Here is a 42,660-nt window from a genome sequence, read left to right as displayed (position 1 = left end):
TGACTGTTAGGTTTTTATCATTTAGTTTTGCGGTTATTCCTTCTGCTCCTTCGTAGGTTACGTTGATGTTGGTGGTTGTTCCGTAGTTGGTTTCGGTGTCTGGGACTGTTAGTGTGGAGTTGGCTTTGTTTACGGTTATTGTTACTGTTGCGTTGGATGCTGTGTAGTTTTCGTTTCCGTTGAATTTGATGGTGATTTTTGCTTGGCCTGTGCCGACTGCTTTGATGGATCCGTCAGCATCGACTGTGATTATGTTTGTGTTGTTGCTTTCGAATGTGATTTCTTTCAGGTTGTCTGGTTGTGTTGTGTAGTTTATTTTTGATTCGTCTTCGAAGGTCAGTTCGATTGTTTTGTTTTCTGGTGTTATTGTGGTTTGTATGATTAGGATGTTTGATGTTGCCTGTTTGGTTGAGTTGTTGTAGATGTCGTCTCCGAGGTAGGTGAATGTCCATTTGTATTTTCCGACGGGGTATGCGTTGTTGGTAATGTTGATTGTTAGTTTTCCTTTTTCTTTTTTGCCTTCTTTTTCTATGTTGATTGTTTTTTTGTTGTTTATTGTTATGTTTCCGGTTGCGTTTTCTGGTAGTGTGATGATGAACATTAATCCGTTTTTGTCTGTGACGTTGATGTCGTATGGCTGTGGATTTATGTTTGATTCAAGTTTGAGTACGGTTAGCTTTCCGGTTGCTGTTGTGTTTAGGAATGTTTCGTCGCCTGTGTATTTGATGGTTATGTTATATTTGTCTGGTAGGATGTTTCCCAGGTCTATTGTTGTGTTTAGGTTTATGTCTGTGATTTTTTGGTTGTGTTTTTTGCCTGTGAGTGTGATGTTTACTTTTCCTGTTGCAGTTGAGTTGTAGTTGAGTGTGAGTGTTGTATTTTCTGAGTATGGCACTTCTTCGTCGACAAGTGAAAGGTTTGAATCAGCCTTATTGACATTTAAATAAATGGTATATGTGGCATTTTCTATTGTTGCGGTTATGCTGCCTGTTCCACTTTTGGCTGGTGTATATTTTATGGTTTCTTCCAGTTTGGCAGTATTTTTGCTGGTGTATCCGTTTGATGTTACTGTCAGGTTGACTGGTTTTAGGGGTGTGTTGTCGTATTCTGATGTGTTTTCGTTGGTTGAGTTGTACATCCGGAGTTTGTATGTTATGTTGCTTGTGTCCAGTATTGTTATTGTGTTGGGTTTTGCTGTTGCGTTTAAAAACAGCCAGATTTTGCAGTTTTCTATTTTTGGGTTGTTTTTGTAGTTGGTTTCGTTGTGTCCGAACCAGTTGTAATCTGTGTTTGAGGTGGTGTCAGTTTTATAGAATCCAATTTCGGTGGCGTTGTTGTTTAGGAAAATATTGTTGTTGACAGTTAAGTTTTCACCACTATATTCATTGTCGATGTAGATGGTATTGTTTTGTGCGTTGTTGTTTGTGAATATGTTGGAGGTGATTGTTCCATTATCACTATATTGCCAGTGTATTGCTCCTCCATTTTGTTTTGCGTTGTTGTTTGTGAGTTGGGTGTTGGTGATTTTTCCATTATAGCTTTCCATCCAGCTTATTGCTCCTCCATAGTTTGCGTTGTTGTTTGTGAGTGTGGTGTTGGTGATTTTTCCATTATGGCTGTTGTACCAGTGTATTGCTCCTCCATTTTGTTTTGCGTTGTTGTTTGTGAGTGTGGTGTTGGTGATTTTTCCATTAGTACTGTTGTTCCAGTGTATTGCTCCTCCCTCATATGTTGCGTTGTTGTTTGTGAGTGTGGTGTTGGTGATTGTTCCATTATCACTATATCGCCAGTGTATTGCTCCTCCAAATGTTGCGTTGTTGTTTGTGAGTGTGGTGTTGGTGACACCAGTGTATTGCTCCTCCATTCCATTGTGCAGTGTTGTTTGTGAGTTGGGTGTTGGTGATTTTTCCATTAGGACTCTCCCACCAGTGTATTGCTCCTCCAAAATTGTTTGCGTTGTTGTTTGTGAGTGTGGTGTTGGTGATTGTTCCATTATGGCTGTTTTGCCATTGTATTGCTCCTCCAGTGGTTGCGTTGTTGTTTGTGAGTGTGGTGTTGGTGATTGTTCCATTTGGACTTTCTAACCATTCTATTGCTCCTCCATTTTGTTTTGCGTTGTTGTTTGTGAGTGTGGTGTTGGTGATTGTTCCATTAGGACTGTTCCACCAGTGTATTGCTCCTCCATTATATGTTGCGTTGTTGTTTGTGAGTGTGGTGTTGGTGATTTTTCCGTTAGGACTGTTGTTCCAGTGTATTGCTCCTCCATATGTTGCGTTGTTGTTTGTGAGTGTGGTGTTGGTGATTTTTCCATTATCACTACTTTGCCAGTTTATTGCTCCTCCAATGGTTGCGTTGTTGTTTGTGAGTGTGGTGTTGGTGATTGTTCCATTTGGACTGTTGTTCCAGTGTATTGCTCCTCCGGTCCATTGTGCGTTGTTGTTTGTGAGTTGGGTGTTGGTGATTTTTCCATTATCACTACTTTGCCAGTGTATTGCTCCTCCAGTGGTTGCGTTGTTGTTTGTGAAGATGCAGTCGGCAATCTTACAATTGGCGCTGTTTTTCAAATAGATTGCGCCTCCATTATTTGCGGTTGCGTTTGTGAATGTGATTCCCTGTAGTGTTATGTTGGTTGAATCAGTAATGTTGATTATTCTTGTTTTTTTCTCTGCATCGAGTATTGTGGAGTTTCCGATTATTTTGAGGTTTTTTATGCTGTTGATTTTGATTTCGCTTGTTCCGGTGTATTTGCCCGGTTCCAGGTATATTATTGTATCGTTGTCAATTTCCTTTTCAATTGCGTTGAATGTATGTTCTGTGACTGTTTTTGTGTTTCCAAGCATTTCATTGCTGGTAAGTTCCAGTTTTTCTCCGGTGTGGGTTGCTATTTCGATTTCATTAATTTCTTCGGTTGTGTGTTCATCTACCATGGTCATTGCGGTGGTGTTGGCGTCGCTTGCGCATACGCTTGCAATGGAGAACAGGAAAACTGTTATGATTAATATGATCATGCCCTTTTTACAATTCATTCTTAAATGCTCCATGACTTTTTAGCTGATATATAATATGTTTAAATTCCACATTTAACTGTTTGGATATTTTTTAGAATATTTTTCATCAAAATTCAGAAAAACTGAATTATGTCCATATTTTGTTTGAGGGTTTACGAATGAAAAAAAGTAGGGGCATATATATTTGAAAAATATTTAAATCATGAATTTTAGGATTAAAAAAAGATGATAAATGCTCGTGCGAGCATTTAAAAATTATCTCATCTGATACCAGTAGCTTTCCTCGGTGTCGGGATTATACATGCGTTTGTAGTCATGTCCGTTTTCGCTTTTGACCGGCTGGTCATGAGTGTATGCCCAGCTGTCGTCGCCTTTTTGGGATTCGTCCCATCTGTCCACATATTCATCAGTTCCGAATTCAGGATCGCTTTCATGTGCAGATGCTGAACTTTCAGATGCTGTTTGGGATGCATATTCCTCTTCTGGAGTTGCATTGGTAACATTTGTATTGTTTGTCACATTTTTTGTAATGTTTGTGGTGTTGTTTACTTGAGTAACATTTTTCTGAGTCGTATTGTGCTGTGCTGTTATCAGAAATGCTGCTGCACAGACAATGGCAGCAATTAAAATAATCATAACAATCTTTTTAGTGTCCATTTTCCTCACCCATTCGCTTCAATCGAGTTAGCAATCTCTTTTAATGTATCAAGGTCTTCAAATCCGCAGACTTGAACATAATATTCTCCGACATGTTTCTGCACGGCATAGGACTGGTTGAATCCTACATTGTAAACTTCCAAATCCCCATCCCTTTCAAGGAATTTGTATACATACGGGCTTGCGCCATCATAATTTCCAATCCAGACAGAATACAGCACATGGCCTTCCAGCTTGTTTTCATAGCAGATAGTCCAGTATGCAGTTCCTTTGCCTATACTATCTGTTTGTGAAAACTCAGAACCCTCAGGAACCATCATTGTCACATACCCAAAGTCATATTTTTCCAGTTTAATGCTTTTGTCCGGAGGATTCAACACTCCTCCTATTGACAATGTTATCAGCAGTATGAAAACGATTATGACTGCGAGCAGAATGCAGATGATTTTTTTATTTGTATTTTTCTTTGTCTGGGGAACTGTTTTTATCTCTACCTCATGACCGCATTCAGGACAGAATCTGGTCCCCTCCTCAAGGTGCGCTCCACAGTTTTTGCAATAATTGACCATAATATTATTATGATTTTGCAATAATTTATATCTTTTTAGGCACAATATTTTAATAACGGTGATAAAATGGAGAAGAAAAACAAGATAATAATTGCTGTGCTTGTCATCATTATCATCGCATTGGTTGCGGCAATCGGATTCATGTTTTTTGGAGACATGAATCAGGCAAAATCAAACAATACCAATGTTACAGTGTATAATTTTGACAGCGCATTTACAATGGAAGTTCCGAAGGGAACAGTGTTCAAGAAGTCATGGAATACAAGTGATGGGGAATTTGGAGTAACTAAGACATATGATGAGAAAGGTAATAAATTTTCAGTTCTATATTCGGAATCTCCTATGATAACTGATCAATTCGTTGATTTTATAGTCAATGAAGTAAATAGTACGGGGGATGTTAAAATCGAGCATGATGGTGATTTAATTATTTTGCACCATATTTCTAAAAAATCTAAGAATAATGTCCTGGAAATTGATGGTAAATTTAAGCATGCAGTTTTATCACATGAAAATGGTGAACTTGTAGGTATTGCTGGAAATAATACTGATGAACTGGTTAAAATGGCAAAAACAATTGATTATTTAGGATAGTGATTTTTATGGATAAAAAATTTATTTTAATATGTGTTATAGCATTGGTGTTGTCTGTTGGTGCTGTATCTGCAGTTAATTTGGAAACTAAAACTTTTGATGATGCTTTTTCAATAAAAGTTCCAAAAAATTCTAATTTTGCACTACAAGCAATGGATGAGGGTTCAAGTTTTAACTTTTCATCAAATGTTTCTTTAAAGATGCATGTTGATGAAAAAAATCAGATTGTGATTATATATAGTGACATTCCATTGATTTCAAATAATTCTGTTGATTGGTGGTATCAAAACATGTTTCAGTCTATGAATCCTGATTTGGATTCATGTTATGAAACTCAAATTGGAGATATGAAATATCTAAAACCAGTTAATGAATCTCCAACCAATGTTGCATTAGCCGGCACCAACAAGGGAAATAATACCGTAATGGTTGCTGGATCGGATTATGATTTGGTCAAATCCATGGGCAAAACTGTTAAATTTAAATGAATTGGTGGTTTTATCCACTTTCACTTTTTTTTATTTTTTATAGGAATTGATCCTATCCAATTTAATTCTTTATTGTTCTTTTAAACTATTAATTTGGTCTTATTTTTAGTTTTAATGGATTAACTTTAATATATAGTTGTTATAAAGTTATTATTAATATTGATATTAGTCTGTAAAATTTGTGGAGTTGATTTATATTTCAGTTTATAATGAAAATTCTTATGAGCAGTCAATAATTGAATTGTTTCAAAATTTGGGATATGATTACTATTTTGGCCCTGATGTTAAAAGAGATTATAACAATCCTTTGTTTAAATCGGATATGGATAATCTATATTCAATTAATAGATCTTTAGATAGGGAAGCTGTTGAGAAAGCTGTTGAAGTTATTCAGGATTTTGGCATTGGTTCTCTTGAAGATATCAACAATAAATTCATGAGCTATCTTCAAAATGGTGTTTCTGTGAACTATTGGAAAGATGGAAAAGAAATGTCAACACTTGTAAAACTCATTGATTTTGAAAATTTGGATTCAAATGCTTTTACTGTTATCAATCAGTGGACTGTAGTTGACAAGGAAACCAAAATACCTGATGTTGTCGTATTTGTCAATGGTATTCCTTTGGTTGTATGTGAGTTGAAATCCCCTTCAAGAGAAGATGCTGATACTTCCAAAGCTTACACTCAATTGAAAAAGTATATGCAGGTAATTCCAGTTCTATTTAATTATAACGCCTTTTGTGTAATGAGTGATATGTCTATTTCAAAAGCAGGTACAATCACTGCTTCAGAAGACAGATTCATGGAATGGAAAACGACAGACGGAAGTTATGAATCAACACAATTTGCAGATTTTACAACATTTTTTGAAGGAATATTCGAAAAAAACAGATTTATTGACATCTTAAAGAATTTCATTACTTTTTCAAATGATTCAACTAAAAAAATCAAGATTTTAGGGGCTTATCACCAATACTTTGCAGTTAACAAGGCTGTAAATTCAACAGTTAAAGCCATTGAAAGTGATCATAAGGCGGGTGTATTCTGGCACACTCAGGGAAGTGGAAAAAGCCTGTCAATGGTATTTTATGTAAACAAACTCCAGCAGGTTCTTGAAAGTCCGACATTCGTTGTGATTACTGACAGGAATGATTTGGATGACCAACTTTATTCCCAATTTGCAAAATGCAGTGACTTTTTAAGACAGACTCCAAAACAAGCTACAAGCATGAAACACCTAAAAGACCTGCTAAATGACAGAAAGGCAAATGGAATATTTTTCACAACAATGCAGAAGTTCGATGATTATGATGAATCATTAACAGACAGGGAAGACGTAATCGTAATATCTGATGAAGCTCACAGAAGCCAGTATGGTCTTGAAGAAAAGGTAGACCCAAAAACCGGTGAAATAAAGATTGGTGCTGCTAGAAGAATTAGAAATGCGCTTCCAAATGCAACATATATTGGTTTTACAGGAACTCCAATTTCAAAGTCAGACAGAAGCACTCGTGAGGTATTCGGAAATTATATTGATATTTATGACATGACTCAGTCAGTGGAGGATGGAGCTACTGTACCGATAAGCTATGAAAGCCGTATTGCCGAGATAAAACTTGATGAAACAATTCTTGATAAAATCGATGATAAATACTGGGAATTAAGAGAAGAAGCTGAAGAATACAATATTGAGAGAAGTAAAAAAGAATTGAGCAGAATGGAGTCATTGCTGGGTGCTCCTGAAATTATTGATGATATATGTAGGGATATTGTTCATCACTATGAAGACAATCGTGCCAATGAACTGACAGGAAAAGCGATGGTTGTTGCATATTCAAGACCAATAGCAATCAAGATGTATGAAAAAATATTGGAATTGCGTCCGGATTGGGATGAAAAAGTAAAAGTGGTTATGAGCGGTTCCAATAAAGATCCTGAAGAATGGCATAAAATTATTGGAGACAAATCCTACAAAAAAGAGCTTGAAAACAAATTTAAGGATGATGATGATCCAATGAAAATAGCCATTGTGGTTGACATGTGGCTTACTGGATTTGATGTTCCCTCTCTTGCTACAATGTATGTCTACAAGCCGATGAGAGGACACAATCTGATGCAGGCTATTGCAAGGGTAAACAGAGTATTTAAAGGAAAAGAAGGTGGACTTGTAGTTGACTACATTGGAATTGCATCAGACCTTAAAAAGGCAATGAGCGAATATACAGAAAGGGATCAAAAGAAGTATGGGGATATGGATGTTGATAAAATTGCTTATCCAAACTTCCAGGAAAAATTAGAGGTTTGCCGTGATTTATTCCATGGATTCGATTATTCAAAGTTCTTTGGGGAAAGCAATTTGGAAAGATCAAAAGTTATTTCAAATGGCGTAAATTTCATGGAGGAATTATCCCGTGAAAATAAGAAAAAGTTATTTTTAAAAGAGGGATTGCTGCTTAAAAAATGGTTATCATTATGCAGAAGCAGGGCTGATGAAAGAGAAAGGTTTGAAGCCGCATTTTTTGAAGCTGTAAGGACAGTTCTTGTTAAAATATCATCAGATAACAAATTATCAATTCATGAAATAAATGCACAAATTACAAAATTGCTCAACCAATCAATCAAAAGTACAGGTGTAATCAATGTCATTAATGTCAGTGATGAAGTATCATTGTTTGACCCTGAATTTTTAGATAAGGTACGTGCAATGGAATCTTCAAATTTAACTATTTCTCTTTTGGAAAAATTGCTAAATGACCAAGTTAAAGGTTATAATCGTACAAATATTGTAAAATCAGAGGAATTTTCAGATCTTTTAAAACAAACCATGAACAGTTACATCAATGGGCATATTACAAATGATGAGGTTATTGAAGAGCTAATCAAAATTGCAAAACTTTTACGGGATGCACATAATGAAGGTGAAGAATTAGGCTTAACAGAAGAGGAATTGGCATTTTATAATGTTATTGCTCTTCCAGAAAATATTCATGAATTCTATGATGATGAAACTCTTATTAAAATTACTCAGGAGTTAACTGATGCATTGCGAAGAAATAGAACTATTGACTGGCAGAAAAAAGAGTCTGCACGTGCAAATATGCGCAGAACAGTGAAAAGATTACTTAAAAAATATGATTATCCTCCAAGCGAAATGAAGTTCGCTATGGAAAAAGTTATTGCACAATGTGAATTGTGGGTAGATGAAGCGGCATAGGTGATTTGATGGCAAAAGAAAATATTTCAGAAATTGGATTTGAAAAACAGATATGGGATGCAGCAGACGAACTAAGAGGTTCAATGGATGCAGCCGAATATAAACATGTAGTATTGGGATTAATTTTTCTAAAGTACCTATCTGATAAGTTTGAAGAAAAGTATCAGGAACTTGTCGAGGAGGGAGATGGATTCGAAGAGGATATTGATGAATATACTGCTGAAAATATATTTTTTGTTCCACCTGAAGCCCGTTGGAGTGAAATTGCTAAAAAAGCAAACACAGAAGAAAATGGACTAACAATCGACAATGCAATGAAAGCTATTGAGGACAATAACAAATCACTTAAAGGAATTTTACCTAAAAACTTTTCAAGACCTGAGCTGGACAAGAAAAAACTTGGTGCTGTAATTGACATATTCACAAACGTTCAGATGTCTGAAAAAGGAGATAAAAAAGACATTTTGGGCAGAACTTATGAATACTGTCTAAGTATGTTTGCAGAAACAGAAGGTAAAAAAGCAGGAGAGTTTTATACTCCTGCCTGTGTTGTCAAAACATTAGTATCTGTTCTCAAACCTTATAATGGGAGAGTATACGACCCTTGCTGTGGATCAGGAGGTATGTTTGTCCAATCCAAAAATTTTATAGAAAATCACAGCGGCAACATTAAAAAAATCTCAATTTATGGTCAGGAATCCAACCCTACTACCTGGAAAATGGCTAAAATGAATTTGGCTATTCGTGGACTGGAAGCGGATCTTGGAGAGCATCAGGAAGATACATTTTTAAATGACCTGCACCCTACTTTAAAGGCTGATTTTGTAATGGCAAATCCACCATTCAACCTTAAGAAATGGGGTCAGGAACAGTTGCAGGATGATGTAAGGTGGAAATATGGAATTCCACCAAAAGGAAATGCAAACTTCGCATGGATGCAGCATATGATACATCACCTGTCACCAAAAGGAAAAATTGGGCTTGTACTGGCTAATGGGTCTTTGTCATCTACTACTTCCGGTGAAGGAAAGATCAGGCAAGCTATTGTGGAAGATGATTTGGTTGAATGTATTGTGGCACTGCCAACCCAACTGTTTTATACTACCGGAATACCAGTTTGTCTATGGTTCCTTAACCGTGATAAAAAGCAGAAGGGCAAAACCTTGTTTATTGATGCACGTGAAATGGGAACAATGGTTTCAAGGAAATTGCGTGAGTTAACTGATGAAGACATTGATTTAATTGCTGAAACATTTACAAAATTTGAAGAGGGCACATTGGAAGATGAAAAAGGATTCTGCAAAATCAGTGATATGGAAGAGATTAAAAAGCATGATTTCATTTTAACTCCTGGCAGATATGTTGGATTCAAACCTGAAGAAGATGATGGAATACCATTTGAGGAAAAAATGAAAACTTTAACAACTGAGCTTGATGAACTGTTTAAAGAGTCCAATGAGCTTGAATGTAAAATCCGTCAAAGTTTAAAGGAGATTGGATTTGAATTCTAAATTGGAATTTGTTTGAAAAGGAGTGGTAAATTTGAGTTTAGAATATATTCCTTTAGGTGAAGTTGCTGACATAACAAAATTAGCTGGATTTGAATTTACAAAATATATCACTTATCTGGATTATGGTGAAATTATTGCATTAAGAGCATTGAACCTCCGTAATGGATCTTTAAATTTATCTGATGTGAAATATATTAGTAAAGATGTTTCAGAAAGTTTACCTAGAAGTAAATTATATAAAAATGATATTTTATTGACTTATACAGGAAATGGTTACGGAGATTGTGCAATTGTGGAAGAAAATGATAAATACCATTTAGCTCCAAATATTGCAAAAATCTCTCCTAAAAAAATTAATCCTTATTTCTTGTTTGAATTTATTAATAGTAAGTATTTTAAAAAGCAAATGCGAAATTTTATTGGTGGAAGTTCTCAACCAACTATTCCAATGAAAACATTACGTATACTGGAAGTTCCTTTTCCAGAAGAAGAGATACAAAATAAAATAGCCATAATTCTATCTAATATAAATAAAAAAATTACAATTAATAAAGAAATAAATAAAAATTTACATAATATTGTGGATGTTATTTTTAAGAATTTTGTAAATAATTATGAAGATTTAGACATTGTAATTCTATCAGATAATACGAATAAAATTATTAGAGGTTTTAATTCTAAATATGTTGATAAAAGTAATTTAATTAACTTAAATCAAAAAGTTAATAAAGGAATTATTCTTGAAAAGGAACATTGCAAGTATTTAAATGAAGATATTGATATTCCTAATGAAAAATTTGCAAGAAAAAGAGATATATTATTAAATTCTTTAGGTCAAGGAACATTAGGTCGAGTCCATTATTATAATGAAGAGACAGATAATGTAGTTATCGATCAACATATTACTATTATAAGGGCTAATGAAGAATTAATACCAAGTACATATATTTATGAATACTTAAAAAATGTGGCTGGACAATATCAATTAGATAGTCTGATTTCAGGTTCTACTGGCATGTTAATGTTGAATATTTCAGATATTAGAAATTTAAAGATTCCAATTTTGTCTAAAGATAAAATGAAAGAATTTAATTCAATTGTTTCCCCAATATTCGACAAAATTACTATAAATTTTGAAGAAATAGAAAGATTATCAAAACTTAGAGATACTTTACTTCCTAAGTTAATGTCTGGTGAGATTGATGTCTCAGAGATAAATTGTGATTAGATTAATAATTTATAATATTGAATGATGATTGATAGGTGATAGATGTGGGTACTTTAACTGAGTATGTATGTGAAAAATGTGGTTTTAGTATTAGTGATTCTGATTTAAAGTATTTTGTGGATGATGAAACTAATTGTGTAGTCGAACATGCTTCAGGAATGTTAACATTTGATATGGGGCATGGTTCAAAAATAAGAGGAAGAATTATTCCTTCATTTTGTCCGGATTGTTCATCTGAAGTACATTTTTATTATAATGAAAATGAATCTTATATAAAAGAAATAAAATATGCTCTTGAACAGGATGAAGAAGATTTTAAAAAAGTTTTAGATGAAAAATATAGGCATCGAACAATTAGTTCTGTGTTGAAAGGTGTTATTGGGCCAGAAGATAAAACACATGCTGATTGTCCTAACTGTGGTAAAAATATACCATTAATCCGAGATAGTAAATGTGAATGTCCTAAATGTGGTGGGGAACTTTATAGTTTGATGGTTGCTTTATATGATTGAAATTTTTAATGTTTGGAGTATAAGATAACCATTATCATTGTTTTTTCATTTAATCTTTAAGATTATTCATATTATAAATAACGTTGTTATATTTTTATTATTTTAAATCTTCATAAAATTTAATAAAAATTTGAAATATTTATCCTATAAATTTTCTATGAGCTAGTTTTACATTGCTTTGGTTTACCATTGCATATTGCATGGTTGTATCAATTTGAACATGTCCCAGTAATTTTTGTACTTGTTCTATGGGCATTCCTTTATCAATTGCATTGGTTGCCATTGTTCTTCTAAATTTGTGGGGATGTACTTTACTTATTTTGCATTTTCGTCCCAGTTCTCTAAGTCGGGTTTCCACGCCACTTATTCCTAACCGTTCATAGGGTTTATTTAATGATACGAATAATGCTGGATTTTCATCAATTCTTGTCTGCAGATATTCAATTAAATGTATTTTCGTTCTTGCATCAAAATATACCACCCTTTCACTTTCTCCTTTTCCAAATACTATGCATTCCCGTTCGTAAAAATCAATGTCTTCAATATTTAGATTCACTAATTCTCCCACCCTTATTCCAGTTGAGATTAAGAGTTCAACTATTGCTAAATCCCGTATTTCTTTGCAGTTGTCTCTTAGGATTTCTAAATTTTCATCAGTTAAAACTTCTTTTACAACACGCCCTGTTTTCACTCTATGTATTCTTCTTACTGGATTTTTTATAATGTAGTCTTCATCTTCCAGCCAGGAAAAGAAGCTGGAAAATATTCGTCTGATGTTGTCTATTGTAGTTTTTGAAGATTTGTTTTCATTTTTGTGATCAAAAAGATATTTTCTTAAGTCATCGGTATTGATGTTATATACTTGCTTTTTAATTTTCATCAACATTTTTTCGATGGTGGATTTGTAATATATGATTGTTTTATTCGAACAACCCTCAACTTGCTTTGCGGATAAAAAGAGGTTTAATAATTTAAAATTATCTACTTCACTTAACTCATTGTTGGTATCAACAATATTTATATCTTTAAGAGAATTTAATAGAGAATTTGTTAATTTTAGATATTGTCCTTGGTTTAGGTAAGGTTTCATTTGATTTTGAATTTTTGAAATTATTTTTGTTTTCATATTATCACTAATATTAGTTTATATTCTTTTATTTATTAAATATCTATTAATAATTCTTTATTTCTTGATATTAAGTTATTATTATCTTTAATTTGTATTTTAATACTTTAAAAAGGTTCAATATCCAAATTTGAGTTTAGAATGGAAATCATGTAAAATTGGAGATGTTGTTTCAGTTAGGAGAGGTGCATCACCTAGGCCTATAAAAGAGTATATCTCTGAAACAGGAATGCCTTGGGTTAAAATCGCTGATGCTACAAAAGATCAAACTAGATTTATTAATTTTACAAATGAATTCATTAAAGAAGAAGGAATTAAAAAAAGTGTTCTCGTAAATCCTGGAGACTTAATTGTATCAAATAGTGCAACACCAGGTTTACCAAAATTCATGAATATCAAAGCTTGTGTTCACGACGGATGGTTAGTCTTTGATAATTACAATGGGATTCTAAAAGAATTTTTATATTATTATTTCATCGTTGTTAGGGGAAGGTTGGTTAATCAAGCTAATGGAAGTGTTTTTAAAAATTTAAAAACAGATATTGTTAGAGATTTTGATATTAATCTTCCAGATTTAGAAACACAAGAAAAAATAGTTAAAATTTTATCCCAAATTGACAGAAAAATTGAGTTGAATATTGCTGTAAATAAAAATTTGATTATTTTGCATTTTTCATGAAATTAAGTAATTTCGTAATTTTTGAAAGAATTTTTTTAAAGCAAATATTAAATTTCAAATCACAATTTATCTTCGAGACATCAATCTCACCAGACATCAATTTTGGAAGTAATGTATCTCTTAATTTAGATAACTTATTAATTTCAAGATAACTATCTCTAATTTTCTCAATAATTGGGAAAACTAATTCATGAAAATCTAATAATATGTCTTCTGGAGGTATTATAATATCCATATCTCCTAAACCATTATCCCACACAGCATAAGGCATTGTTGTCCCTTTAGAAGTATTTTGAGCATATTGTATGGTTCTATCTAAATTACACAACAATAACAAATAACTTAAATGGTGTTCTTGTTTAGGGTTTAAAACAAAACATGTTGATCTAGTAACTCCAGAACATGGGGAAATAACAACTCTATGAAAATAAACTCTCATTGCTCCAATTAAAATATCATTTTTATTAAATGTTATTAAACTACTATTAGCTTCCTTATCAGATTTTAATTCTGATATTCCTAAAGAATTCATAGGTATAATATCGATTGGAAGATAAGGTAAACCATTAGTTTTATTTGCTTTAATAGGATTTTTAGTTAATGTTAATAATTCCCTTAATGCTCCATAATTCCATCCATCAGGAATATCTCCTAATGGACTTTCTTTAAAAGATACATTTTTAAATTTGTCAAAACTAATAAACCAATGATTAAAAATAGTATGAAGTAATTGCTCTAAATTTTTATTTATTTTTTCGTTCATCTCAATTTTGTCATCAATTGTTGACAAAACATTTACAATTTTATTCTGAACATTTAATGGTGGAATACTAATAGGAAATTCTTTAATTAAATTGGAATTTAAATTTTGTTGAGCTGCACCTGAAGCTAAGTTTAATAATCTTCCATAATTGCTGTAAAGATAATAATAAATAAATTTTGGATTTGCTAACCTATTTTCAATTGTTAAATTGCAACAGGCCTGATTTGTTGTGAGGTCCACCATATTCATTGCTACTTTCGCAGCTGTTGCACCATACATAGCAACAATAACTGATTCTTTTTTTACCCATTTTGCAGCACTATTTTCAAACCCATCTTGAGTAATGTGTTTTTCAGTATCGTAAATTCTATTAAAGTTAATTTCTTTAGTATTTAACCAAGGAATATCTCCCCCATAATATTTTTCATTTGTACTTTTTGGTGTTCCCCCACTAGAAACTTTTGAGCACAATTCACCAATTGTTGTAGTTTTCCATTCTAAACTCAAATTTTTTATTAATTTTTGATCGTCATTTTTTAATAGATGTTTGTATATAAATTGTAGTGATTATGAAAAATTGCTTTCATTTTGAAATATTGCTTTCATTTAATAATATTGGGTTGTATTTTGAATTCATTATGAAATTATCATTTTTTGTATTAAATGAATATTTTTATAAGTTGGGGGTGTTTTGATGATATCTGAATGTTTTAAAGAGATTCTTGATAATTATGAAACAATAAGTAGTACTCAACCTTATAAGGGCAATGAATTTGCTTCAAGGATAAGGAAACAATTTAAAAATGAAGTAAAAAATGTTGTTGAAGAATGCACAGATAATATAAAGTTGTATCGTTTCAAAGGATATGTGGGTAGGTTGGATTGGACTAAACAAAAGCCTCAAATTCGTATTGGAAATAATTTAGCTTCTAGAACTTTTGAAAAAGGATTATATTTATTTTATGAATTTGAACCAGATGGCTCAGGTCTTTACTTATCATTAGATCAAGGTTATGATTATCCTAAAAGAGATATTCGTGTGGAAATAGCTAATAAATTACTTAATTTTATAAATTTGGATAATATTCCTGAAGGGTTTCAAACGGAGTATGATGAGAATGATTCTGAAAGTAAATTACATAATGATACAATAATATCTAAATTTTATAAGTATCAAGATTTGGATGAAGATATTTTAAAAGGTGATTTAAAATCGATTATTCCTATTTTTGAAAATATCGTACCTCGATATTTGGATATTTTGGAAGATATGAATTTAATTCCATTGATTGAAGATATCCGGGGAGATAATTATTTGGATAATGAAGAAGATTCTGATGAAACTTTGATTGTTATTGAAAAAGAATTGGAAGATGAAGAAATTGATTTAATTGATTTAAATGTTCCTAATTTTTATGATTTCCTAACTAATAAAGGATATTATTTTAATAAAAAAGTTATTGAAAATTATCTTCTTTCTTTAAAAGTTAAGCCTTTTACTATATTGACAGGTAATTCCGGAACTGGTAAAACAAAATTGTCTCAATTATTTGCAGAATATCTAACTGATTCTAATTACTATTTAGTTAATGCTACTACAAGAGGGAGATCTTGGGGATATAGTAAAGATGGTAGTTCCGATAAAAGATGTGGTTGGACTCTTTCAGCAGAAGATTTTGCAAATGTTCTTCCTTTATATGCAATTGAGGGCACATATGAAATTGAAATTGGGGGTTATAGAATCAATGCGGATATCACATTTTTACCTCAAATTTATTATAAAAGAAATTATGAATCATTTAGGCGGTACTTTAAGAGATTATATGAACTTGAAGAGGAACAAAAAGAAAAAGAAAAAGAAGTTGGAATTTCTCATACTAAACAAAAGGTTAAATTAGGTGTAAAATGTGAGTCAATAAGTTCAGCAATACTGGATGATTGTGAAAAATCAGAGGAGATATCTATAACTATGGCACTATCAGATTCTGTTCTTGATAAAAAAGCACGAAAAGGTAAAAAAATTATTTTACCTGTCAAATTTATGGATTATGTTCCTCTTAAAACTTCGGTACCGTGTGAAATAACTGCTGATGGATTATTTGCTAAAGGAAATTTCGATTTGAAATTTAGAATAAGTAATTATAAGAATGAAAAAATACAAGAGTATTTAGAAACTCTTGAAGAAAATGGTGCCGAAGAATTTGAATTGAAAATCTTTGGATTTAAACCTAACATTGAGGATTTTACTCCAATTTGGGATGCAGTTGAATATGTTGATAAAAATGGGGAAGATAGTGGTGATAATTACGCAATTGTCCCGGTTGGTGCAAATTGGACTGAAAATAGAAATGTCGTTGGGTATTATAATGTTCTTACTAAAGAGTATCAGCATACTCAATCTTTAGATTTATTATTAAAAGCAGATGGTGAGTCTAAGCCATTTTTTTTAATTCTAGATGAAATGAATCTATCTCATGTGGAAAGATATTTTTCTGATTTTTTATCCGCTATGGAAAGTGATAAACCAATACCTCTTCACAAAGCAAATGGTAAAGTTGTGGATGTTCCTAGTGAGCTTAAAATACCTAATAATGTATTTATTGTGGGTACTGTTAATGTTGATGAGACTACATATATGTTTTCACCAAAAGTATTGGATAGAGCTAATGTTTTAGAGTTTAAAACTTTTGAAAAACTATCTATTTTAGATTATATTAAAAGTAAACATCCCCCACTTGAATTTACTGGGGATGTTAATTATCTGGAAGATGTATTGTCTGACATGGATTTAAGGGATAATATTCTAGATTTTGTAAATGATGAGTTTGGAAAGGTTATGTATGAAAATGTTACTCCAATAATTGTAAATGAAGGTACTGATGAAGAATATGAAAATCACATCCATAATAAAACTAATGTAGTTAATGAAATTGCAAATGAATTGTCTCAAATAAATGAATATCTTAAAGGTTCGGGTTTTGAATTTGGGTACAGGACAGTTAATGAAATACTTGCTTTCATGTTTGTTGCTTGGAAATATGAGTATCAAGAACCTATTTGGAATAATTGGAGAAGATATTTGGATGCCCAGATATTGCAAAAGATACTGCCTAAACTTCATGGTTCACAAATGGTATTGGGTGAAACTTTAGATAATTTATTAGTTTTTTGTTTAGGTATTGAATCAATTGATGACGTTCCAGAGTTAAAAAATATGAATGGGGTGCATCCGTATCCTGAATCTGCTAAAAAATTAATACATATGAAGGAAGTTTTAGAAAAACAAAGATATGTGTCATTCATCAATTAGGTCTTTAGTATGGTGGAACAAAGTATCAATATTAAAATAAAAACTAAAGAAGAAGTTTTAGGCACTTTAACAATATCTTCTAATGTTAACATGCAATTAGATAATAAATTTAAAGATATTGGATCTAAAAAAATTAAAGGGATAGTTTTTAATAATATTGAAAAGGATTTTGCATTAGATACTTATACGCCTATCCAATACTGTGTATTACCATCATATTCAACTAATATTTTTCTTCTAGAAGAAACGGAGTATACTTTTTCTTTTATTCCTAGTAAATTTGTGAATATTGGAGAATTAAAGGTTTTTAATTATTTGTCGGATCATAGTCATGGTAAAAGCAATATTCGTTTTATTCATTTGAATAATGTTTGGATAGCTAATGTTAATTTTAGAGGTTTTGCAGGTAAAACCTTTGTTGATATTATTTATGGTGATTTTAAATTTAGTTTGATGGTCGAAGTTAGGACAAAAAAATTAGATTATGATAATGAATACTCTCAAATGATTGCAGATTTATCTGAATACTCTTCAGGTTTATTATTTAATGTAAATGCTTCTTTATATCAAAATCATATTTTTTCTAAAGATTTAAAAAGCACTTTGTATGAATATTTCATGTTATTGGAATATTTGTTTAGGCCTCAGAACTTACCTGCAGTTTGTGAATACTTATCTAGAAATTTATATTCCTTGTTAGAAAATACTTTTGAATTAGTTCCTACTCCTTTAGCTTCAAATATTGGTTCAAGTGAAATTGCTGAACTAAGTTCCAACCCCCAATATATTTCAGAAACAACGGAAGAATATTCAATTTATGACGATGAAAACAATCATTATGCTCTCTTAATGATTAACGAAATAAAGTATATAAACAATATCGATGTTCCTGAGAATAGGTTTTTCAAATACTTTTTAGAATTTATCCGTGATTTGATTGTCAAATTATATCATGAAAATCCTAATGAAAAGCAAGTTAAACTTTATTTAGAAAATTACACTAATATTATTAATTCTGTGCTATCTCATAGATATTTTAAGGATATTTCTCGTTTAGATTATATTCCATTAAATTCTCAAGTTTTACAAAAGAAAGAAGGGTATCGTGAAATCTTACAATATTATTTAATGTTTGAATTTGGATTAAAAATTAGTTTCGATGACTTAACAGATAATTTTAGAGGATTTCAAAAAGAATTAAGTAAAATTTATGAAATATGGTGTTATTTTGAGTTAATCGATATAGTTAATAGATTAACTAATTCTCAATGTGATTTTGAAACATTTATTGATGTTGAAAATTGGTCATTAAGCCTGGATAAGATAAATATGCTTGATTACTTCAATACATTGGTATTGGGGGAAAATGAAGTAAATTTAAAATTAATGTACAATTATTCTTTTTATCATTCTGATAATTATAGTAATGGGGAGCTATATTCTTATTCGGAGCAATTAGATCCTGATTACACTTTAGTTATTGAATGTAATGGGATAATTCGATTATTGCATTTTGATGCAAAATATAAACTTAAAGAAGGTAGTTATAAATCTGAAGATATTCAAAAAATGCATACTTATAAAGATGGTATCAATGATTCTATTGGTGCTTATGTCTTGTATCCAAGTGATAATGATGCAGTGATTTATAATGAGACTGATGGTAGTTTTGGCTCTGTTGGTGCATTTTGTTTAAAACCTAGAGCTACAAACATTAACAAAAAAGAAATTAGGCGTTTCATATTTAAGATAATTAAAGACGCAATAAATGAAGGGTTATTTGGGAATGATTTTTCCTGAAAATATATAACGTAAGCTGCCAAATATTTAACCAGAGTATCATGAAAACCTTAAATGTTGTAGCGGCCATTATCAAAAAGGACAATAAGATCCTGGCCACAAAAAGAGGATATGGTGAATTCATTAACATGTGGGAGTTTCCGGGAGGAAAAATTGAAGCAAACGAAACCAAAGAGGAAGCTCTAATAAGGGAAATAAAAGAAGAGCTTGACTGCACAATAAATCCCACAAAATTCGCATTGAATCTTGAATACCAATATCCTACATTTTATCTCAAGATGAGCTGCTTTGAGGCAACAATAACGGAAGGAACTCCAAAGCTATTGGAGCACAACGATGCAAGGTGGCTTGCAAAAGACGAACTTGATGACGTTAACTGGATTCCAGCCGACATCGAGGCTGTGGATTATCTTAAAAAGACCATGGAGGATTAGCATGGACAGATTACAAATGGCAAAGGACAAAAAGGCTGAACTTGAAGACAAACTCCAGAAAGTCAAAGGAACTCCAAGAGAAGAGGAATTCCAAATGCAGCTTGACAAAATAAACCAACTGATTGAACATCTTGAAAATGAATAACCTCAACACCGATGACATCATTAACGGAGCGAAAACCGCATTCATTGACGAACACATCAGCTCCAGCTCTGACTTTAAACCAAAGCTATTGTACAATGACGGAAATTCCAAGGTCATAAACTCAATAAGGGATGAGCTGAGAAGCTGCGACGAGTTCATATTCTCTTCGGCTTTCATCACCATGGGAGGAATCACTCCCCTTCTTGAAGAATTTCTATATCTTGAGAAAAACAACATAAAAGGAAAAATCCTCACAACCGATTACCTGAACTTCACAGAACCAAAGGCATTAAGAAAGCTTCAAAGCTTTAAAAACATTGAGGTCAAGCTTTACCTGCAGGAAAAGGAAGGCTTTCACACCAAAGGCTATCTCTTCAAAAAGGACAATGTCTACAGGGGAATTGTCGGAAGCTCCAACCTGACCATGAATGCGCTTTCCGTAAACAAGGAATGGAACGTTGAGTTCACATCACTTGGCGAAGGGGAAATGCTGAGTGACTTGAAAAATGAATTCAACACCCTATGGGGGGAGGCTGAAAATCTCGATGATGTGCTTCTTGAGTATGAAAAGATTTACGATGACAGCAGGAAATTCTCCGATTTGAAAAGCGTCACCCGAAAAATCAGGGAAAACAACATCACTTTAACTCCAAACTATATGCAGGAGCAGTTTCTGGACAATATTAGAAATCTCATCAAACAGGGTGAAAACAGGGCGATTCTCGTTTCTGCTACAGGTACCGGTAAAACCTATGCATCCGCCTTTGCGGTAAATGACTTCAAGCCAAAAAGGTTTCTCTTTCTGGTTCACAGAGAACAGATTGCAAAACAGTCAATCAATGCCTATAAGCATGTTTTTAAAGACCATGACAAGTTCGGTCTTTTAAGTGGAAACTCAAAGGATTATGATAAGGATTATCTTTTCTCCACTATCCAGACAATGAGCAAGGATGACATTTACTCCAGATTCAAACCAGATCATTTCGACTATATCATCGTCGATGAGGTTCACAAGGCAGGGGCAATGTCATATCTGAAGGTCATAGACTACTTCAGGCCGAAATTCCTTTTGGGAATGACTGCTTCGCCTGAGCGTACGGACGGATTCAATATTTATGACCTTTTTGACAACAACATCGCACATGAAATCCGCCTGCAGGAAGCCTTGGAAGAGGACCTTTTATGCCCGTTCCACTACTTCGGAATTGCCGACGTCGAGTTTGAAGACAGCACAGTAGATGATGATTTTGCTGATTTTAATCTTCTTGCATCGGATGAGCGTGTGGATTATCTTATTGAAAAATCAGATTTCTATGGCTACTCGGGGGATAGAAGAAAATCCCTGGTGTTCTGCTCAAGAAAGCGTGAGGCAGAACTTTTGGCAAAAGAATTCAACAAAAGAGGATACAAGTCAGAAGTTCTAACAGGGGATGATTCACAGGAAAAAAGATTTGAAGCTATTGACAGGCTAACCAACGACGATAATCCCGATAAGCTTGAATTCATTTTCACAGTGGACATCTTCAACGAGGGTGTTGACATTCCAGAAATCAACCAGGTTCTTTTGGTAAGGCCAACCGAGTCTCCAATCATTTTCATTCAGCAGCTTGGAAGGGGACTTAGAAAATACGCCTCCAAGGAATATGTTGTCATTCTGGATTTTATCGGAAACTACAAAAACAACTTCATGATTCCTATTGCCCTTTCAGGAGACAGGTCCTATGACAAGGACAAAATCAGAAAGTATCTCATGGAGGGAAACAAGATAATTCCTGGAGCTTCATCAATCAACTTCGATGAGATATCAAAAAAGCGCATATATGAGTCAATCAACAACACTTCCTTTTCGAAAGTGGCTCTTTTTAAGGAAAAGTACAACAACCTGAAATACAAGCTGGGACGCATTCCCTCATTGTATGATTTTGCAGTCAACGGCGATTTCAATCCTGAAATCATCCTGAATCACAGCAGGTTCGATACTTATGACATCTTTCTCGACTATGTTGAAAAGGACTACAGAAGCAGCCTCAATGATGCTGAAAATGCTTCTTTGAAATTCATTTCAAAAAAGCTGATAAAGGGAATAAGGCCCCACGAGCTTGTGATTTTAAGCTGCCTTAAATACAACAGGTACTTTACTGTAAAACAGGTTGAAGATTATCTTAAGGAGAAATATAATCTTGAAAACCAGTTCGAATCGATAAAAAGCGCAATCAACGTTTTGAGCATGAATTTCTACAGGAAAGAGACAAGCGATGACTATCAGGCAAATACTGTAACAAGCTTCATTTCAAGGGATGAAATGGACTATGAAAACATTTTCTTCAACTTTGACAAGGGCATTTACGATGATTTGAAAAACAACAGGGACTATAAATTTAAGATTTCAGATATTTTCAACTCCGCATTGGCCAATCAGACATTCTTAAGTCATGTAGAAGACTGTCTGAAATATGGATTGTATAAATACGGGGAAATCTACATGTCAGACGGCTCATTCAGGCTTTATGAAAAGTACTCAAGGGAAGACGTTTTGAGGCTCTTGAACTGGGAGCGCTTCATGAACGGTCAAAACATCGGCGGATACAAAATCAAGTACGATACCTGTCCGATATTTGTAACCTACAACAAGTCTGAAGACATTTCAGAAACCATCAACTACGAAGACCATTTCATTTCAAAGGAAGTGTTCAACTGGATGAGCAGAAACAACAGGAAAACCTCTTCACCTGAACTGGAGCCGCTGATTAACTATAACGGCATTGATGTTGAGCTATTTATTCAGAAAAACAATGATGAGGGAATAGAGTTCTACTACATTTCCAAACTGACTCCGATTACATACAAGCAGGTCTACAGAAACATTGACGGCAAGGATCATCCAATCGTCAATTTCAAATTCAAAATCGAGACAGAAGTCAAGGACGAGCTGTATTCATATTTTGTAAATGACTGATTATTTTAGTGGAATTCACAGTTGGTGTGCTTTAAATCACTAAGACATTAACATTAACGATACGGTCTTCACATTCCAGATTCAAATTTTTCCATGATATATATCCACAATCAAAAATCACTTTAATATGTAAAAAACCCTGCCGTTAATGTCTAAAAAAGTTGTAATCAAAAAAAATAAGAATTTGGATATAAATCAAAATATTTTTTTTAGTATGCAACAGGTGTTACGCTGTTGGCTTTGTTGAATTCGTTTAGCAGTTAATTTTACGTGGTCAGATGTATTCTTCACTGTTGTGTTTTACTACAACACAGATTGTTCCATAATCCATGTCATTGAAGCTTGCACTATTTTCGGAATTTTTGTTTAGTGTTAGGTCGGCGTCGGCATAGATGTATTTTCTGCCGTCGTGGTGGATAACTCCGTTTAAAACGTTGTCGTTCACATTTTAGATGTTTATACGGGATTTGCTAAACTGCGTAGTAGTTGCTACTGTAAACGGCTACTCGCATCCTAAAAACTCAAAAAAGACTTTTAAACTATTAAGCTATGTTAATATTTGCAATTTAAAAATAGAAGTTAAAAAAAGAAAATTGAAAGATAATATTATCTTTCTTCGATGTAGACCTTGTTCATTTTGTCTCCTTGCTGGATTGAATCAACAACGTCTTGTCCTTTGATTACTTGTCCAAATACGGTGTGTACACCGTCTAAGTGTGGTTGTGGTGAGTGTGTGATGAAGAATTGGCTTCCGCCAGTGTCTTTTCCGGCATGTGCCATGGACAATGCACCGGTACCGTGTTTGTGTGGGTTTCCTTCGGTTTCACATTTGATGGTGTATCCAGGTCCGCCAGTACCGTTTCCAATAGGGCATCCCCCTTGGATTACAAAGTTTGGGATTACTCTGTGGAAAGTTAATCCGTCGTAAAATCCTTCGTTAATTAACTTTTCAAAGTTAGCAACGGTTCCAGGTGCTTCATTTGGGAACAGTTCAAGTTCAATGTTTCCCTTATCAGTTTCTATTATTGCGACTTTCATTTTATCACCTAATACTATTAGTTATTGTTCATCGATTAAATAGTTAACTATCGGTGTGTACAGTTTAGGAAAAATGCCCATTAAATGAAAGTATTTATTATTAATGAAATTGATATTTAATAAGTGATTAAATAATTTATGGAGGCATTAGATGAATACTCAAGAATTGATTAAGATTGAAGACGACTATTTCCTCAATACCTTCACAAGACAGCCACTCGTTCTGGACCATGGTGAAGGCGTTAAGGTCAGCGACATTGAAGGTAATGAATATTTGGACATGTTTGCAGGAATTGCGGTTAATGCATTGGGCCACAATCATCCTAAGCTTGTAAAGGCAATTCAGGACCAGGCAGAAAAGCTCATTCACATTTCAAGCATCTACTATAACGAGCCTGCTTTGGAATATGCCAAAAAATTGGTTGACATGACCAGTTTCGATAGAATATTCTATTCAAACAGCGGTGCTGAAGCAAATGAAGGAGCAATCAAGCTCGCAGTCAAATACACTGGAAAAAGCGAAGTCATATCAACCGTCGAATCATTCCATGGAAGGACAGTAATGACACTGGCTGCAACAGGACACGAACATTACCATGAACCTTTCAAATCAATACTTCCTAAAGGATTCATCAACGTCCCATACAATGACATTGAAGCAATCAAGGATGCAATAACCGATAATACTGCCGCAATCATTGTAGAGCCTATCCAAGGTGAAGGCGGAGTAAACGTCCCTGACATGGACTATCTCAAGCAAATCGAGGAGATCTGTCATGAAAAGGATATAGTCTTCATTGTTGACGAGGTGCAGACAGGATTCGGAAGATGCGGAACACTCTTTGCACATGAGCTGTTCGGCGTCAAGCCTGACATCATGACAATGGCAAAGGGAATAGGCGGAGGAGTTCCAATGGGTGGAATCCTTGCAACCGAAAAGGTAGCAGGCGCTTTTGTTCCGGGAGACCATGGAACCACATTCGGAGGCGGACCTCTTGTATGTGCAGCGGCAAATGCGGTTCTTGATGAAATCGTAAACGAAAACCTTCTTGACAATGTCAACGAGGTCGGAGACCACTTCATCGCAGAGCTTAAAAAACTTGACAAGGATGTAATCAAGGAAGTCAGAGGAAAAGGCCTGATGGTCGGTGTTGAACTGACAGAACCTGGTGCAGAATACGTCGACAAACTCAGAGAAGCCGGATTTTTAATCAACTGCACTGCAGGCAACGTATTGAGATTCGTACCTCCTCTTATAATTACAAAAGCAGACATTGATGAATTCGTAAAGGCTCTTGATGAACTGTTATAGTCATACTGGAGGATTTATTCATGGCAAGAAGAGTGGAATACCTATGCAATACATGCGGATACACTTACGCTTCCATAGATGAGATATTCTGGATTGATGATGACGGTCAGGTCAACGTAAAGCCACTTGTAATGTCAACATCAGCTGAAAGTTCCGACGCTCCCGTAAAGGGATTCTTTGCTAATTACTACTGTTACGAATGCCAGAAATTCATAAACAAATTCATAATATATAAGAAATCCCTTGAAATGGATGACGGTGAAATCATCCGTATGATAGAGGATTTCAACGACAATTCAAAAATCATACAGTTTGACGACGAGTTTCAAAGATGCATAGAATGCGGCAGCGAACTTCCTTCAAAGGCGGACTATTCCTTTGCGCTGGATACAGAAGATAAGTTCCACATCGGAGAGGATGGCTATGACTTTTCAGATGGAGAGGCATTCAAGTTTGCAGGAATCTATCATGGATACTACTGCTCAAAATGCAAAAGACAGATCAACAAGTTTGTCATCACGGAAAACGGGGCGAACTTCAGTGATGCTCAAATCAAGAATGTCCTGAAGGAGCATACCAATGATTTGACTATATTCATCCGCCGTGACTTTGACATATGTCCTGACTGCGGCGAAGAGGTATACTACCTCAACCAGGATTCCACATGCCCTAAGTGCAGAAGGGACCGCCTGACAGTCACAGGCCATATGATGGTGGACTGACTTACAGTCAAATCTTCCATTTTCTTTTTTTCAATAGCTTTTCAAGGGAAGTAGAGATTTCCAGTTTTTTAATATCTTCGGTGCCTGCCCACATCCAGTCTGTGTGCTCTTCGCTGATTTTAACATCACCTGTTATGTCATCAAGATACATCATAAGCTGCACGGTTCTCTTGTGCATATAGTCGTTTTGAACGGCTTCGCAAAAATCTCCAACCGTACAGTCAAGGTTTGTCTCTTCTTTAATTTCACGCACCAGCGCATCTTCAAAGTCCTCTCCATTTTCAACCTTTCCGCCGGGAAGTTCCCACATCTCGGGGTCGGTTCTGCTTTTAGGATGTCTTTTGACAATCAGGATTTCATCCGAATCGTTTTTAATTATTCCTCTTACTGTAAGTCCGTATGTTTTGCTCATGATAATCACTACATTACTTTTTCATTCTGCATATTAATAATTTGAACGGAAATCTCATTTCTTTGATAAATTTTAAATAAAGCGAAATCCAAAAATATATCCATAATGTAACTTTTTAGGAGTTTTAATTATGGATTTAAATATTAAAGTAAACGAGAAAAACCACCTTGACATCGGTGGGGCAGATGCAATTGATATTGCAGAAGAATTCGGAACTCCAACCTTTGTGATTGATGAAAACAGAATAAGAGATAATTACAATAGATTTTATAGTGCATTCAGTAAACATTATCCTGATTTCAAAGTCTTTTATGCCTGTAAAGCAAATACCAACCTTGCGGTAATGAAAATCTTGGAAAGTGAAGGTTGCTGTATTGATGCGGTATCCCCTGGTGAAGTCCATATTTCAAAAATGCTCGGATTTTCAGGAGACAGAATACTCTTTACAGGTAACAACATCACTGATGACGAATTAAAATATGTTCATGAGGAAGGAGTAGTTTTAAACATCGATTCCATCTCTGCATTGAACAGACTGGCTAAAATGATTGATCCTGAAGGGGTTAAACTTTCATTCAGAGTAAATCCTATGGTCGGTGCAGGACACCACGACCACTGTATTACCGGTGGCGTAATGAGCAAATTCGGTATTATGGACAAGGAAGCTCCTGAAGTCTATCAGATGGCTAAAGACTTGGGATTCAACCCAATCGGTATGCATTCCCACATCGGTTCAGGTATCCTCGATCCGGAACCATTCAAGCTTGCTGTGGAATCCACCATGGACATTGCAGGAAAAGTTCATGAGGAAGCCGGCGTTGACTTTGAATTCGTTGACTTCGGTGGAGGTATAGGCGTTCCTTACACTCCTGAAGAAAAAGTCGTCGACCTCGATAAATTTGCACAAGTCAACATAGGACTCTTCAAGGAAAAACTCGAACAGTATGACATGGGCAGCCCTACAATGTTTCTGGAACCTGGAAGATTCATAGTCGCAGATGCATGTGCACTTCTTGTAACTGTAAACAGCGTAAAACAAAGCTTCAGAAAATTCATCGGTGTGGATGCAGGTTTCAACACACTCCAAAGGCCTGCAATGTATGACTCATACCACCATATCGTAGATGCAAGCAAAATGGACGCTCCTAACACTCAGGAAGTTGATATTGCAGGTAACGTATGTGAATCAGGAGACCTCTTCGCACGTGACAGGCCAATGCCTGATGTGGAAGAAGGAGACGTATTGGCAATATTGAATTCCGGAGCATACGGATTCACAATGTCTTCAAACTACAACTCAAGACCACTGACTTCAGAAATCTTGGTAACAGATGGAAAATGCAATGTAGTACGTGAAAGACAAACATTCGAAGACCTCTACGCAAAACAAAGAATTCCACCACATTTAAAATAAGTTGATATTATGGTAGATTTAAAAGGATTAAAATTTTCAAAAATGCATGGAATAGGAAATGACTTTCCAATAATCGATGAAAGCAAAGGAAAAGTCATATCTGAAGAGGACAAACCTGAAGTATGCAGATTCCTCTGCCACAGAAATTTCGGAGTAGGCGGAGACGGAGTGCTCTTTGTAGAACCGTCAGAAGTTGCAGACATCGGATACAGAATGTTCAATCCTGATGGAAGCGAAGCTGAAATGTGCGGAAACGGTATCAGATGCTTTGCAGATTTCGTATACAGAAAAGGCATATTAAAGCAGGAAAAGATGACTGTCGAAACAGGAGCAGGAATCAAGACAATCGAAATTACAGTTGAAAACGGCGAACCTGTACTGTTCAAAGTGGACATGGGACTTTCCACATTTAAAACTCCTGAAATTCCAATGACATCCGATAAGGATGAATTTTTGGATGGCGAACTGGAAGTGCTCGACACTTCATTCAATGTAACTGCAATCAGCGTTGGAAACCCTCATGCGATAATATTCGTTGATGATGTTGATGAAATAGACATTGACAAGTACGGCCCTGCCATTGAAGCCCATGAAGTGTTCCCTGAAAAGATAAACGTGCACTTTGTTGAAGTAATCTCCAAAAACGAAGGTAAAATGATTACCTGGGAGAGAGGCGCTGGCGTAACACTTGCATGCGGAACAGGTGCAACCTCAACAGCAATTTCAGGCTTCAAGCTCGGACTGTTTGATGATGATATATTGCTTCATCTGCCGGGCGGAGACCTTAAATTCAATGTTTATGAAAAGGACGATTCTCTCGGCGCATTCATGACCGGTCCGGCAGAATTGGTCTTTGATGGAGAATTCTAATTCTCCTAAATTTCTCTTTTTTTCCTGAACAGTCCAATAGCGATGTCACCGACTGCAAGCACGTAAATCAGTATTGTCCAAATGCTTATTCTTTTTGTAGCTATTGCAAATGCGGTCGCCAATACTGCCAGTAATATTCCTATAATAATTGGTTTTTTCCATTCTTCCATTTTATCACCTGATTATATTTTATAAGCGTTGATTAATGTAATGTCTTCAAAAAAGAAGTGTTCAGTTTCTGCAATTTCAGCAATGAAACCCATCTCATCGAATTTTGATAAGGTCTCATCATTGCCCGAAAGTGAAGACTGTATCAGCTGGACAATTCCACCATCATTTAAATGATTTCCCACTTCATTTAAGAATAGATCAATAACTTTCCTTCCATTTAATCCACCGTCGAATGCATAATTTATTGTGTCCTCTAAAACTTCATCATCTTCGGTCGGTAGATATGGAGTATTGAATAGAATTACGTCAAACTTTCTGTTTTTCACAACTTCAAACATGTTTCCCCACAGAATCTCAATGCCGTCTATGCCGTTGTCCTCAAAGTTTTTCCGGGCAAGCTCGCATGCGTCAAAATTGATGTCGGTTACGGTAATCCTGTCGGTCAGCCTTGATGCATACATTGCAACTATTCCTGATCCGGTTCCGATTTCCAAAACGCTCTGGCCTTTCTCAATTTGCAGGTTGTCTGCCAGAAGATAGCTGTCTTCAGCTGGGATATAAACGTTTTCGTCGGTATTTATTGTAAAGTCAGCCATAATAATCTACTCGCTGAAAATAGGGCTCAGTTCCTTTGACAGATAGAGTATCTCTTCGGGAGCAAGCACAACAACTCTTTTTGAAAGATAGTCGTTCAGCCTGTCGTCTTCAATTTCATTCAATCTTTTCTTAAGAATTTTCTTGTCAATTTTGCCTATGATATGCCTTGAATCTATAAGGGCATTTCTGATTTTCTTGTTTCTGTGCTGGAACAGCGCCTTTGTAAAATTAGAATATGTTCTGAAATCCTCATCGGTGATTTCATTTTCCTTCGGTGTCAGCTTAACTACGGTTGAGTCAATTTTAGGTTTTGGTATGAAACTTTCAGAGCTGACATCGGTAAGCTTTTCGACATTGCATCTGAAATACAGCATCGCTGAAAGTCTTGAATAGTTTTTGCTTCCTACCTCCCCGTTCATGCGGTCGGCAAATTCCTTTTGATACATCAGAACGGCAAGGTCAAAGTCATAGTTTAAAAATTTGAAGGTGATTGGTGATGAGATTTGATAAGGTAGGTTTGAGATGATTTTGTTGAATTTCGGAAAGTCTACTTTTAGCGCATCATCATTTATTAACTCTACATTATCGATTTTTTCGTCTTTAAGTCGTTTGGCTAATATCTTGCAGATGTTTTCATCCTGCTCGATAGCTATTACCTTTTTGGCTTTCTTAGCGATTTCAATTGTTAGTGTACCGATCCCAGTCCCTATCTCCAAAACTGTATCCCTCTTGTCGATGTCACCAAAGCCGATGATTTGGTCTCTTTTGTTTTTGTCAATAAGGTAATTCTGACCAAGGTTCCTGTTCAGTGTAATCCCATGCTGACTTAAGATACTTTTTGTTGTTTTGGATAAAGATTGGGAGGCATCACTAGTCAATTTATCACTTATCTTCTTGGTTTTCTCTGTGGGCTTCTCTGTCCTCTTGGAGGTTGTGTAAACAGGTTGTATTTGTTTTTACCTCTTTTAGGAGTTGAAGTATCGAGTTCCTGCTGAACTCTTTTCACAATCATTCCTGCAGGGTCTGCAAGGTTTGGAAGTCTTTGAGAGAAGTCTTCAAAGCTTTCGAAAGGCTTTTTCTCTCTTTCTTCAATGATTTCCCACATGTATTTTTTACCAATTCCAGGAATTAACTCTAATTTATGAAGTCTTGTACTCAATGCTTCAGCAGTATTGAAGAACTCAACGAATTTGTCTTCCTGATTTTCGACAATATCTCGAATGGCATACTCCATTTCGATTCTGCTTGTTGCAGTCAAGTTTTCATAATCCAATCTTCCAAGAACTCTGTATATCTTGTCTCTTTTACCTTTTCCAATATATACAGTGTCTTGTATTTCTAAATCCACTCCGGTTTTAGGAGCTAATTCTAGTAAAGTGAATTGTTCTGTACCAATAGCCTGAGCAATAGCTTTTCCGCCAAATTTGGACATGTCGGATTTAACATATCCACGACTTAAGTAATCAAGTACAACAGCATACTCTTCTTTTTTTGCTGCCTGTCCTTTATCATTTTTGTTTTTATTCTCCATTTTATCACTTCACTATTGTTTTTTACTGTCTAAAATTGACTAAAAGATAAACTCATTATTAGATTTTATTTTTAAATATAATAAATATATCTATAAAAAAGGACTCTTTCAAAAACTTTGTTGATTTGAAATTTTTGATGAAAATTAGTTTTGAATTTTTAATTTTGTTTGAAAATAGTTAAAGCTTAAAGGCACATATGCTGGTCTTTAAAGAGTTTGAAGGGACAACCCTTCACTCTTACCCGACCAAAAAACATTCTAAAACAATGATTAACTGATTTAATCGACAATATGAATCAATTTAAAATAACTCAAAAAGTTCATCTATTGTGTGGGCAACTTCTATCATTTGCATTGTTTCATCAGCTATTATACCTTCATAGTTCATCTTTAAAAGCAAAGAAAATAGAAAATCATAGAAATGATTTATACTAAAAAGAATAATCTTTTTAGAATGTCTATTGAGTTCTCTTAAAGTTATAAAATCAAAAAATTCATCCATAGTGCCGACTCCACCTGGACAAACTACAAATACATCGGATTTCTCTAGGAATAATTCTTTCCTCTGGTGCATTGTGTCTGTTTTTATGTGTTCGTCAGCATGCTGGAACTCAGTATTAAAATTTTCAATCCATGTAGGGGCAATAGCTATAATCTCACCATGATTAGCATAAGCTCCGGATGCTACAGCACCCATCATACCGTCATTTCCACCCACCAAAAACTAAACTGTGGCCATTTTCAATAAGTTTTAAACCTAATTCATAGCCAACATCAGTATATTCTTTTGGTGTTTCTGCACTTGAAAATCCAAATATACAAACTTTCATAAAATTACTATATATCCGATTATATAAAATAATTTGACTATACTTGAAAGAGTCAAAAAAAGTGGTTAAATCAGTTGAAAGTGTAAAATTTAAAAAAAGAGAATAGTTTTAAGAACTATTCTTCGACATCATATTGTTCTAGAATTTCTAAAATCTGTTCCATTTCCTCTTTGGTAGGTTGGAAAGGTTCTTTAGCAAAAATTAATCTTAAGTCTGCTAAATCTTTAGGAACTAAATCTACAATATGGACGACTGCTCTAGTTCTTAAGTTAGGAAACGCTTCCTGAAGTTTTTCCATGATTTCTTCACTGTCTTCTGCAGAATATTTCTTGAATCTTGAAAGATGGTTCAAGGTAAGATTCTGTTCATAGTTCAATTCATTGTCCTGTGAGAAATCTTCAAGAATTTCTTTTACTTTTGCGCTTGGTATTGCTTCAGTTTCGATAAGTTCTTTTCCGATCATAAAAATCAGTTTTGTAATTTTAAGTGGTCAGGTCTTACAATTAAATCTTTTGCTTTGTTTCCGTCTTTTAAAGATACAATGTAAGCTTTACCTTTTTGACCAGTTATTTTACCTGTTTTACCGTGGAATCTAGGAGCAGGTTGTCCTTTTTGGATACTTGGGTTGATGGTAATGTGAACTAAATCCCCTTCTTCGAATTTTTGGAGTCTGTTTGTAATAGGGTTAGTTCTACCTGGCCTTTGTACTTTAGTCATTTTTTTTCTTGATCTACTTTTCAATCCTCTTGATCTTTGCATTTGAATAACCTCTTAATCAGTAGTCTGGGTATAAATCCATGTTATCAGCGACCTAGTATTAAAAAGCCCATAAATACTAGTAACATAGAATGTTAAAATAAAAATTATCATCCAGTGATATGATAATATTATATTTTTAGTTTAATCTTATTAATATACTTTTAGTTTTTTCGATATTTTCATGGAATTTTCAGGTTTTTGAAAATTTTAAAAAATAAAAAAAGAAAAGCAAAATGCTAATATTTAGCTTTTGCTCATTTCATATTCGATGGTGTTGAATCCCAGAACTTCTGCATATTTGAGAAGTCCTTCAGGGAAGTTTTTCTTGAGATGTTTGAGATTTTCCTGTTCTCCGTTGTATTTGATGTCTAGATGTATGCTTTCATCGTAGTCTATGACCAGCACTTCCACATATGTTCCGGATGGGTTTGTGTCCAGAATCACGTCAAAGATTTTGTTTGTGTTTTTGCAGAATTCCTCATTGGCATTTAGGTTTTTCAAATGCTGGAGGCATTCGTCTCTTTCTTTTGTGTCGTTGTCTGTTAGGGCGAAGTTTCTTGTTTTATCTTCCAAATCCTTTTCAATGAAGAACAGTCCACTGTATTTAGGCTCTCTGCTTTGGATTACCTTGACGCTAACCACGACGAAAATTACTGAAAGCAGGCATCCTACAGGGAATCCCAACCATATTCCGTCTGATCCTATCAGGTTATACAATACATATACAGATCCCAATGGCAATACGAGGGTGTATAGGATTGAAAGTGCTGTTGAGAGTACAGTTCTTTCGATTGCTTCGTAGTAGAATACCAATAGGCTTGGAAGTATTGACAACAGGAATAGGAATGAATACAGTTGAAGCGCATGTTTGGCAAATTCTCCAATGTCCTTATGATTGAAGTTATAAAGGGCAAGGAATGCGTCAGGCCATATCCATATTGCTAATGTTAGGATTAATGCAAAGGCTATTGAGATTACAAGCGAAATCTTGATTAAATGCTTTAGGTTGGCATAATCATGCTTTGCATAATATATCGGAACGATTGAAGTTAATGTTTCCGCAATTCCGACATCGATTATACTTGCAATTACCAGTGCGTCCATACAGAGCATGTATGTGGTCAGTCCGGTATCTCCTAATGTTGAAGCCAGGAAAGCGTTTATTATGTAAACGAATATTACATCAAAGATACCTATACTTGCACCTGGGAAACCAATTTTTATTATTTCTATACTGTGTTTGACGAATGTTTTCAATTCAAGAGCTTTACGGACAAATCTGAATGTTCTTTTTTGATTGCGGACATAAATTAAACATAATCCAAGACAAACTACATATCCTATAAGTGTTGCAAGTGAAGATGAAGACATTCCCATTCCTGATGATAAAAATATGTAATTCAGGATAATGTTTACAACGTTTGCCACGATAATGGCTACTGATGCAAAGTTTGGCATGCCGTCCACACGGATATATTGGATAAGTACTCCTGCAATTGTGGATACAACAAAACAGCCAAACATGTATGTGGAATATTCAAGTACGAGCGATTTGTTGGCAGGTGTTGCATGAAGTAGTGTAGCCAGCGGGTCCATGAATATAAAACAGACGACTGCCATTATCAGGGATGCAATCAATGACAGTAAAAGGGATATGGTAAAGTAGCGGTTACTTCCGTCTGTATCGAATTCTGCCTTTTTGTTCAATGCTAAAATTTGTCCTCCAAGTCCGAATAACCATTCGAACACGGTTACTAATAAAATCAATGGTTCTAAAACTTCAATAGCACCAACCGCAAGTTCACCAATAAATGAGCCTACAAAAAAGCTGTCTATAACTGAACTTATGTTTAGTGCCATTACAATAAGTAATGTAGGTAGTAATAATTCTCTGAATTTGCTGTCAGCAATTTTAAAATTCATATAAATTCTCCTTAATATTGCACCTCATGTGAAAATAAAGCTAAATAGTAATATTTAGCTTTTTTTCATTTCATATTCGATGGTGTTGAATCCCAATACTTCTGCAAATTTGAGAAGTCCTTCAGGGAAGTTTTCCTTGAGATGTTTGAGATTTTCCTGATCTCCGTTGTATTTGATGTCGAGATGTATGCTTTCATCGTAGTCTATGACCAGCACTTCCACATATGTTCCTGATGGGTTTGTGTCTAAAATCACGTCAAAGATTTTGTTTGTGTTTTTGCAGAATTCCTCATTGGCATTTAAGTTTTTCAAATGCTGGAGGCATTCGTCTCTTTCTTTTGTGTTGTTGTCTGTTAGGGCGAAGTTTCTGGTTTTTTCTTCCAAATCCTTTTCAATGAAGAAAAGACCGCTGTATTTCGGTTCCCTCATTTGTATTATTTTAACGGTAATTATAACGAAGACAGTTGAAAGCAGACATGCTAGAGGGAATGCAATCCATATTCCGTCGGATCCTATTGCATAATACAGTATGTATACTAAAGCTAACGGCAATACGAGTGTGTACAGGGTTGAAAGTACTGTTGAAAGCACAGTTCTTTCGATTGCTTCGTAATAGAATACCAGCATACTCGGAAGTATTGACAACAGGAATAGGAATGAATACAGCTGAAGCGCATGCTCTGCAAATCCTACAATGTCCTGATGGTGGAAGTTATAAAGGGCAAGGAATCCTTGAGGCCATACCAATATAAACACAGTTAAAGCCGCTGCAAAGGCCACTGAGAGTATAAGCGAAATTTTAATCAGATGTTTCAGATTCACATAATCATGCTTTGTATAATATATCGGAACGATTGATGTCAGGGTTTCTGAAATTCCGACATCGATAATACTTGCAATTACCAATATGTCCATACAGAGCATGTATGTGGTCAGTCCGATATCTCCCAATGTTGAAGCCAGGAAAGCGTTCATCAGGTAAACGAATATTACATCAAAGATACCTATACTTGCACCCGGGAAACCAATTTTTATTATTTCTATACTGTGGCTGATGAATGTTTTTAATTTAAGTGCTGAACGAACAAATCTGAATGTTCTTTTTGGGCTGCGAAGATAATATATACATACTACTAAGGAAATTGTATATCCAATAAATGATGCAAGTGAAGCGGAAGCCATACCCATACCGGATGATAAAAATATGTAATCCAGAATTATATTGATTACATTAGCAAGGATAATGACAAATGATGCAAAGTTTGGCATGCCGTCAACACGAATGTATTGGGTAATTACTCCAGAAATTGTGGATACAACAAAACATCCATACAGGAATGTAGCATATTGAAGTATGAGCGGTTTTGTAGCCGGTGTTGCATGAAGTAGTGTAGCTATCGGGTCCATATATACAAAACAGACAATTGCCATTATCAAAGATGCAAGGAATGACAATAGCATAGCCAATGTAAAGTAGCGGTCACTTCCGTCTGAATCGAATTCCGCTTTTTTGTTTAATGATAAAATCTGTCCTCCAAGTCCGAATAACCATTCGAAAACGGTTACTAATAAAATCAATGGTTCTAAAAGATCAATTGCAGCAACCGCATATTCACCTATAAACCGGCCTACAAAAAAGCTGTCTACAACTGAACTTATGTTCAATGCCATTACAATAAGTAATGTAGGCAATAATAATTCCCTAAATTTACTGTCCGCAATTTTAAAATTCATAAAAATTCACCTAGTTAATCAAAATAATGTACCTCATTTAAATATTCAATAAATCGTTTAAGATATTCTTCATCAGATTCAGGCCATTCAAATCCTAATGCATTAAGGATGTCAAGTGTCAGGTCTATGCTGACGATTTCTCCACTGTCGCTTTCTTCGGATTCAAATTCTTCACCGTCTTCACTGTCAAAGTCATCGATAGTCAAATCGGCTGTAATGAGTCCCTGAATGTTTTCATCCATGTTTTGCTCATAGATTTTTCTGAACTCTTCAGGTGTGACTTCTTCAATGCCAAATCCAAATGTATTCAATGCGTCAATTATGTCGCTGGTTGGTATTAGTTTGTCACTTACTGCATGGAATACCACTGATTCTTTAGGAGTCTTTGCAAGAGCAAGGGTTGCCTTTGCCACATAATCGATTTGACTCATTTCAACAATCTCTTCTGAAATTTCAGGAATTGTGGCCTTCAGGTTCTTGATGGCTTTTATGTTGTTCAAGAATGCATTTGTATCATAGTTTTTCTGGAAGACTCCATCAGAGTAACGTGCCATAAGGTTTCCTACCCTTATTATTTTTACATTAAGACCTGATAAAGCTTTTTCAAGTACCATTCTTTCTGCGAGGAACTTACTGTTGAGATACTTGTTGGATAGGTCTTGTCCCCAGTACAATGTTTTTTCATCGCAGTTTAAGTCATCAGTGTCTGTATCTTCTGAATAGTCCTCAAGCACACTGGTTGTGGATATTTGAACGTATGTGATGTTGTTTACATCAGCGAATTCAAGTCCATTCACTACTCCGTCGACGTTTACTCTAAAGATATAATCGTCATGAGTGTAGTGTTTTACGATAGCTGCACAGTTGATTATTGTATCAATAGGATAGTCTTCAAGCTTTTTGAAGTCATCAAGGCTTGTTATGTCTCCTTCGCTTAGGATTATGCGTGATCCGATAAGGTCACTGAAGTCTTCATCGAAGTAGTAGTCCATTAAATCTATTAAACGCTCTTCGCAGGTATCGAACTTGCCTTTTCTAAGCATACAGTAGATTGTACCTTCTTCATTCTTGATGTATTCATATAAGACATGGATACCTAAGAAACCGGTTACCCCTGTCAGCAATACATTTCCTAACTCCAGATTTGTACCTTTTGCGAAGTTTTCAAAGGTGTTTTGCTCAAGAAGACGGTCGATTGCACTGTAGTCGTAGTTTTTAATGATGTCGACATCAAGGTCTTCTGAGATTTCATCTCCTGAAATGAAACTTGCAAGTTTTCTTGGAGTTTGGTTTCTGAAGATATCATCATATTTCACGTTATAATCTTGTTTTAATAACTCAATAATGAGTTTTGATGCTATAAGTGATGTTCCTCCTATTTCAAAGAAGTTGTCTTCTGCACCGACGATTTCTATGTCGAGTATAGATGAGTATATTGCACAGATTGTTTGTTCAAGCTTGTTTTTAGGAGGGACGTATGTAAGTTCAAGTTTTGGTTCAGGCAACGCTTTTACATCTGTTTTTCCGTTAGGGGTTTGAGGCATTTCGTCCAGCTGCATGAAGACTGTTGGAACCATGTACTGTGTAAGTCTTTCGCTTAGGTATGCCTTAAGGGCGTCCTTATCAATTTCTTCTTCTGCAGTGAAGTATGCGCACAGATGCTCGTTGTTTCTGATTTCCTTGATTACAACAACTGCATTTTTCATGTTAGGGAAGTTGGATATGTTGGATTCGATTTCTCCGATTTCTATTCTTAATCCTCTCAGTTTAATCTGGTTGTCTATTCTTCCCTTGATGTCAATGTCTCCGTCCGGAAGCTCAATAGCGTAGTCCCCACTTCTGTAGTATGGGATGCCGTCAATGGTCAGGTATACCTCTTCGGTTTTGTCCGGCATGTTGTAGTATCCTTTACCTACACCGACACCTCCGATGTATAGCTCTCCCATTACTCCTTTAGGCAGGAGTTTTCCGTCGATGTCTCTAACATCGGTAATGTAGTTTCTTAATGCATGACCGATTGTGATGTTTTCCGGATCGGTTATTTCCTTGTAGTTGGAAGCGATTGTTGCTTCGGTAGGTCCGTAACTGTTGTAGACTGCTGCGTCACAGTATTTTTTGACTCCGTTGAACGCTTGGGCTGAGAACTGTTCTCCTCCCATTACGATACATTTGGCACAGTCTATTGCATCACAGAATTCATCGAATTCAAGGTATGACAGCAGTCTTGAAGGTGTGAATTCCATAACTTCAGGTTTTTCACGTTTAATCAGCCTGATTAGCTCTACGATACTTTTTATTTCATCATCGTTTGCAAATATGATTTTTATTCCGTTTGTGATTCCTGTGAGGATATCCTCGAGGGATGTATCGAATGCAATTGTTGCAATGCTTAACAGGTTATTGTATTCGCATTTAGGGTTTGCTTCGGTTTCGTTACATGCGTTTTCATGACTGATCATTACACCTTTTGGATTTCCTGTTGAACCGGATGTGTAAATCATGTATGCCAGATCATCAGGGTTAAGTTCAACATCTGTATTGTCGGTATTGTCCTCTTCAAGTAGTAGTCAATCCTTTCTTTAGGGAACTTTAAATCGAGTGGTATGAAGGCACAACCTGCTTTTAATACACCGATTATTGAAGCAATCAGGTCACTGTTACGAGGAAGCATTATCAATATGTTGCTTCTTGGTTTGACACCTTTCTTAATCAGTGCATTTGCTATGCGGTTTGCCTTTTTGTTGAGCTCGTCATATGATAATGTCTCGTCAGATGCAACAAGTGCGATTTCGTCCGGTTTTTCTTCCACTTGCGCTTCGAAACGTCTGTGGAGGAATGGGTTGACCACTTCTTCAAATTCAGGTGGCAGGAGATTTGCTGCAAGCTCAATATCTTCAATTCTCAATTTGTCCATATCGTTTACGAAGAATTGGACCAGTGTGTATTTGATTGCGTTTAGGAAGTCTTTAGCATATTCTTCAGTATAGATTTGGTCATTGTACTCGATGTAAATTGCAATTTCGTCTCCGTCATCGTAAATGTCTAGATTGATTTTGTAGTCGGTTGCTACGGTTCCGTCAAGCTCTTCCATTGCATAGGTGTCTCCTTCCATTTCAAGGCTGTCGGTTTCAAATGCTCCATGGTATGCATAGAAGAATTCAGGTTTTAACTGATACTTTTCGGAAAGTGTGGTATATGGGTAGTTACTGTGTACCAGCGCATCTTTCCATGATTTGTCGACCACTTTGATGAAGTCTTCAACCATCATTGACCTGTTTTCACTGCCCACCATAATCGGAAGTGTTTTTACAAGCATTCCCTGAGTATTGTAGTAGTTGGAGTTGGACCTTCCGTTGAAGATTGTAGTTATCAGTGTCTTGTCAGAGAATGTAAACTTGTTAAGGGCCAGTACTGTTGCACTCATGAAGAGTACGTTTGGACTTATGGAATGGTCTTGACAGAAGTGCCTTACAAAGTTTGAATCGATTACGTCTTCAATGAGTTTGATGTTACCTTCGTCAGGATTTCCGTTTATGTTTGGAGTGAGTACTGTGGATTCGAATCCTTGGGCGAACCTGTTTTTGTAATACTCTTTTGAAACTTCATTTTCACTGAGTTCGTTTTCAATTAAACTGTATGCGAATCCGTCTACAATTTCCACACTTAGCTCTTCACCGCTGTAAGCGTTCATTATATCGTCGAAAAGAATATCCTGTGATACACCGTCTGTAATTACGTGGTGGATATCTGTGAAGAGTACGACTTCATCTGGAGTCTTGTAAATCTTGAATCTGAACAGTTGATTGTCTTCAATTGGGATGTACTGGATGTCTTTTTCCATCATCTCTTTATTTGTAATTGAATCCACTTCTACGATTTCAATCTCATCAATTTCGGCATCATCGCATCTTTTCTGTCTCAGTTCACCTTCAGCGGTGGTGATAATTCTTGTTTTGAGATATGGATGCGCTTCGACAGTATCGATTATTGCCTGTCTGAGTTTCAATGCATCAACATTGCTTCCAAAGCGTATGCAGGAAGGCATTGTGTATTTGATTTCTTCAGTTTGCTTACATTCATAGTAGATACCTAACTGATTGGATGTCAGTGGGAAGAGATCCATTGTTTCAGCGTTCTTGATGATTTCTGGAATGTCAATTTGAGCTGCAATGTTGTTGTCGACCTTATCTGAAAGGCTTTGGATTGTTGGATTGTTGAACAGGTCTGTTATTTCAATGTTAACATCAGTTTCATTATAAATTAATGAGTTCAGTTTCATTAATGTCAATGATGTGAATCCTAAAGCGTATAAGTCATCTGTAATACCGAATTCCTCTGCGGTTGTAAGTGATGAAACCAGTTTGAATATCTTTTTCTCGGTTTCGGTTTCAGGCTCAACAAAGTCAAGTGCCAATGAAGGTTCAGGCAATGCTTTTATGTCGGTTTTTCCGTTAGGAGTTTGAGGCATTTCATCAATTTGCATGAACACTGTTGGAACCATATACTTGGTCAGCTTGTTTTGCAGGTAACGTTTAAGGAGATTAATGTCAATTTCCCTTTCAGCAGTGAAGTAAGCACATAGGTGTTCGCTGCTGTTGATTTTCTTGATTACAACAACGGTATTCTTGATGTTAGGGAATCTGGTAATGTTGGATTCGATTTCACCAATTTCAATCCTCAATCCTCTTAATTTAATTTGGTTATCGATTCTTCCCTTAATGTCAAGTTCTCCATCTGGAAGCTCTATTGCGTAGTCTCCGCTTCTGTAGTATGGGATATTGTTGATTTCAAGGTATACCTCTTCGGTTTTGTCCGGCATGTTGTAGTATCCTTTACCTACACCTGTACCTCCGATGTAGAGTTCTCCCATTACTCCTTTAGGCAGGAGTTTTCCGTCGATGTCTCTTACTTCGGTTACGTAGTTTTGCAGTGCTTTACCGATTGTGATGTTTTCCGGATCGGTTATTTCCTTGTAGTTGGAAGCGATTGTTGCTTCGGTAGGTCCGTAACTGTTGTAAACTTTGGCATCGGTATACTCCTTGACTCCGTTGAATGCTTTGGCTGAGAACTGTTCTCCTCCCATAACGATACATTCGGCACAGTCAATCACTTTACAGAAATCATCAACTTCAAGATATGACAGCAGTCTTGATGGGGTGAATTCCATGACCTGCGGTTTTTCCCGTTTAATCAGGCGGATTAAATCAACTACATTCTTGATTTCGGAATCGTTTGCAAATATTATCTTGATTCCGTTTGTGATACCAGTTAAGATATCTTCAAGGGATGTATCGAATGCGATTGTTGCAATACTTAACAGATTATCGTATTCTGCTTTTGGATTTGCTTCAGTTTCGTTGCATGCATTTTCATGACCAATCATTACACCTTTAGGTTTTCCTGTGGATCCTGATGTGTAAATCATGTATGCAGTATCGTCAGGTGATATTTCAACATCCGGATTTTCAATGTTTTCCTCTTCAAGCAGTTCTTTGATGTCTAATGAGTTGTCTTTAGTTTCATTGGATATGATGTAATCTGCCTGACTGTTTTCATAGATGTAGTCTATTCTATCTTGAGGATATTCCATATCGATTGGGATAAATCCACATCCTGCCTTTAAAACACCAATTATTGATGCAATAAGGTCTTTTGTCCTTGGAAGCATGATTAAGACATTGTGTCTTGGTTCAACTCCACGTTTGATTAATCCGTTGGCAACCCTGTTACTTAATTCATTCAATTCTCTGTAGGTGTATTCCTCTTTATTTGAAACCAGTGCAATTTCGTCAGGTTTGGTTTCAACTTGTTTTTCAAAGCGTTTGTGGAGGAATGGATTTTCAAGTGGAGTGAATGTTGGTAACTCTTTGCTTGTTTCAAGCTCAACATCGCAAATTCTCATGGTCTTAAAGTCATTGCTCACTACTTGGTCTAGAATTGTCTCTGTTGACTTGAGGAATGTTTCAATATAACCTTTTGAATACAATTGGTCATTGTAGGATATGGTTATTTCAAGGGATGTGTCCTCTCTGAATACGCTGAGGTCTATCTTGTATTCCATTATTCCGTTGCCGTCATCCAGTTCGTAGTTTTCATAATCGTCACCTTCCATTTCAAGACTTTCAGAGCCGGAGCCTTCATCGTATGAATAGAAGAATTCAGGTTTCAACTGATATTTGTCGGCAATCTTGGTGTATGGATATATGCTGTTGTTTATTGATTCAATCCATGTTTTGTCAACTGATTTGATGAACTCTTCAATGGTCTGTTCTCTGTTTTCATGTTTGATAATCAATGGGAGTGTTTTTACTAAGAATCCCTGTGTATTGAAGTAATTAGGATCTGCTCTTCCG

At 35.3% G+C, this 42,660-nt stretch carries 37 protein-coding genes; 16 read left to right on the top strand and 21 right to left on the bottom strand.

Translation table 11 applies throughout. From position 1 onward, the window contains the following. From QZV68_RS04970 to QZV68_RS04955, 4 genes are all read right to left on the bottom strand, one after another. Positions 1–1,864, bottom strand: a 1,864-nt coding sequence (locus tag QZV68_RS04970) for a right-handed parallel beta-helix repeat-containing protein (RefSeq protein WP_363136977.1), incomplete at its 3' end; no start/stop codon positions are given. Beyond that, positions 1,779–3,026, bottom strand: coding sequence for a right-handed parallel beta-helix repeat-containing protein (locus tag QZV68_RS04965; RefSeq protein WP_296879157.1), 1,248 nt, complete (start codon positions 3,024–3,026; stop codon positions 1,779–1,781). The genes QZV68_RS04970 and QZV68_RS04965, both read right to left, overlap by 86 nt. A 237-nt stretch (positions 3,027–3,263) precedes the next feature. Then, on the bottom strand, positions 3,264–3,665 hold the full coding sequence (locus QZV68_RS04960; RefSeq protein WP_296879155.1) for a hypothetical protein: 402 nt from the start codon (positions 3,663–3,665) through the stop codon (positions 3,264–3,266). Between the two features lie 5 nt (positions 3,666–3,670). Beyond that, positions 3,671–4,234 carry a zinc-ribbon domain-containing protein gene (locus QZV68_RS04955; protein ID WP_296879153.1) on the bottom strand — a complete coding sequence of 188 codons (564 nt, stop codon included), beginning with the start codon at positions 4,232–4,234 and terminating at the stop codon, positions 3,671–3,673. Positions 4,235–4,300: 66 nt separating this feature from the next. Between QZV68_RS04955 and QZV68_RS04950 the strand changes: the two genes are divergently transcribed. The 6 genes from QZV68_RS04950 to QZV68_RS04925 all read left to right on the top strand — a co-directional run bounded on the left by QZV68_RS04950 (position 4,301) and on the right by QZV68_RS04925 (position 11,781). Continuing rightward, positions 4,301–4,828: a hypothetical protein gene (locus tag QZV68_RS04950; RefSeq protein WP_296879151.1), complete on the top strand. Its 528-nt coding sequence runs from the start codon at positions 4,301–4,303 to the stop codon at positions 4,826–4,828. Positions 4,829–4,836: 8 nt separating this feature from the next. Beyond that, positions 4,837–5,316 carry a hypothetical protein gene (locus QZV68_RS04945; RefSeq protein ID WP_296879149.1) on the top strand — a complete coding sequence of 160 codons (480 nt, stop codon included), beginning with the start codon at positions 4,837–4,839 and terminating at the stop codon, positions 5,314–5,316. A 181-nt stretch (positions 5,317–5,497) separates the two neighbouring features. Beyond that, entirely contained in the window at positions 5,498–8,530 is a 3,033-nt protein-coding gene (locus QZV68_RS04940; RefSeq protein WP_296879147.1) for a type I restriction endonuclease subunit R, read from the top strand. Positions 8,531–8,538: 8 nt separating this feature from the next. Further along, the gene (locus tag QZV68_RS04935; protein WP_296879145.1) at positions 8,539–10,041 is read left to right on the top strand and encodes a class I SAM-dependent DNA methyltransferase; all 1,503 of its coding nucleotides are present in this window, start codon (positions 8,539–8,541) and stop codon (positions 10,039–10,041) included. Between the two features lie 31 nt (positions 10,042–10,072). Then, positions 10,073–11,269, top strand: coding sequence for a restriction endonuclease subunit S (locus tag QZV68_RS04930; protein ID WP_296879144.1), 1,197 nt, complete (start codon positions 10,073–10,075; stop codon positions 11,267–11,269). Between the two features lie 44 nt (positions 11,270–11,313). Further along, on the top strand, positions 11,314–11,781 hold the full coding sequence (locus tag QZV68_RS04925) for a hypothetical protein (RefSeq protein WP_296879141.1): 468 nt from the start codon (positions 11,314–11,316) through the stop codon (positions 11,779–11,781). A gap of 139 nt (positions 11,782–11,920) precedes the next feature. On the opposite strand, the gene xerA is transcribed toward QZV68_RS04925, so the two are convergent. Then, positions 11,921–12,907, bottom strand: coding sequence for a site-specific tyrosine recombinase/integron integrase (gene xerA / locus QZV68_RS04920; protein WP_296879139.1), 987 nt, complete (start codon positions 12,905–12,907; stop codon positions 11,921–11,923). Between the two features lie 130 nt (positions 12,908–13,037). On the opposite strand from xerA, the gene QZV68_RS04915 reads away from it, so the two are divergent. After that, positions 13,038–13,586, top strand: a complete 549-nt coding sequence (locus QZV68_RS04915; RefSeq protein WP_296879137.1) for a restriction endonuclease subunit S — start codon at positions 13,038–13,040, stop codon at positions 13,584–13,586. On the opposite strand, the gene QZV68_RS04910 is transcribed toward QZV68_RS04915, so the two are convergent. Next, the gene (locus tag QZV68_RS04910) at positions 13,567–14,856 is read right to left on the bottom strand and encodes a restriction endonuclease subunit S (protein WP_296879135.1); all 1,290 of its coding nucleotides are present in this window, start codon (positions 14,854–14,856) and stop codon (positions 13,567–13,569) included. The two genes, QZV68_RS04915 and QZV68_RS04910, sit on opposite strands and share 20 nt — an antisense overlap. A 187-nt stretch (positions 14,857–15,043) precedes the next feature. Here QZV68_RS04910 and QZV68_RS04905 point away from each other — a divergent pair, with 187 nt between their 5' ends. From QZV68_RS04905 to QZV68_RS04885, 5 genes are read left to right on the top strand one after another with little or no spacing between them, the layout of a single operon-like run. Then, positions 15,044–17,659, top strand: a complete 2,616-nt coding sequence (locus QZV68_RS04905; protein WP_296879133.1) for an MrcB family domain-containing protein — start codon at positions 15,044–15,046, stop codon at positions 17,657–17,659. Positions 17,660–17,668: 9 nt separating this feature from the next. Beyond that, positions 17,669–19,459 (top strand): DUF2357 domain-containing protein, encoded by a 1,791-nt coding sequence (locus QZV68_RS04900; RefSeq protein ID WP_296879132.1) that lies wholly within the window; start codon positions 17,669–17,671, stop codon positions 19,457–19,459. A gap of 41 nt (positions 19,460–19,500) precedes the next feature. Continuing rightward, positions 19,501–19,893 carry a (deoxy)nucleoside triphosphate pyrophosphohydrolase gene (locus QZV68_RS04895; protein WP_296879131.1) on the top strand — a complete coding sequence of 131 codons (393 nt, stop codon included), beginning with the start codon at positions 19,501–19,503 and terminating at the stop codon, positions 19,891–19,893. A 1-nt stretch (position 19,894) separates the two neighbouring features. Then, positions 19,895–20,038 carry a hypothetical protein gene (locus QZV68_RS04890; protein ID WP_296879130.1) on the top strand — a complete coding sequence of 48 codons (144 nt, stop codon included), beginning with the start codon at positions 19,895–19,897 and terminating at the stop codon, positions 20,036–20,038. Then, on the top strand, positions 20,031–22,994 hold the full coding sequence (locus tag QZV68_RS04885; protein WP_296879159.1) for a DEAD/DEAH box helicase: 2,964 nt from the start codon (positions 20,031–20,033) through the stop codon (positions 22,992–22,994). The genes QZV68_RS04890 and QZV68_RS04885 overlap by 8 nt, the downstream gene beginning before the upstream one ends. 274 nt (positions 22,995–23,268) lie before the next feature. On the opposite strand, the gene QZV68_RS04880 is transcribed toward QZV68_RS04885, so the two are convergent. Together QZV68_RS04880 and QZV68_RS04875 are read right to left on the bottom strand one after the other, a co-directional pair. Next, the gene (locus QZV68_RS04880) at positions 23,269–23,439 is read right to left on the bottom strand and encodes a hypothetical protein (RefSeq protein WP_296879129.1); all 171 of its coding nucleotides are present in this window, start codon (positions 23,437–23,439) and stop codon (positions 23,269–23,271) included. Positions 23,440–23,600: 161 nt separating this feature from the next. Then, entirely contained in the window at positions 23,601–24,032 is a 432-nt protein-coding gene (locus QZV68_RS04875) for a peptidylprolyl isomerase (protein WP_296879127.1), read from the bottom strand. 151 nt (positions 24,033–24,183) lie between these two features. Here QZV68_RS04875 and QZV68_RS04870 point away from each other — a divergent pair, with 151 nt between their 5' ends. Both QZV68_RS04870 and QZV68_RS04865 read left to right on the top strand, forming a co-directional pair. Further along, positions 24,184–25,344 (top strand): acetylornithine transaminase, encoded by a 1,161-nt coding sequence (locus QZV68_RS04870; RefSeq protein WP_296879125.1) that lies wholly within the window; start codon positions 24,184–24,186, stop codon positions 25,342–25,344. A 20-nt stretch (positions 25,345–25,364) separates the two neighbouring features. Continuing rightward, positions 25,365–26,066, top strand: coding sequence for a hypothetical protein (locus QZV68_RS04865; protein WP_296879123.1), 702 nt, complete (start codon positions 25,365–25,367; stop codon positions 26,064–26,066). A 7-nt stretch (positions 26,067–26,073) separates the two neighbouring features. On the opposite strand, the gene QZV68_RS04860 is transcribed toward QZV68_RS04865, so the two are convergent. Further along, positions 26,074–26,478 carry an NUDIX domain-containing protein gene (locus QZV68_RS04860; RefSeq protein ID WP_296879121.1) on the bottom strand — a complete coding sequence of 135 codons (405 nt, stop codon included), beginning with the start codon at positions 26,476–26,478 and terminating at the stop codon, positions 26,074–26,076. Positions 26,479–26,608: 130 nt separating this feature from the next. On the opposite strand from QZV68_RS04860, the gene lysA reads away from it, so the two are divergent. Continuing rightward, positions 26,609–27,892: a diaminopimelate decarboxylase gene (gene lysA / locus QZV68_RS04855; protein ID WP_296879119.1), complete on the top strand. Its 1,284-nt coding sequence runs from the start codon at positions 26,609–26,611 to the stop codon at positions 27,890–27,892. Positions 27,893–27,901: 9 nt separating this feature from the next. Then, positions 27,902–28,762 carry a diaminopimelate epimerase gene (dapF, locus tag QZV68_RS04850; protein ID WP_296879117.1) on the top strand — a complete coding sequence of 287 codons (861 nt, stop codon included), beginning with the start codon at positions 27,902–27,904 and terminating at the stop codon, positions 28,760–28,762. 5 nt (positions 28,763–28,767) lie between these two features. On the opposite strand, the gene QZV68_RS04845 is transcribed toward dapF, so the two are convergent. The 12 genes from QZV68_RS04845 to QZV68_RS04790 all read right to left on the bottom strand — a co-directional run. After that, positions 28,768–28,932, bottom strand: a complete 165-nt coding sequence (locus QZV68_RS04845; protein ID WP_296879115.1) for a hypothetical protein — start codon at positions 28,930–28,932, stop codon at positions 28,768–28,770. 12 nt (positions 28,933–28,944) lie between these two features. Continuing rightward, positions 28,945–29,529 (bottom strand): HemK2/MTQ2 family protein methyltransferase, encoded by a 585-nt coding sequence (locus QZV68_RS04840; RefSeq protein ID WP_296879113.1) that lies wholly within the window; start codon positions 29,527–29,529, stop codon positions 28,945–28,947. A gap of 6 nt (positions 29,530–29,535) precedes the next feature. Further along, a complete protein-coding gene (gene rsmA / locus QZV68_RS04835; protein WP_296879111.1) occupies positions 29,536–30,408 on the bottom strand; it encodes a 16S rRNA (adenine(1518)-N(6)/adenine(1519)-N(6))-dimethyltransferase RsmA in 873 nt (290 codons plus the stop codon). 8 nt (positions 30,409–30,416) lie between these two features. After that, positions 30,417–31,061 (bottom strand): DUF655 domain-containing protein, encoded by a 645-nt coding sequence (locus QZV68_RS04830; RefSeq protein ID WP_296879110.1) that lies wholly within the window; start codon positions 31,059–31,061, stop codon positions 30,417–30,419. A gap of 301 nt (positions 31,062–31,362) precedes the next feature. Next, the gene (locus tag QZV68_RS04825; protein WP_296879108.1) at positions 31,363–31,761 is read right to left on the bottom strand and encodes a TIGR00730 family Rossman fold protein; all 399 of its coding nucleotides are present in this window, start codon (positions 31,759–31,761) and stop codon (positions 31,363–31,365) included. Positions 31,762–31,765: 4 nt separating this feature from the next. Beyond that, positions 31,766–31,891, bottom strand: coding sequence for a hypothetical protein (locus QZV68_RS04820; RefSeq protein ID WP_296879106.1), 126 nt, complete (start codon positions 31,889–31,891; stop codon positions 31,766–31,768). Between the two features lie 115 nt (positions 31,892–32,006). Continuing rightward, on the bottom strand, positions 32,007–32,354 hold the full coding sequence (locus QZV68_RS04815; protein ID WP_296879104.1) for an RNA polymerase Rpb4 family protein: 348 nt from the start codon (positions 32,352–32,354) through the stop codon (positions 32,007–32,009). Between the two features lie 5 nt (positions 32,355–32,359). Further along, on the bottom strand, positions 32,360–32,650 hold the full coding sequence (locus QZV68_RS04810) for a 50S ribosomal protein L21e (RefSeq protein WP_296879102.1): 291 nt from the start codon (positions 32,648–32,650) through the stop codon (positions 32,360–32,362). A gap of 243 nt (positions 32,651–32,893) precedes the next feature. Beyond that, positions 32,894–34,573, bottom strand: coding sequence for an MATE family efflux transporter (locus tag QZV68_RS04805; RefSeq protein ID WP_296879101.1), 1,680 nt, complete (start codon positions 34,571–34,573; stop codon positions 32,894–32,896). A gap of 54 nt (positions 34,574–34,627) precedes the next feature. After that, positions 34,628–36,307, bottom strand: coding sequence for an MATE family efflux transporter (locus tag QZV68_RS04800; protein ID WP_296879099.1), 1,680 nt, complete (start codon positions 36,305–36,307; stop codon positions 34,628–34,630). A gap of 14 nt (positions 36,308–36,321) precedes the next feature. Further along, complete coding sequence (locus tag QZV68_RS04795) at positions 36,322–38,808, bottom strand: AMP-binding protein (protein ID WP_296879097.1); 2,487 nt, start codon at positions 38,806–38,808, stop codon at positions 36,322–36,324. Next, on the bottom strand, positions 38,805–42,660 hold a 3,856-nt coding region (locus QZV68_RS04790), incomplete at its 5' end, for an amino acid adenylation domain-containing protein (protein ID WP_296879095.1). The genes QZV68_RS04790 and QZV68_RS04795, both read right to left, overlap by 4 nt.

This window comes from uncultured Methanobrevibacter sp. (assembly GCF_902801725.1).
Taxonomy (GTDB): Archaea; Methanobacteriota; Methanobacteria; order Methanobacteriales; family Methanobacteriaceae; genus Methanocatella.
This window is presented reverse-complemented; position numbering and strand designations above follow the sequence as displayed.

Coding starts and splice junctions, on each gene's coding strand:
- QZV68_RS04965 (WP_296879157.1), bottom strand. CDS start 3,026: ATGAATTGTAAAAAGGGCATGATCATATTAATCATAACAGTTTTCCTG.
- QZV68_RS04960 (WP_296879155.1), bottom strand. CDS start 3,665: ATGGACACTAAAAAGATTGTTATGATTATTTTAATTGCTGCCATTGTC.
- QZV68_RS04955 (WP_296879153.1), bottom strand. CDS start 4,234: ATGGTCAATTATTGCAAAAACTGTGGAGCGCACCTTGAGGAGGGGACC.
- QZV68_RS04950 (WP_296879151.1), top strand. CDS start 4,301: ATGGAGAAGAAAAACAAGATAATAATTGCTGTGCTTGTCATCATTATC.
- QZV68_RS04945 (WP_296879149.1), top strand. CDS start 4,837: ATGGATAAAAAATTTATTTTAATATGTGTTATAGCATTGGTGTTGTCT.
- QZV68_RS04935 (WP_296879145.1), top strand. CDS start 8,539: ATGGCAAAAGAAAATATTTCAGAAATTGGATTTGAAAAACAGATATGG.
- xerA (WP_296879139.1), bottom strand. CDS start 12,907: ATGAAAACAAAAATAATTTCAAAAATTCAAAATCAAATGAAACCTTAC.
- QZV68_RS04905 (WP_296879133.1), top strand. CDS start 15,044: ATGATATCTGAATGTTTTAAAGAGATTCTTGATAATTATGAAACAATA.
- QZV68_RS04900 (WP_296879132.1), top strand. CDS start 17,669: ATGGTGGAACAAAGTATCAATATTAAAATAAAAACTAAAGAAGAAGTT.
- QZV68_RS04895 (WP_296879131.1), top strand. CDS start 19,501: ATGAAAACCTTAAATGTTGTAGCGGCCATTATCAAAAAGGACAATAAG.
- QZV68_RS04890 (WP_296879130.1), top strand. CDS start 19,895: ATGGACAGATTACAAATGGCAAAGGACAAAAAGGCTGAACTTGAAGAC.
- QZV68_RS04885 (WP_296879159.1), top strand. CDS start 20,031: ATGAATAACCTCAACACCGATGACATCATTAACGGAGCGAAAACCGCA.
- QZV68_RS04875 (WP_296879127.1), bottom strand. CDS start 24,032: ATGAAAGTCGCAATAATAGAAACTGATAAGGGAAACATTGAACTTGAA.
- QZV68_RS04870 (WP_296879125.1), top strand. CDS start 24,184: ATGAATACTCAAGAATTGATTAAGATTGAAGACGACTATTTCCTCAAT.
- QZV68_RS04865 (WP_296879123.1), top strand. CDS start 25,365: ATGGCAAGAAGAGTGGAATACCTATGCAATACATGCGGATACACTTAC.
- QZV68_RS04860 (WP_296879121.1), bottom strand. CDS start 26,478: ATGAGCAAAACATACGGACTTACAGTAAGAGGAATAATTAAAAACGAT.
- lysA (WP_296879119.1), top strand. CDS start 26,609: ATGGATTTAAATATTAAAGTAAACGAGAAAAACCACCTTGACATCGGT.
- dapF (WP_296879117.1), top strand. CDS start 27,902: ATGGTAGATTTAAAAGGATTAAAATTTTCAAAAATGCATGGAATAGGA.
- QZV68_RS04845 (WP_296879115.1), bottom strand. CDS start 28,932: ATGGAAGAATGGAAAAAACCAATTATTATAGGAATATTACTGGCAGTA.
- QZV68_RS04840 (WP_296879113.1), bottom strand. CDS start 29,529: ATGGCTGACTTTACAATAAATACCGACGAAAACGTTTATATCCCAGCT.
- QZV68_RS04830 (WP_296879110.1), bottom strand. CDS start 31,061: ATGGAGAATAAAAACAAAAATGATAAAGGACAGGCAGCAAAAAAAGAA.
- QZV68_RS04825 (WP_296879108.1), bottom strand. CDS start 31,761: ATGATGGGTGCTGTAGCATCCGGAGCTTATGCTAATCATGGTGAGATT.
- QZV68_RS04820 (WP_296879106.1), bottom strand. CDS start 31,891: ATGAAAGTTTGTATATTTGGATTTTCAAGTGCAGAAACACCAAAAGAA.
- QZV68_RS04815 (WP_296879104.1), bottom strand. CDS start 32,354: ATGATCGGAAAAGAACTTATCGAAACTGAAGCAATACCAAGCGCAAAA.
- QZV68_RS04810 (WP_296879102.1), bottom strand. CDS start 32,650: ATGCAAAGATCAAGAGGATTGAAAAGTAGATCAAGAAAAAAAATGACT.
- QZV68_RS04805 (WP_296879101.1), bottom strand. CDS start 34,573: ATGAATTTTAAAATTGCTGACAGCAAATTCAGAGAATTATTACTACCT.
- QZV68_RS04800 (WP_296879099.1), bottom strand. CDS start 36,307: ATGAATTTTAAAATTGCGGACAGTAAATTTAGGGAATTATTATTGCCT.
- QZV68_RS04795 (WP_296879097.1), bottom strand. CDS start 38,808: ATGATTTACACATCCGGTTCAACAGGAAATCCAAAAGGTGTAATGATC.